Origin of the sequence: Saccharospirillum impatiens DSM 12546 (assembly GCF_000423605.1) — a bacterium.
GTDB lineage: Bacteria > Pseudomonadota > Gammaproteobacteria > Pseudomonadales > Natronospirillaceae > Saccharospirillum > Saccharospirillum impatiens.
Genome location: NZ_AUIH01000033.1, coordinates 1 through 47,269 on the forward strand (window position 1 = coordinate 1; position 47,269 = coordinate 47,269).

Here is a 47,269-nt window from a genome sequence, read left to right on the forward strand (position 1 = left end):
ATCCGGCTAAAGCTGTGTAAGGTGGCGGCCATCGTCATACACAATACGCGCCGAATTCGCTTCCTGCTGCCCAGTCATTACCCATATCAAGGACTGTTTGAAACCGCACTGAACAACCTGAACTCGACATAGCCATAACCAGTGCTGACCCGGCACACTTTAAACAACGGGGTAAGGGGAAGTGTGCCTGAAAATCGGGAATCCGGGTCAAAATCGACCTGTAGCTGTGGAGCTGCTCGAAAACATTCAACAAATTCTATGCAGTGCTACTTTAGGCTGTTTGGTGAAATATCCGGGCTAGAACCATCCAGGTTTATTCCTATGATAGTACAATCTTTTTCTATAGCAACCTCCGCTTCCCACCTCACATACTTATGTTTGCTTCTAGTGTCCTGTCCAATGAGCAATAGATACTTTCCGGCCAAATTGATTCTCTCTCGACATTTGCGCTTGATATAAGCTTCGTCTTCTGAATTAACTTCAGATTGAAGCTGGCAGCTCGCAAAGTTGAAGTCAATACTCTTATTGGCCTTCCAGGCTTGCATGAGTCGATAATAGTGAATGTCTGTACTGCTAAATCCAACAAATGCTCTTGGCAACCCCATGGTTTTTCTCCTTCACGTATAACGCCCGCAATCACGAGCCTGTCGCGTGGATTGCATTGTTATGAATTTCTGAGTTTGTCTTCGAGTTTGTAGACAATCTTATCTGTGACTAGCTCGGAATTACCCCAATCAAATTCCTTGAAGTCTATGCCCACTATATCCTTGGGAATTCCTATGAAAGGAGTATCGTCCAAGTAGATGGGAATCACAGCGGCATCCTCTACACGCGGCGTAAAACACTCCCTCTCGAATGTTGGCCAAATCTTCTCTGCATGATGAGAGTCGAGCAAACAAACAACATATCTTGCCTTACTACCGAAAATATCCTTGAATTGCTGAGACCAAGCCGTACCAAGGTAATTAGCTTCATAGTACTGATCGTAAAAGACTGTACAGTCTAGAATTTCGAGGAGATCGGCAATCGTTTTGGCAAGCACTCTACATTCACCGGCGAAAGAAATTGCAAAATCCCAATCAAAAGTTTGCGGATCGTCCCTAAAACCACAATCCTTACGCATATTCTCCCAATCGAGATGCTGTAGATAGTAAAAGAACGCCGGATCTTCAATTGCGAATGTCTTGGTATCAGGATTGTAGTAGAAGTAGCGATCACAGATAGGCTTCGACTCCAGCACGATAGTGATGCGCCGCTCCTTAATATTATTGATACTCCCTCTTACGTCGGGGTTAGCATTTGCCAACTCGTTGAGGTCTGCGATTGAACTCCTCTGCGCCGCTATCAGGCGAAGTAGTCGAAAGTAGGGATCGTTCGTTGGCCGGAAGCGCTTCCCGCGCGCAAACTCCTTCACTGGCTCTCTATAAGAATGCTCAAGCCGTGCGATAATACGAGCCCGAACATCATCTTGCAGGTAAGGTAATCTCGTTTGAGAATCTTCAGTCTCGAGTATGTCGTGGCTAAGGCAGATCGCTTGACACGTCAACTGCGTCAGCCAATAGTCCCCCTCGGTCTCGGCAAAGATGGACTCTTTGTCCTCCAGCAATACGTTTAATTTCTCTTCTCCTCGACTAATCATCCTTAGCGAGATGTCTTTATCGGCAGGCTGTATCCGGTGAATACCGCATCGCTTAGCAATGTCATGAACAAGAAGAATAAGTTCACTGCCAACCTTATTGATACCAATGAGTACTAATTTAGGATGTGCTGCAGCGTCGAAATTTTCGGCAGCGACTTTTACCAGATCGGCAATTTGTGCCTGTACGTTAGCGTCCAGTCGATGGAAATCATCGATAATCCACTTGCCTTGGAGAGTTCCTTCTGCAATTGCTAGAATATTTGCCATATCACTAGCCTTACGCGCAGAGAGGTAGCCAAAGTCTCCATGCGGGAAGGCATGCTCTATAATCTTCTTCGCGACGGTTGTCTTGCCCGTACCCGATTGGCCCTCAATGATCGTGGGCTTACCCGTATTACGTATATCGACGAATATCTCGTTGTAGTTTGGCGGTTTGACGAAGGTGAACTCCGGTACCCCCTCCGTTCGGAATACCTCTTCTACTGGGTACTTCATTGTTTTCTCCTGTATAACGCCGTTCATAACCGGCGCGGCCGTCGGCCGTGTCCGGCGCCGAAGGCGCGAAGTTCATGACTTTGTTACGTGTCATTTGATAAGTACATACTTAGCTAACTTTCTTCCTTTACTGATTTCCGTCCCGTACGAAACATCAATACCGGCATGCCTCGCTATTTCTGTTGGTGATGTTCCGCATGACGTAATTTCTTTTGCAAAACGAATTCCAAAAAGATGAATATTTGATACTTTCTCCCCGTCCTTAGCAGTAACGTACATATCGCTAAGAATCTCTCCCAATGTCTCCGGTTTCATTTGTCAGCTCCTAATCCTAATGCTCCGGGATCACGCCCATAAAAGACATCGGTGGCACGCTCCCAATATTTATATATATTTACTCTGGTGTGTATTAAAAGTTCACTAATTTCCTGTAGTGCTTCGGGAGTAAACTGACGATACTCTTGCCTCATTCCCGTCTTCGACATTTTCAATCCAACGTACGTGTATCCCTCGTCGTCTGTCGTTTCCCAATCAGCATGTACTATTAAGTTACGGAGCCGTATGGAATCTCCAAGGTCGTTTAGAAGCTTTCCATAACCCTCTACTTCTGACCCGATCTGTAGATGTAAGTCATCACAGAATCTTTTAAATAGTTCTACCTTTGCGCCAACACTCATTTTGTTCAGAACGATAAGACCCATTGAGTCAGTGCGGTCTGTAAAATTTTCACACAGCACATGGTCTAAGGTGCTTTCAAGGCTATTAAAGAACATGACAATGCAGCCGATCATCGACAAAGCATCGTCAAGATGACCCTCAGCTTTGTCATTATTCTCAACGTCAAAGTGGTATAGATGTTGTTCAAACTCTTTCAATTTAACTTTCATAGATCAGTCTATGACTACCTCAAACACGTAACAGCTTATTCATCTTCGCCTCCGCCAGTTATTCCGGCAGATGCGACACCTAACCTACAGAGCGCTACTGCTAAAGACTAGCTACTGTGGGCTTTCAGTCAGATTACGTTGCCAAACCTACGTGATATCAAAGCCAGCAAACCCGTCGCTTGAGACGCTGATATCTGGAATCAGCGTCTCAAGCGACACATATTCCGGTTTTTTCCGGTATATACGTCGCGATTCAGTCTCTGACTGCGATGAAGCTTACATTCATGTTTGGTGTGTAATGGCTAGAGTCGATTCAACACAAATTCGGAATTTGATGCACGACAGATTGGAGCAACAAAAGTAGGCCTGAGAATCGACAAGACTCGCTACCGCCCGGCCGGTTACAGGGCACACCAAGGCAGAATAGGTTGTGTTTTCACCTTCTCACTCTGTGACAGGGTTGGCAAGAACTTATTTCGAGGAGGTGTCAGACGTGTCCGCTCTTAGTTGGGAATGGAGTGTGGTACGCAGGGCTAGGCACCAGCCGGTACCGGGTTTCGCAGCAGGCAGGGATGCCTGCGGTAGGGCTTGGGGGCAGGAAGCCCCTGCAAGCTCGGGCGAAAGTCGGTACCGGTTGGGGCCGGGTTTTGGCTGGACGCTTTATTCAACAATCTTGAAAAGAGCCCTCTCCCCAGCCCTCTCCCATGGGATGGGAGAGGGAGCGATTAGTTGGTGGAATTCTGTGGTTGGTTTGGTTTCTGTCGCGCATAAAAAAGGCCGGATGCCCTTTTTGGCATCCGGCCTTGGTCTTAACCGTTCAGTGCTTGTTACGCCAGATCGAACCGATCAGCGTTCATCACCTTGGTCCAGGCTGCGACGAAGTCTTTCACAAACTTCTCGTTCGCGTCGCTCTCGGCATAGACCTCAGCAATGGCGCGCAACTGGGAGTTGGAGCCAAAGATTAGGTCTACGCGGGTGCCGGTCCACTTCACGTCACCGCTCTTGCGATCTTTACCTTCAAACACATCCGCGTCGGAAGACGTTGGCTTCCACTCGGTGTTGATGTCGGTCAGGTTCACGAAGAAATCGTTGGTGAGTTTGCCCGGTGTCTTGGTCAGCACGCCGTGCTTGGCTTGCTTGTGGTTGGCATTTAGCACGCGCATACCACCGACCAGTACCGTCATTTCCGGGGCACTCAGGCCCAGCAACTGAGCTTTGTCGATCAGCATTTCCTCGTCGGAAATGGTGAACGCCGCGCGCCGGTAGTTGCGGAAACCGTCGGCTTCCGGTTTGAGCCAATCAAACGCTTCAACGTCTGTCTGGTCGTCGGTCGCATCGGTTCGGCCCGGCGCAAAGGGCACCTCGACGCTGTGACCGGCGTCTTTGGCGGCTTTCTCTACCGCGGCGACACCACCGAGCACAATCAGGTCGGCCAGCGATACTTTTTTGCTGCCCGAGGCGCCATTGAACGCCTTCTGAACGCCCTCCAGTGCTTTGAGTACCTTGGCCAGTTGGTCTGGCTGGTTCACGTCCCAGTCTTTCATTGGGGCCAGACGAATGCGAGCGCCATTGGCACCGCCGCGCATGTCGGAACCGCGGTAGGTCGATGCAGAGGACCAGGCGGTGTACACCAGTTCAGATACCGACAGGCCTGTGGCCAGGATCTTGCTCTTCAGGTCGGCAACGTCGCTGGCGCTGACCAGTTCGTGATCAACGGCCGGAACCGGATCTTGCCAGATCAGGTCTTCAGCCGGCACTTCCGGGCCGAGGTAACGGGCTTTCGGGCCCATGTCGCGGTGCGTCAATTTGAACCAGGCGCGGGCGAAGGCATCGGCAAACTCTTCCGGGTTTTTGTGGAAGTGTTGCGAGATTTTGCGGTACTCGGGGTCTTCGCGCATCGCCATGTCGGCAGTGGACATCATGATGCCGACCTTGGTTGACGCGTCTTCCGGGTCAGGCGCTTTGTCGCTGTCTTTCAAACCTTTGGCCACCCACTGCTGGGCACCGGCCGGGCTCTTCGACAATTCCCACTCGTAACCGAACAGGACGTCAAAGTAGCTCATGTCCCATTGGGTTGGCGTGGGTGTCCAGGCGCCTTCGAGGCCACTGGTGGTGGTATCACGGCCTTTACCGGTACCGTGGCTGTTGATCCAGCCAAAGCCCATGTTTTCGATCGGAGCCGCTTCGGGTTCCGGGCCGACTTTTTCCGGGTCGCCGGCACCGTGCGTTTTGCCGAAGGTGTGGCCACCGGCGGTCAGGGCAACGGTCTCGTAATCGTTCATCGCCATGCGGGCAAACGTTTCACGAATGTCTTTGGCCGATGCCAGCGGGTCCGGGTTGCCATCAGGGCCTTCCGGGTTCACGTAGATCAAACCCATTTGAACCGCAGCCAGTGGGTTTGCCAAATCCCGTTCGCCGGAGTAGCGGCTGTTGTCTTTGTCGCTGGTGGCGAGCCACTCTTTCTCGGCGCCCCAGTAAATGTCTTCTTCCGGCTGGAAGATGTCGGCACGGCCACCGGCGAAACCAAAGGTTTTGAAGCCCATGGATTCCATGGCGACGTTGCCGGTTAGGATGTACAAGTCAGCCCACGACAATTTGCTGCCGTACTTCTGCTTGACCGGCCACAACAAACGACGAGCCTTATCGAGGTTGCCGTTGTCTGGCCAACTGTTGAGCGGCGCAAAGCGCTGGTTGCCGGTACCGGCACCGCCACGGCCATCGCCGGTGCGGTAGGTACCGGCGCTGTGCCATGCCATACGGATCATGAACGGGCCGTAGTGACCGTAGTCGGCTGGCCACCAGTCTTGCGAGTCTTTCAGCAGGGCTTCGATGTCTTTTTTGACAGCAGGAAGGTCCAGCTTTTTGAAGGCTTCGGCGTAGTCAAAATCGTCACCCAGGGGGTTGGACTTGGGTGCGTGCTGGTGAAGTATGGCCAGGTTCAACTGGTTCGGCCACCAGTCCTGGTTGGCGGTACCCGTACTTGCCTTAGTGCGGGAGCCGTGCATCACCGGGCATTTGCCGGCGGTTTCTGTCTGATTCGTGGTCATAACTCTCTCCGTCTGTGACTGTTTGGTTCGATTATTCTGGTTATAAAGGTGCCGTAACGTTAGTCGGGACTCGGTATACTGGCCACCGGGCCCAGAGACTTTACAGTCCGTCTGCCGGAAGCCAGTACCGGGCTGAGCCATGTCAGTCAACGTGCAAGGCAAGCGGCAAGTCATGGCTTCCTTTCCGCTTTGCAGTGAGTTAGTTATAGCAGTGACTTGTCATTGCCATAAGTTTGTTTTACTGACCGATCTGATAGTTTTTCTGTATCGGCCGGCAGGGCAACCGCTCCGTGGCCAATAAGTGCTGGCAAAGCCGATTACTCACCGCGATGACATGCCCGCTGTCGAGCTACATTTAAAGGGCGCGTGCCAGGTAATGTGTGTCAACGCTCAGTATGCGGTAGTATTGGGGTTGTTGTGGAAAGTGTCAGGATCGTTATGCAAAACAATAATAAAGCGTTGTCCGGCGGCGGCTCGTTGATGCGCCGGGTTGCTATCGGCTTGTTGCGGTTGCTTGGCTGGGAAGTACGCCCGTTTCCCGATGTCCCCAAAGCCATTGTCGTGGGAGGCCCTCATACCTCTAACTGGGACGGATTTTTGGGCATTACCAGCGGTATCGCGCTGACATTGCATGCCCGCTTTATGATCAAAAACAACCTGTTCAAAGGGCCTTTCGGGTGGCTGCTGAGAAAGCTGGGTGGCATTCCGGTTGACCGGGCAAGAGCCGGTGGTGTGGTCGGGCAAACGGTGGCAGAGTTGAACCTGCATGACCGGATCATTGTCGTGATGACCCCCGAGGGTACCCGCAGTAATGCCGACAAATGGAAAACCGGGTTTCATCACATTGCTCGCCAGGCAGGCTTGCCGATTGTACTGGCAACGGCGGACTACGAGAAAAAACAGATTTCCTTTCCGCTTGTCCTGGAACCCGGAGATGACCTCGAAGCCGACATGGAGCGCATTTACGACTGTTTTTCTGAAGTCACACCCCGCCATCCGGATAAGTTATCCCGTCCGGTAAAGGTATTGTGGGACCAAAAACAGGCCGTGAAGCGATCGGCAGATCACTGAGCTACGGCGTTAAATGACTCAAGTTTCTGAACCGCTCGCCGATGCAGTAAGCCTGACACATTAATCCAATGGAGGGCTCATGAACGTCGGCTCCCTTAGTTCCGTGGCGGCATACTCAAGCGCGCAAGCAACCACCGAGGCGAAACAGGACGCGGGCTTGAAAACCTTTAAGCAAGCGATCGACATGCAGGCGGATCTTGCGTTGCAATTGATTCAAAGCATCGACCCGGCTCAGTCGTCTGGGTCAGTCGGTAATATTGGGCAAAACGTGAGCGTTCGGGTTTAGGCTGTTCTGGCGAGCCGGTTTAGGAAGGCTTAGCGTGTGTTGGGGCCAATGCCCTGGCGCATCAGCGCCGTGCCCAGTGCCTGAAAGTACGTATTGAACGCCGTGTTGATGCGTTCCCTTTCCACTCCCTGAGGATAGAGCCCGAGCTTGGCCTCTGGCGATTCCTTCGTGCCTTTCACCAGAAAATGATTTTTCAGTGGCGAGTCTTGTATAAAGGCTTCGAAAGCCCGGGCTGCCAATTCCTCTGGCAGGCTGAAATACAGGCCGTTCTGGCTCCGGTCGGCCGCCACCGATTGCTTGAACACCTCACTGGTGCCGTTGCCGGTTTCATTCAGTAAAATCGTATTGAAGCAGTCGAACAGCAACCGGTTGAGCGGGTGATCGATGGTTGGGCTGTCGGCGAGCCAGGCTGCCGAGGCGAAGCGACCGGCGGTGGCTTTCTTAAAGGCTTTGTCAGAGAGGTAGTGGTCCAGTGCGTGGAACCATTCATGGGCAATGCTGCCCGGCCCGGCGTTCTTGGCCAGAGCCAGGGTTCGTGTGGCCGGCTCGTAATGGGCCGACACGCCGGGTTGCCCGCCGCTGCCATAGGTGAGCGACAGAGTGCCGCGCAGCGACAGCAGGTCTGCCGGGCCGTGCAACAACGTTTGCAGATCGGACAACGCATCGTAAAAGTGGTTGGCCGTTCCGGCCTGTTCTGCTTTGGTTACCCAGCGGCCGATGGTGATGGTGCGCAGGCCAAAACGGCGTTTGACCTCGGCAAAGCCAACGTCGGTTCCGGCGCGGTGATCCGGGCCATTGCGGTAAAAGTCGCGGTCGAGCAGGCGCTGGGTGTTTGAGGGCTGAATAGGGGTTCTCCGGCCAAGTCTGGTTGCAACAGGCATGCATTTTAACCCGTCTTGATTCACACTGTCGCCCGCCCCGTCCGGAACAGGTACCCCTAACATGTCGCTTGCGTTGCCCCGCGTGGTCATGATCGACAACCACGACTCCTTCACCTATAACCTGGTTCACTACCTGCAAGAGCTGGGTGCCGAGGTTAGTGTGGTGCAAAGCGACACAGCGTCACTGGCCGAGCTGGAAGCGCTGTCGGCCGATGCGCTGATGATCTCCCCCGGCCCCTGTACGCCCAATGACGCCGGTATTTCAATGGCGGCGGTCCGGCATTTCGCTGGCACTATTCCGATCTTGGGTGTGTGCCTGGGGCATCAGTGCATTGGCCAGGTATTTGGTGCCGCCGTGGTGCGGGCTGGCCGGGTGATGCACGGTAAAACATCCCTGGTTCACCATACTGGGCGCGGTGTGTTTGCCGGCCTTGAGAATCCGTTTCAGGTGACGCGCTATCATTCGCTGGTGATTGGTCAGTCCGCCTTGCCGGACAGCCTGGAAGTCACCGCCTGGACGGAGAGCCCGGATGGCTCGGTCGAGGAGATCATGGGCGTTCGGCACCGAACGCTTGCTGTGGAAGGGGTTCAGTTTCACCCTGAATCGATTCTGACCCATCATGGCCATGCACTGCTGGCCCGGTTTCTGGGTGTGCCATTGCCCGAAGCCCTGGCGGCGGCTCCGGGGCCTGATCAGCCAGCGGCAATCTGATATAGTGTTGCAAAACTGAACCTCCCCCCTATTACCCTGACCCGCAGGAGCGAGCATGGATATCAAATACGCCTTGAAGCGCATTTCCGAACACGGCCATTTCAGCCAGGAAGACATGCAATTGGTGATGCGCCAGATCATGACCGGAGAATGCACCGACGCTCAGATCGGTGCCTTTCTGATGGGCTTGCGTATGAAAGGGGAAACGATCGAGGAGATCACCGGTGCCGCCATGGTCATGCGTGAGCTGGCGGCGAGTGTCGACGTGAACGTTGAGCATCTGGTCGATACCTGCGGCACCGGCGGCGACGGGCAAGATTTGTTCAACGTTTCTACGGCGGCGGCCTTTGTTGTCGCAGCCGCAGGTGGCCGGGTAGCCAAGCATGGTAACCGCGGCGTGTCGTCCAATTCGGGCAGTGCCGATTTACTCGAAGCAGCCGGCATTAACATCAACCTGTCACCCGAGCAGACGGCACGCGCCGTTGAGTCGGTCGGGGTGGGTTTCATGTTTGCACCGGGTCATCACAGTGCCATGAAATACGCCATTGGCCCGCGCAAAGAGCTGGGCATGCGCACCATCTTTAACATCATCGGGCCGCTCACCAATCCGGCTGGCGTAAAACGCCAGGTCATTGGCGTGTTCACTGAAAACCTGTGCGAGCCGCTGGCGCATGTGATGAAGCGTCTGGGCAGCGAGCATGTGATGGTGGTGCACTCCAAAGACGGACTCGATGAGTTCAGCATTGGCGGCAGCAACTTCGTGGCTGAACTGAAGGATGGCGAGGTGCGCAGCTACAAGATTCGCCCGGAAGACGTTGGCCTGGCGACTCAGGGGCTGTCTGGTCTGGCGGTGCAGAATTCCGAACAAAGTTTTGAACTGATCAAAAGCGCCCTGACCGGAGCCAGCGATGAAGTCTCCGCCCGGGCGGCTGACATTATCGCCCTGAATGCGGGCGCGGCGATTTATGTATCGGGCGTTGCCAGCGATCTGGAGCAGGGCATCGCCATGGCGCAGGATGCCATTTCAACCGGTTTGGCCTTCGAGAAAATGAAAGAACTGGCGGCGTTTTCAGACGCCCTGACCGGAGCCTGATCGTGACCGATACACCGACCATTTTGAAAAAAATCAATGACCGCAAGCGCGAGGAAGTGGCCGAGCGCTCGCGTCGCGTCAGTGCGCTGGATCTTGAACGCGAATTTGACCGGCACCCGGCCCCAAGAGGTTTTGCCCGGGCGCTGAACGCTAAAATCGACGCCGGTAAAGCCGGGGTGATCGCAGAGATTAAAAAGGCGTCGCCGAGCAAGGGTATTCTGCGCGATCCTTTCTTGCCGGTTGATATCGCCCGCAGTTACGAACGTGCCGGTGCGGCCTGCTTGTCGGTACTCACTGATCAGGATTTCTTTCAAGGTCATGAAGACTATTTGATGGCCGTGCGCGATGGTTGTTCGCTGCCGGTTATTCGCAAAGACTTCCTGATTGACCCCTATCAGATTACCGAAGCCCGGGCCATTGGTGCCGATTGCGTACTGTTGATTGTGTCATCGCTCGATGCGAAACAGCTCGCTGATCTCCATGCGCAGGCGCGGGCACTGGGTATGGATGTGTTGGTTGAGGTGCACGATGCGGCTGAAATGGAGCAGGCGTTGCGCCTCGATACGCCGCTGATCGGTATCAATAACCGTAACCTTCACACCTTCGAGGTTTCTCTGGACACCACGTTGACGCTGAAAGATGCCGTCGACGAGGGGCGAACTCTGATCACTGAAAGTGGCATTCTGACTCCGGCTGACGTTGAATTAATGCGTAACAACCGCATCAATGCGTTTCTGGTCGGCGAAGCCTTTATGCGCGCTGATGACCCCGGTACACGAATGAACGAATTGTTTGGAGAGCTTTGATGCCACCTATTGTGACGATATTGGTTGTACTGGCCGTGGTGATGTTGGTGGTGATTAAGATCACCTCGGCTAAGGGCTCGGAAGTCAGTGAAGAGCAGGCCGCGAAGTACTCGAAGTGGATTCGGATTCTGGTGCCAGTGGTGCTGATCGCGGCTGCGATTAAATATTTTATTGGGTAGGAGCAAGCTGCGAGCTTTGAGTTTTTAGTAAGGAAAGTCGGAGTTTGCAACCAATTGAGTGTTAGGTGCCGGGTAGGCTTATCTGGGGTAGTCCGCAGCAGGGATGCTGCGGTCTAGGCTCCATGGACGGATTTACGCCGACCCCAGATAAGCCTACCCGGTTCCTGACACGGACTCCAGCCACCCAGGCAAACCCAAACTCCGAAAACAAAAAAGCGACCCGAGGGTCGCTTTTTTTATGAGTGCAAGGCGCTGATATTAATCAGCCGTGCGGGGTTTGCGCGGCTTGCGGTCGCCGGCGGGTTTGCGCCTTGCCGGTGCGCCAGCCGGGCTGTCTTCCCAGGCACGCAGGGCCATGGGGCGGCCTTTGACGCGCGTCTTTTTCAGCTGTTCAAGAATCTCTTTTGGCATGCCGGTAGGCAGGTCGACCAGAGTGTATTGCTCCTGAATGCTGATGTTGTTGATGAAGCGCCCTTCGATGCCAGCTTCGTTGGCAATGGCACCGACAATATGGCCGGGTTCTACGCCGTCTTTACGGCCGACATCCAGGCGATATTTCTGAGCATCATAATCCAGCGGCCGATCCCGCTTGGCGCCGCGTTCCGGGCGGGGCTTGCCGTCCCGTGATGGGCGGTCATCGCGATCGCGAGCCGGGCGGGGCTTGGGATCTTCCGGGATCTGCAGGGGCTTGTCTTCCTGTGCCATCATCGCCAGTGCAGCCGCCAGGTCGCGCGCTTCAACCGGGGTCTCGGTGTTCTCGACCCAGCCATCAATCATGGCGCGGAAGAACGTCAGATCGGCGTTTTCGATACGTTCGAGTACGTCAGCCTTGAACTGGCCGGCACGGTGGTCGCTCAGTTGAGCGGCGCTCGGCAGCGGGTAAGGCTTCAGTTGTTGCTTGGTGACGCGTTCGATATCCCGCAACAAACGACGCTCGCGGGGTTTGACGAACATGATCGCCTTACCACTGCGACCGGCACGGCCGGTACGGCCGATTCGGTGAGTATAGGTTTGCACATCGCCGGGAATGTCCCAGTTGATGACGTGGCTGATGCGTTCAACGTCCAGGCCACGGGCGGCCACGTCGGTGGCAATCACCAGATCGAGCTTGCCGCTCTTGAACTGATTGATGATGTCTTCGCGCTGCTTCTGGGCAACATCACCGCTCAGGGCGGTACAGGCGTGGCCACGGGCCGAGAGCTTGTCGGCCAGGAACTGGCTTTCAACCTTGGTGCGCACGAACAGGATCGCCGCGTTCCACTCTTCCACTTCCAGAATACGGGTCAGGGCTTCGAGCTTGTCGATGCCGCCAACGTGCCAGACGAACTGCTCTATTTTCTCCAGAGCGGCCTGGCTAGCCTGAATTTCAATGCGTACCGGGTCTTTCAGGTACTGCTGGGTCAGGCGTTTGACCTGCTGAATCATCGTGGCCGAGAACAGGGCAACCTGTTTGTTGGCCGGGGTGTGCTCAAGAATCCAGTCGATGTCTTCAACAAAGCCCATGCGCAGCATTTCGTCCGCTTCGTCGAGCACCAAATGCTTGAGGTTAGTTAGGTCCAGCGAGTTGCGACGCAGGTGGTCCATCACCCGGCCGGGTGTGCCGACGATGACCTGCGGGTTCTGCTTCAGGCCACGCAACTGGTTGCGCATATCGGCGCCGCCGTATATCGGCAGAACGTTAAAGCCCGCCGAGCCCTTGGCATAGGATTGAAACGCCTCGGCTACTTGTATGGCCAGTTCCCGCGTTGGACACAGCACCAGTGTTTGCGGAGCCTGAATTTTGCTGTCCATGATGCTCAACAGTGGCAATGCAAAAGCGGCCGTTTTGCCGGTGCCGGTTTGCGCCAGGCCCAATACATCTTTGCCGGCGACGATGGCCGGAATAGCCTGCTGTTGAATGGGGGTCGGGGTTTCGTAACCGAGCTTGGTCAGGTTTTCAAGTACATTGGGCGCCAGGCCCAGTTGATCAAAACGGGGGGTATCAGTCATTCAGAACACATCCTCGAGGGGTCGCACTTACGTGCACCCGGGCTTCAAGAAGGAGCCGCTTTCGAGTCGTACCGGTAAACCGGCGTATTCCCAGACAAGGCAGGAATCGGTCAAATAGGCTCCCTTCACGCCAAACAGTCTTGTTTGGCTTATGGTAAAAACGGGGCGCGGAGTATACACCAGATAGGCCTGGTTGTCTGCATAATATGTGATGCGTTAGCGGAGTTGCCGTATAATCAACGGGGGCTGGTACTGGTGCCCTACCAGAGTGATTCTTCGTCAACCCAGCGCTGCAGTCGCTGCGCCCGGTCTTCAATCAGCCGGCCGACTTTGGGTCGGTCGGCTATCTGTTCAATTCTGAAGTCGCCGTAATCATCTCCCTGTTTCAACCGGTGAGCTGCGTAGAGCCACTTGCCTGAAAAGTAGCGCAGGATCTCCCGCGGGTGCTCAACCAGGTTGTTGATGCCGACAATATCACAGGGGTGATCACCGGCCAGTCCGTACCAGCCATCGAATCCCGGTGTGCCCAGGCTGCTGACGCGCCATATGGAGACGAAGGGGACTTTGGCCCAATACGGATCCGGGTCGATGGGCCCAGTGACAATGCTTCGGTTCTCAAAGAAACCCACCAGGTCGCGTTTGCGCTCGCGCAGCCACAAGCCCCGGTTAAACCGGTTGCGGTAGTCGGGCAGTGACGGGGTGGGCTTGGTATTGCTCATGGGCAGGCTCAAAATACAGGGTTGAGTCGTATAAGAGCCATTGAACGCAGATTAGGGCCCCGCGTCAACTGCCCAGCAGAGCCACGGAAGAGTTGTTCAGAGGCTCCCTAGCTTTCCAGCCCGCGGATGATGCCTTCGATCTGATCTTTGGAGGCGACTAGCGTGTCCATAATGTCTTCAACTTCATCCGGGTTGATGTGCAAGTGCTCGTACACTGATGTATCCAAGTGTTGGCTTTCGCCGGGCAGCAAGCTGTATTGTTGCAGCAGATTATTGGCCAGATACACCATTTGAGCGTGGTCGGATCCGTTGCCCAGGTAGTCTGGCTCTGCCTGGTAGCGTATGCCCAGGCACACTTCCGCAGGCATCTGCCAGCTCTTCATCAGATAGGCAGCAATTTGATCGCCGGAAATGCCGAGCAGATGCTGTTCAACAAATTGATGGGGCAAATGGCGGTTGGCTTCACGCATTCGGCAAACGGCTGAAAAGTGCGGCCGGAAGGCGTGGGAGAGGATCAGATACCCAAAATTGTGCAGCAAGCCAGTTAGGTAAATGAGGCCAAAGCCGGGTCTGAATTCGCGCGGAATCAACGACAGCAGGGCGCCGCTGGTCGCAGCGACATAGACCGCTTTGGTCCAGAATGGTGCGAAGCCTTCGGCATTGTCGGTAGGCTGGGCGAGCGTTTTGCCCAGCGCTAGGCCGAGCGAGAGGTTCATGACCAGATCGTAGCCCAGCACCCGGACAATGGCATCCTGAACCGACTTTATCGAACCGGGAGCAGCGTAGTAGGACGAACTGGCCCAACTGACCACTTGTGCAGCCAGACTCGGGTCGTTTTCGACAATTCGACTGAGTTTGCTGATATCGGCGTCCGGATCAACCCGCAACTTGATAATCGCCTGAGCGGTCGCCGGTAACGGGGGTATTTCCAGTGTTTCTTCAATGCGTTGGCGAATGCGCAAGGCCGTGAAACTGTTTAACGAACGGTGAATGTCTTCACGATCCTGTTCGAACAGGTCGATGCTATTAGCCGGGCTGATGTTTGGCAGGGGTTCACACAGGTCTGCGACCCGGGTGGTTGCTTTGTGCTTCAGTAACTGGGCGTTGGCCAGGCGAATAAGGCCGTGCTGACTGCCGCTGTACACATAGACTTCATCGAGTTCATAGAGCCGCTCATCGATCAGGGTTTCTGCTTCCATCAGGTCGTCAAAGGCGGGCAGGGTGCTGACCGACAATTTCAGTTTGATCTTGTTGATTTCCGGCAAAGCCAGTGGCTGCAACTGACGCCCGGTCAGTCGTTTTACCTTCTCAAGGTCGAGCAGGGTATCGGAGCAGAAAAAGATTTGAACCAGACCGAATGTATCCCGCAGCAAAGCGACTTCAGCGCGGATGCCCTTGTGCTCGTTGGCATCAATTTCGTGGGCGATGCTGTGCTTGCGCAAATGTTGTTTGACCAGAAACGGCAGGTCTTTGTTGGTGGGCTCGGCCATGGGACTCGCCATTGAATATGAATCCTTCAAGTTAATGGTGTTAGTTTAGATCATTATTCGGTGTCAGGGGCTATTCCGGTTCAATAACCATCAAGGCATCACGATAAAAGCGACGTGCGTCACACTTGAGCATAGCGGTCGGCGTTAAACAGCCAGCGTTCGACCAGTGGCGATATGTGGCTTGGGTATTCAGTCTGCAAGCGATGGGCAAGTTCTGGTACCACGGTCAGCCAGTTGCGGTCACGTTCGAGGTCCGCCACCCGAAACGCCATAGCCCCTGTCTGGCGTGTGCCAAGCACCTCGCCCGGGCCGCGCAGTTTCAGATCTTCTTCGGCAATCACGAAACCATCGCTGGTCGAGCGCATCACTTCCAGGCGTTGTTTGCCTTGTTCGGACAGCTGGTTACCAAACATCAGCAGGCAATGGCTGTCGATGGTGCCGCGTCCCACCCGGCCGCGCAACTGATGCAACTGGGCCAGCCCCAGCCGCTCCGGATTTTCGATAATCATCACCGATGCGTTGGGCACATCAACGCCGACTTCGATGACCGTCGTGGCCACCAGTATGTCGAGCTGGCGGTCTTTGAACGCTGCCATTAACCGGGTTTTGTCGGCCGGTTTCATGCGGCCATGCAACAGCCCGACGCGCCGGGAGGGTAAACAGCGCTGCAGCACGTCGGCCGTTTCCTCGGCGGCTTCGGCCTGGAGTTCTTCAGATTCTTCGATCAGGGTGCACACCCAGTACACCTGACGACCCGAATCGCAGGCCGCGTCAACACGGCGTATCACGGCATCGCGCCGTTCCTGGCTGATTACCGTGGTGGTTACTGGCGTCCGCCCGGGCGGCAATTCGTCAATGATGGAGACATCGAGATCCGCGTAAGCGGTCATCGCCAGGGTGCGCGGTATCGGCGTGGCGGTCATGGTGAGCTGGTGGGGCAGGCCGTCCCGGGCTTTTTCTTTCAGTGCGAGTCGCTGATGCACACCAAAGCGGTGTTGTTCATCGATGATCACCAGGCCCAGGCGGTGGTACTCGACTCCGGCCTGGAACAGGGCGTGGGTCCCGATCATCAGTTGAGTGGTGCCGTCCGCCAGTTCAGTCAGAATGCTCTCGCGCTGGCGTTTGCCCTGTTTGCCCAGCAACAGTGAGCACTGCACGTTCAGCGGTTCGGCCCATTGCTGTAACGTGCGAAAGTGCTGCTCAGCAAGCAGCTCGGTTGGCGCCATGAGGGCCACCTGAAACCCGGCCTCGATAGCCTGCAGTGCGGCCACCATGGCGACCAGGGTTTTACCGGACCCAACATCGCCCTGAACCAGCCGCAACATCGGTAAGCTGAGGCCCATGTCATGCTGAATTTCGCCAGCGACCCGTTGCTGTGCACCGGTTAACTGAAAGGGAAGCTGGCGCAACAGGCCAGTGACCAGGGTTTTGCTGGGCGCGATGGCGGGCGCACCATTGGCCTGGGTTTTCTGACGGATCAGCATCAGGCTCAGGTGGTGCGCCAGCAATTCTTCCAGAGCCAGTCGCTGCTGCGCCGGGTGCAGGCCATCGAGCAGTGCCTGGGTGTCGCTGCTGGAGTGTGGGTGGTGCAGGGTGAGCAATGCGTCGGTCAGTGATGGCAAACCCCAGCCAGCCAGCCAGTCGGGCGGTACCCACTCAGCCAAACCACCCTGGCGTTTCAGGGCTGTAATGGCTTGTTCGACCAGAGTTCTCAGCCGGGTTTGGTTCAGCCCTTCGCTGCTGGGGTAGAGCGGGGTGAGGGTGTTGTCGAGTGGCGGAAACTGGTCGTCGTCACGCGCAACGTATTCGGGGTGCATCATTTCCAGCCCTGTTGAGCCCATTCGTACCTCACCATAAAGGCGCACGTGAGTGCCTTCGCTCAGACGCATTTGCTGAGCTTTGGTAAAGTGAAACAAGCGCATGCTGAGCAAGCCGGTTCCATCCGACAGCCGGCAGATCAGGCTGCGCCGACGGCCAAACAGCACCTGGGAGCCACGTACTTCACCCTGAACCACCACGGCCATCCCCAATTGCAGCTTACCAATCGGGGTGATCCGGGTGCGATCCTGGTATTTGTAGGGCAGGTGAAACAGCAAGTCCCCAACGGTGTTGAGCCCGATAGACTGGCACTTTTCGGCCAGTTTCGGGCCCACGCCGGTTAACCGGCTGATCGGGTCTTCAAGCTGCATTGGAGCCGATGTTGCACTGGCGAACACAGGTTTCGAGCAAGTCGATCGCCTTCGGGCGCGGGAAACTGGCCCGCCAGGCCAGCGCCACCGTGCGTCGTGGTACGTGGTTGGCAAAGGGACGTACCGACACCAGTTCATCGTTGTACAGGCGTGAGCCGGTCGCTGATTGCGGCAAAATGGTGATGCCCAGGTTGGAGGCGACCATGTGTCTCAGGGTTTCCAGTGAACTGCCATCGGCCATGGTGCGAATGCGGCCTTTGGGGTCACGCGAGGCCGAGGCAATGTTCGGGCAGGCGTTGAATATAGTGTCACGAAAACAATGCCCTTCACCCAGCAACAACAGGGGTTCCTGGATCAGTTCTTCTGCCGGAATGCTCTTGCGTTTGGTCAGCGGGTGGCCGCTGGGCAGCAGGATTTCAAAGTCTTCGTCGAACATCGGCTTGGTCAGCACATCGGGCTCGTTAAACGGAAGGGCGATGATGATGGCATCCAGCAAGCCATCACGCAGCCGGTGGCGCAGGTTGGAGGTGAAGTTCTCTTCAATCTCTAGCGGCATTTCCGGTGCCATCTGACGCAATTGCGGAATAATGTGGGGCAACAGATAGGGGCCAACGGTGTAGATGACGCCCAGCTTCAACGGGCTGGACAACTGGTTCTTGCCCGCATGGGCCAGGTCTTCAATCTTGTGGCTTTCTTCGAGCACACGTTGCGCCTGCTCGACGATGCGTTGCCCGACGGGTGTCACCTGCACTCCGGATTTGCCCCGTTCGAAGATGGCAACGCCGAGGCGGTCTTCCAGCTTCTTGATCGCTACACTGAGGGTCGGCTGGGCGACAAAGCACCGCTCAGCCGCCTTGCCGAAATGACGCTCCTGTGCCAAGGCGACGATGTAGCGCAGTTCTGTCAGTGTCATGAGGTAATTCCTGATAAGGGCAATGAGCGTGGTATACGAACACAGGGCTTGTGTCGTGAGACGAACGGTGCCGGGTAGGGTTGTGTATCTGTTTGCGATAAACTATCGAAAACTGATTTTTGATACAAGAGGGTAATGATATGTCGCGTCGGTTTCTACTGGCAGGAGTGGGGGATTTGAATCGCCGTGTTGCCCGGCGTTTGCTGGACAGTGGTGAATCCGTTATCGGCTTGCGTCGTTCCGCTGCAGACCCGGCACTGGGGTTTGAGCAACGCTCGGTCGACCTGGCGGTTGAGCCATGGCCGGACATCGCGGCCGACGTGGTCATCATCGCGTTATCGGCCGCTCAGCGCGATGCCGAAGGCTACCGTCGTGGATACGTGCAGCCGGTGCAACAACTTGGGCGAAGCCTGCAACACTGGCGCACAGCGCCCAAGCGCATCATCGTGGTGGGCTCTTCCCGGGTATACGGTGCCAACGATGGCCGTGACCTCACTGAAGACAGCCCGATTCACCCCAGCGACTGGGGGGGTGATTGTCTGGCGGAAATGGAAGCGGCCATCGATCGCTTGCCGGTCGAGACGGCAGTGGCGCGACTCAGCGGCATTTATGGTCCGGGCCGTGACTGGCTGCGACGAATGGCGTTGAAAGCGGATACGCAACCGCCGGCGACGAACCACTGGACCAACCGGATTCACATTGACGATGCTGCCGCAGCCCTGGTGCATCTGGCAACCCTGCCAGCGCTGGCTGATCGGTATCTGGTTACCGATCGTCAGCCTGCGCCGTTGTTCGAGGTACTGAATTACCTGCGCAAGCAGCAAGGCCTTGCAGCGCTGCACCCCATGCCAGAGGTTGCTGGGGGTAAGCGGTTGCTCAGTGACCGACTGGCAGGCAGTGGCTTTCAGTGGCAATACCCGAATTATCAGTCAGGCGGGTACGAGACACTGTAGCCTGAGCGATAGCGCGGTTTACTCACCCGGTCAGCGACAATCTGGTTACCAGCGTCTCCCCCGACCTGTCAGAACACCTGATTTACACCGCGAACGGAAGCGGAAGTACCGGACGATGGTTCTCGTTTAATCATTCAGGCTGTTTGTTTCTTACCGATTACATAACAGGGCACATACTCGGTGCCGGGCAATTTCATCCGGTGTTGCTTGACGAACGCTTCGAGCAGGTTATCGAGCGGCTCCAGAATGTCCGGGTCGCCGTTGATTTCATAGGGGCCGTGCTGTTCGATCAGGCGAATGCCCTGCTCTTTGACGTTACCGGCGACAATGCCACTGAAAGCACGACGCAGATTCGCTGCCAGCAGGTGCACCGGCATGTCTTTGCGCAATTCCAGCTTGGCCATATTGGCGTGGGTGGGCTCGAACGGGCGCTGGTATTCATGGTCGATGTGCATCTGCCAGTTAAAGTGATACGCATCGGCTTTGGCGCGGCGGAAAACCCGCACTTGCTCAATACCGAGCACCATCTCCCGTGCGGCTTGTGCATGGTCGTCAATGATGATTTTGTAGCGCTGCTGGGCGGCGTAACCCAACGTGCGGGCAATGAACTCGTGCAGTTGCTGGAAATAGGGCTCTGCCGATTTCGGACCCGTGAGAATCAGCGGGAACGGCAGGTCGGCGTTTTCCGGGTGCAACAGGATGCCGAGCAGGTAAAGCAACTCTTCAGCCGTGCCTGCGCCGCCGGGGAAGATCAGAATGCCATGGCCGACCCGCACGAAAGCCTCAAGGCGCTTTTCGATATCGGGCAGAATCACCAGCTCGTTGACAATGGGGTTAGGTGCTTCGGCAGCGATAATGCCCGGCTCGGTCAGACCCAGGTAACGGCCTTCGCGAATGCGTTGTTTGGCGTGCGCAATCGCGGCCCCTTTCATCGGGCCTTTCATCACGCCGGGCCCGCAGCCGGTGCAGATGTCCATACCGCGCAAGCCCAGCTCGTGCCCGACTTCCTTGGTGTATTCGTATTCTTCATGACCGATGGAATGGCCGCCCCAGCACACTACCATGCGCGGCTCTTCGCCCGCATGCAAAGAGCGGGCGTTGCGCAGCAGGTGGAAGACGTAATCGCTGATGCCATCGCTGGATTTGAAATCAACCCGTTTGCTTTCCAGTTCGCTGGCTGTGTATATGATGTCGCGCAGCGCCGAGAACAGCATCTCCCGGGTAGAGGCGATCATCTGACCATCAACAAAGGCGTCGGCTGGCGCATGGTGCAGGTTCAGGCGGATGCCTCTGTCCTGCTGCACGATCTCGATGTCGAAATCCGGGTAGGTTTCCAGGATTGTCTTGGCATTATCGCTGGTCGAACCCGTGTTCAAAATGGCCAGGGCACAGCGACGGAACAGGTCATACAGACCATTGTCGCCGGCTGATTTCAGTTTTTGCACTTCCCGCTGAGACAGCACTTCCAGGCTGCCCTTAGGGGTTAATGAGGCGTTTACGGTGCTTCGTTTCATGCATTGATCCTATGCGGGCTTTCCCCGGTGAGTTCTGGCAGAACGCCTTCCCGGGCGTCGGCTCTGTATGATCGCCGGTCGAAGGCGCTGCGGGTTTATCGTTCCGGGTTGACCGGAGCCTTATTATAGTGGGTTATAAACCGCTGAGCGGGTTTTGCAGCAGGTGGCTGACTATGCGTTTCATCTGGTTCGGGTCTTTCTGGGTGACGTTGCCATCACCCGAATGGGCACGCAACGCCAGTTCCCGGCTTAACCAGAAGCGGGTCGCGGCCTGAATGGTAAGATCAGGTATGGCTGCTCGCTCCCCGGGTTTCAAGGGGCGCGTCTGTTCGTAGTGGTCGACGAAGTTCCTGACCTGGGCGGGGTCTGGCAGGCCCTTCGCGTCTAGGCACCAGTCGATCAGGCAGGTCGCGATGTCCAGTGCGTAAAGGTCTGTTCCGGCAAAGTACCAGTCGATAATGCCAGCCAGCCCGTTATCATCGAACAAGGCGTTGTCGTGGAACAGGTCGGCATGGATCACGCCTTGCGGCAGACCCCGGTCAATCGCTTCCAGCCGAACCAGAGCGGCATCGAACAAGGTGGCATCGTTGGCATTGAGTTCCGGGGCCAGGTCGTGCTGGCGCTCCCGAATCCAGCCTATGCCATGACTGTGCAGTCGTTGACCGGAAAATAGGCCGGTACTCTGATGAATTTTACCCAGGGCCCCGGCTACCGTCGCCGCGTGATCGGGGCTGGGCTGATGGTGTTTGCCCGTTACGCGCTCAAACAAGACCGCTGGTTTGCCGTGAACTTGCATCAGGAACTCACCGTCTGCGGTGCGAAACGGCTGCGGCACGGCGCAGTGGGCATCGTGCAGGTGTTCGCCCAGGGCCAGAAAGAACGGCAGCTCATCGGGCCGGTGCTTTTCAAACACCGTCAACACAAACTGACTCAGGTCGGTATCGACAAAGTAGTTGGTGTTCTCGGTGCCCGCGCTGATGCCCTGATGACCGGCATAGTGACCCAGGGTGTAGGCGCCAAGCAGGGACTCGATGTCCTCCCGGCTGAGTTCAGTAAATACAGACATACTGGTACTGCGTTGCGTTATGGAGGCGGGAGTATAAACCGACTGTTCTGCCAAGCCCACCGCGAAGGACCGGATACTGTTTACTCGAGCCTGATGGCACGGCTTTCAGCTACTCGAGTTACTCGGGAAGTTTAGAGTTGACCACAGTCCAAGTGCTCTCCGCCGGGTATACCTATCTGGGGTAGTTTGCAGCATGGATGCTGCAATCTAGGCCCCATGGACGGGTTCACGCCGACCCCGGATAGGTGTACCCGGCGGAGAGCACGGAACCATGGCGGCTTAGGTGACCCTGCCGTGGTGTGTTGTGAAGTCTTCAATCCGGGGTGGTAAGATGCGGGCAGAATTTTAAGGAAGAGACATCCATGGTTACGAATCCCAACGCGCCGATTGTCCTGGTGGACGGTTCCTCCTATCTGTTTCGGGCTTTTTTTGCGATCCAGAACCTGTCGACCCGTGATGGCACCCCGACCAACGCCATCCGTGGTGTGATTTCCATGGTGCGCAAGCTGGTCAGTGATTATCCGGACAGTCGCATTGCCGTGGTGTTCGATGCCAAGGGCCCGACCTTCCGTAACGACATTTACGACCAGTACAAGGCCAACCGGCCGCCGATGCCGGACGAACTGCGGGTCCAGATCGACCCGATTCACACTATTATTCGGGCCATGGGCCTGCCATTGCTGTGTGTGCCCGGGGTTGAGGCCGATGATGTGATTGGCACTCTGGCGTATCAGGCCACTCACAGTGGCTGTGAATGCGTGGTCAGTACCGGCGATAAAGATATGGCTCAGTTGGTCAGCGAACATGTGACCCTGCTCGATACCATGAAAAACGAGACGCTGGACGTCGCTGGCATGACCGCCAAATACGGTTTCGGGCCGGACTTGATGATTGACTACCTGGCGCTGATGGGTGACAAGGTCGACAACATTCCCGGTGTACCTGGCGTGGGCCCAAAAACCGCACTCGGATTGATTCAGGGGCTTGGCAGTCTCGATGACATCTATGCCAACCTCGATAAAATCGCCACACTTGATTTTCGCGGCGCCAAGACGATGGCGAAAAAGCTGGAAGCGCATAAAGAGCAGGCTTATCTGAGTTATGAACTGGCAACGATCAAGCTCGACTGTGAACTGGATGTGAGACTCGATGAGCTGGTTCCGGCCGAGCCAGATAACGAAGCGCTGCTGTCGCTGTTTCAGCAGTACGAATTCAAGACCTGGGTTCGCGAATTAAGCGGAGAAGAGGCACCTGCCAAGGTTGCTAAACAACCCGCCCCGGCATCGGGAGGCAACAAAGCAAGTAAGGCACCCGGTGCAGGGTCACCACCCGAGGTAATCGAACCCGACAGCACTCATTACCAGCTACTGGATAGCAAGGAAAAACTGTCTGCTTTTCTGGGTCAGGCTCAGGCCCGGCAATCGCTGACTGTTTTACCGGTTAGGGAGCTGGGGCACTACCATCAGTCCGCACTGGTCGGGTTTGCTCTGGCGGTTCAGCCAGGCGAAGCGGGCTATGTGCCGATACTGGCGGAGCAGGGCGAGACGCTGACGGAAGAGGCAGTGTTTGAATTGCTCGAACCGGTACTCGCAACCTACGCTGTGCGCAAGAGCGGTTACGATTTCAAAGCTTTCTGGCATGTGCTGATGCCGCGTTCGATCAAAGCCGCTAACCTGGCGTTGGACGTTCAGGTTATGGCGTTCGTTTACGACAGTACGGTGCGGCGCAATAGCGAACTGAGCAACCACTTTTCACCGCTTTCATTGGACAACCTGTTCCGAACCTACCTCGATCAGCACCCAAAAACCATCGAAGATTTTCTGGGTAAATTCGGCAAGCGCCAGTTGCCTTTGCAAAGCGCCGACCCGGCTGAGATTGGCCCCTGGTTTGCCGAGCGAGCTGACCTGACCGCACGGTTGGCGCACTGGCTGGACCTGGCGTTGGCCAGTCGTTCAGTGACCGGTGTCTATGAACACATTGAAAAACCATTGTCGAAGGTACTGGCCGACGTTGAAAACAATGGCACCCTGCTCGATACCGCCTACATTCGAAAGCTAAGCCACGATTTCAAAGAACGCCTTGATGCTCTGCAAACCCAGTGTCACGAACTGGTGGGCACCGAGTTCAATCTCGACTCGCCGAAACAACTCGGTGAAGTGCTGTTTACAAAGATGGCCTTACCGGTAGTGGCCAAAACCGCCAGTGGTGCGCCCAGTACCAATGAAGAAGTGTTGAATGAACTGGCGACGCAAGGTTATGAACTGCCGCAATTGATTCTACAGTATCGTCATCTGCGCAAGTTGGTGGGTACCTATACCGATCCGCTACCGGAATTGGTGGAGAGTAACGGGCGGTTGCACACAAGCTACAACCAAACCGGTGCCCAGACAGGGCGACTGTCATCAACCGACCCCAACCTGCAAAACATACCGATTCGTTCTGACGAAGGTCGTTCGATTCGTCGTGGGTTTGTCGCGCCCAAAGGGTATAAAGTCGTAGCAGCCGATTACTCGCAAATCGAGTTGCGCATCATGACCCATCTGTCGCAGGACGCGAATCTGATTCAGGCGTTTCGGGAAGGTCGGGATGTTCACCGCGCTACCGCTGCGGAAATCATGGGGCTCGAAGAATCCGAAGTGACCTCTGAACAGCGCCGGTCGGCCAAGGCCATTAACTTTGGTTTGATCTACGGCATGTCGGCCTTTGGTCTGGCCAAGCAGCTGGGGATTAGCCGGGGCGATGCCAAACTCTATGTGGATACGTATTTTGAGCGCTACCCTGGTGTGCGCAAGTACATGGAACAGACACGGGCCGAAGCCGCTGAGACGGGCTATGTGGAAACCGTTTACGGGCGCCGACTGTATCTACCAGACATCAACTCCAGCAAGCAGATGCTCAAGCGTGCCGCCGAACGGACGGCCATTAACGCACCGATGCAGGGCACAGCCGCTGACATCATCAAGATGGCCATGGTCGATGTGGCCAACTGGCTCCACAATAGCCGGTACAAGGCTAAAATGGTGATGCAGGTACACGATGAGCTGGTGTTTGAAGTGCCCGAGAACGAGCTGGATGCTGTGATCGATGGCGTGCGAGTGCGCATGCAGCATTGTGCGAGCCTTGATGTACCGTTGATTGTCGATATTGGTGTTGGCGATTCCTGGGAGGAAGCTCACTGAGCCACAATCAACCCGAACAGGTCAGGCTGCGCCTAAACGCGTAGCCACTGCTATGGATGCCTGGTCGTAGATACCGGAAAGTGCACGCAATGCATTGGCGAGAGCCGGCAGTCTTTCTGGAGCGAGGTTCAGCTGTTTCAATGAACTGACCAGGCATTGTTTGCGGTTGGCAGTCGCCTGGTTAACAACGCCGCGGCCGAACGTTCAGCGATACGGAGAGAAGTCATGAAACTGAATTGTGATCTGGGGGAGAGCTTCGGCGCCTGGACTATGGGTATGGACGCGGAAGTGATGCCATTAATTGATCAGGCCAACATCGCCTGTGGCTTTCATGCCTCAGATCCACTGACCATGGCCAAAACCGTGCGTATGGCCAGTGAACATGGGGTCCAGATCGGAGCGCACCCAGCCTATCCGGATCTGGTGGGTTTTGGCCGACGTTCGATACCCTGCGCACCCGATGAACTCCATGCCCTGTTGCTGTATCAGGTTGGTGCACTGGATGCTCTATGCAAAGCGCAAGGTACACGGGTGCGGTACCTAAAACCCCATGGCGCATTGTATAACGATATGATGCGCGATCCTGCCATTTTGGAAGTTGTGCTCAAGGCCGGTCGAGATTATGACCAACTGCCGGTGATGATTGCAGCCAATGTGCGCAGGGCGGACCATGAGCACCTGGCGGCTTCTTTGGGCGTTGAATTGTTATTCGAAGTTTTTGCTGACCGGGCTTATGACGATGCAGGCAATCTTGTGCCGCGATCAATCGCTGGCAGCGTCCTGCATCAACAAGAGGCTATCGTCGCCCAGGCCTTATCATTTGCCCGTGACGGCGGTGTTAGAACTTTGAACGGTGACTGGCTCGACCTGAAGGCCGATACCCTCTGCATACACGGTGATAACGACAGTTCGGTGGCCGCTGCGACAGCGGTGCGCGATGCCTTGAGAGCACTGTAATGCGGGTGAGGGCTGTGTCTGAAAATGCAGTTCTGATTGAATTCGGACAACAGATCGATGAAGCCCTGATACCCGTCATAGCGGCCGCGATGAATACCTTGAGGAAGCAACTGGCTTCCGTCGTGATCGACTTTATCCCGTCCTACACCACGCTGCTGTGCATTTACGATCACAACCAGGTCGACAGCAGTTGGATGGTTGATTCGGTGCAGCGCCTGGTCGACACGTTGGCGTCTGACGCCGGGGTGGTGACGTCAGGAAAACTGGTCGAGATACCGGTCTGGTATGACCCCTGTGTCGGTTACGATCTCGAAGCGCTGGCTGACAGCAAAGCCATGACCATCAGGGATCTGATTGAGCTGCACACCGGCCGGGAATATCAGGTGTTTGCCATCGGTTTTAGCCCGGGTTTTGCCTTTCTTGGCCGGTTGGATGAGCGCATCGCCACACCTCGCCATAACACGCCGCGCAAGTCAGTAGCTCGCGGCAGTGTTGGCATTGCCGATGCCCAAACGGCGGTATACCCGCTTGCCTCACCCGGCGGTTGGAACATCATTGGCCGCACGCCACAAGCCATGTTTGATGCGTCAGTCACGGACCGTCAGGCGTCGTTGCTGTCAGTGGGCGACCGGGTTCGGTTTGTACCCATCGACCAGGCGGAATTTCGAGCCCAGGGAGGTCAACCCGATGACTGACCTGACCGTACGTAAACCCGGGTGGCAAACAACCATTCAGGACACCGGTCGCCGTGGCTACTTTCGTCAGGGGTTGTCGGAAGGTGGCGCACTCGATGAGCATGCCTACCATTGGGCCAATAAGTTACTCAACAATGAGCCGGCTGCGGCCTGTCTTGAGATCCTGCTGGGCAAGTTTGAAGCAGAGTTTAGCGATGATACCGTCATCGCCGTTACCGGCGCAGACATTCCGGTTGCGCTCAATGGCCGGACCTTGTTGACGTGGTGCAGTCACCGGGTAAAGCGTGGCGATGTGATACGGTTTGGTCAGGCCCGGAGCGGGCTAAGAGTCTATTTGGGTGTGGCTGGTGGCTGGCAAACCCCTCGCCTGTTTGGCAGCCGGTCTGTGGTGATGCGGGAGCAACTTGGCGGGCTGGACGGCGGGCCACTGAAGCAGGGTGACCGGCTCGCGTACCATCCGATTGACAATTTGGCGTTGCGCTGTGTTCCACCCTGTTATCGGCCGGATTACCGGAAAAAGTTGAAGGTCAAGGTGATACCCGGTTACCAGTTCGAACAGTTCAGCGTGGTCGCCAGGCGCACCTTTGAGACTGCTGAATACACCATCAGCAACGACATCAGTCGCATGGGGTACAAACTGACTGGCCCGGTTGTAGCGGCACAATCAACCAAACTTGCGTCGGAAGGTATTGCCTACGGGTCGGTGCAGGTTCCTCCAGACGGACAACCCATTGTATTGCTCAAAGATCGGCAGACCATTGGCGGTTACCCCAAAATCGGTTGTGTGGCCAGTTTGGATTGCGCGCGCCTGAGTCAGTGCAGCCCGGGGACACCGGTCAGCTTCGAGTTCTGTGATGTCGATCAGGTTCAGGCTGAACGTCGCTTGTTTGACCGGTTTTTCAATGTGAGCCAGTGAGTCGATGACGCTCGCATTGTTGCGGGGCCTTGACGTCTCTGTAACCCCTGCTTCTTGTTTCGTGATATGTGCGACACAGCGACTCTTTTTTCAAATGAATTGATTAGTATAGAAATCGGTCAATAAACGCGTAGTTTTGGATTGCTTCACCTTGTCTACTATAAAATAAAAGGTGTTGCATAATGCGCTCGATCACAGTGTTAAGTCGATTGTCTGTTTTTGCCCTCAGTGTCAGTTTACTACCTGTGCAGGTAGGTGCAGGTACAGTTTCCATTGCGACCGTAGGCAATGGCGATATGGAACGTATGAAAACCCTATCCAGGCACTTTGAACGAGATAATCCCGGAACCGTATTGGTGTGGGAAGTGGTGAATGAGTCAGTGTTGCGGCTCATGCAATCCCGAGACAGTAAACGGGATACACCTCGTTTTGATGTGTACACCGTAGGCATACTGGAGGCCTCTTTGTGGGGCCAGTCGGGACGACTCGATGCAGTACCTGATGGCCTGGCCGGGTCCCTGGCTGAGCACGGTTGGATCCCGGAGGTAATAAGAGGCTTTCAAGTCAATGATCGCTACTTCGGTTTGCCCTTCTATGGCGAAAGTTCCATCACCTATTATCGCAAGGATGTGTTTGAACGTTTGGGACTGAATATGCCTGATCGGCCGCAATGGTCAGATATTGAGTCACTGTTATCCAGAATGTCCCGCGCTACTGATGGAGCCAGAGGCCGAATCTGCCTGAGAGGGAAGTCTGGCTGGGGTGAGAACATGGCGTTGTTTTCAACCATGGTTAATAGCTTCGGTGGACGCTGGTTTGACTTGAAATGGCAGTCAACCATTCATTCTCAGCAATGGATGAATGCCATCGAGTTTTATCTGGAATTACAGACCCGTTATGGTTTGGAAACCCCCTGGGAAAATGGCTACAGTGAGAGTCTTTCTGCCTTTTCCAACGGCGATTGCGACATCTGGGTAGATTCTACAGCGGCGGGTGGTGCACTTGCAGCCAGTGAGCATTATCGCAATATTGGTTATCGACAGGCACCTTATCAGGAGACACAAACTGGCGCTAACTGGTTGTGGGCCTGGGGCTTTTCCGTACCGGACCGATCGTCTGTTAAAGATGAAGCCTGGCGGTTTATTGAGTGGGCTACGTCGGAGGAATATCAGCAATTGGTTGCCCGGGAATATGGCATTCAATTTGTGCCACCCGGAACCCGACATGCACTTTACGAAAACCCGGATTATCTCCGTTATGCGTCCTTCGCCGCGCCCACGATAGAAGCCATTCAAAGCACCGACTTCGACAATTCCTCAGTGCAACCCATACCCTACCGCGGCGTCCAGTTTGTTCAGTCGGAAGAATTTCAGCAGGTTGGAAATCATGTTGGCGGGCTATTGGCCAGAGCGCTAGAGGATTACAGTGACGGGGTAGATCCAGACCTGGATGATCTACTGGCATCCGCCGAAGAATTTTCAAATGCCGCTCATCGTATTGCCCGCTATCTGACGGAGCGAGGCATTGATACTTACGAGTGAGATGTATGATGGCATACGAAACCCATTCCAATGGGTGGGTCAGGAAACCCGCCTTTTCACGGCGGGTCAGTTCCTGAATTTCATGACCATGGAATCGAGCTCGCCTGCCATAGCGCTTAGGCGGGTGCTGTTGTCCGTTGATGTTTGCGCCGAGGTTTCCGCGAGGCGAGCGTTATCGGTCACCTGGTTAACTTGCAAGCGGATTGCGCTGATGCTTTGATCTTGTTGGTCGGCGATCTCGGATACCTGATCACTCAGTTCCCGGATGGTATTAATTCTGGCTTTGAAATCGTGGATGGCGGCATCAGCTTTGGTCGATACCTGGCAGCTTTCAGTGATTTTCACGCTGCTGTGTTGTAGCGAGGAAGAAAGGTCACTGAACGCTGTGACAAGCCCGTCTATGGTCTGTTGGATTTGAGCTGTAGACTCTGACGTTCGGCTTGCCAGCATCCGGACTTCATCGGCCACAACGGCAAACCCCCGTCCCTGTTCGCCGGCACGCGCGGCTTCTATGGCGGCATTGAGCGCGAGCAGGTTGGTTTGTTCGGCAATGCCCTCGATCGTTTTCGAGATCACTTCGACCCCTTTCATGTCGCTGTTTAGCCGCTCAATGGTGCCAGTGGCTTCCCGAAAGGCGACGCTCAGGCTGTCCATTGCCTCGGTGTTTTCACGAATATCACGGGCCGTTGTGGTAATTTCGTCATGCGCTGTGATGGCGACCTGCCGACCTTTCCCTGTCAGGTCAACCACGCTGCGCACTGCCGATTCCATTTGCTGGACGGCTGAGAGGATGTGAGTTGTCTCCTGGGTCTGCTCTCTGGATGCGGTGCTGACGGAGGCATTTAGCTGCTTGCTCTGAAGCGCCGAATCAGTGATGTCGTGTGCCTTGGTTTTCAGATCGGTGATCATGGCACTTAACGCTGCGCGTACCGCTTCTACCGCTGTTATCAGGTCGCCCATTTCGTCACGGTGCCGGGACTCGACGCTGTTGCTCAGGTCGCCGGTCGACAGTGACTTCAACGCAACTTTCAAGGTTGCCATAGGTGCCTTTATGCTTTTAATGATCAGCCACAATACGAGACTGATGGTCAGTATGATGGCGGCCAGGCCGAACCCGATCAGTTGAGTACCGAGCGTCAGGCTCGCATCCACCCGGTCGGCGACATTGGTGGCATATTGCTGGGAAAAGTTGTTCAGTGTCGACAAAGAAGCTCTAACGCTGTTTTGGGCGTTTCGAATGTCTTGTGAACTGAGCGCAGCGGCTTGTTGGTAGCCGAGCAGTACTTCACGGCTTTCCAGCAGTCCCGATTCATTGACTTTGGGCTCTAATGAATCGGTTTCCGTTCCGTTTACCAGTGTTTGTATTTGAACGGTAATCGACTGCGCTAATTGCATAAAAGGCCTGGATGACGGGTCATTCATGGCCATGGTTGTGAAGCTGAAAAACAAGTTCTGGTGGCCTTGTTGCCAGGCTTCAAATCGTTGTGCAAGGTCGGGGAGCTGGTCGGTGTGGGTTGCCAGGCTGACATCTTTGAGCAAAAGCAGACCGCTGAGGAATGACGCGTAGAATTCATTGGCGACTGCCAGCGCATAATCATCGGCCAGTGACAGTGAAAAATCTTCAAAGGCCGTTGCCAAACCTGTTCTAACGTCGTTAGATTCAAGCACTAAATCGCTATAACGGCGTTCAAATTCCAGACTGCGGGCTTTACCGTCGGTAAGGCGATTCACGGTCGAAAAAATCTGCCTCAACACACCGCGCAACGTTTCCAGAGCAGCTTGCTCGTTGCGGGTGTTGGGCAACGAATCCAGCCTGAGCTGTAAGGCATTTAACTCTGTTTCGAGGTTTGCCTGGTGTTCTTCCAATCGGGTGTCCAGCTCTGCCAGACGAGTGTCTGACTCGGCATTGATCGCTACTTGAAAGTCTTCAGCCACGCGTGCAGTAAGCAAGTCTATCCGATTTGTGATGCGAGCAATGGGCGTCGCAGACTCGGTAAGCAGGGTGAGTTCGTCAATCGTCGATGTCGCATTGCGCACACTGATGGCTGAAGTTGCAACGACGAATAGGATTACGATGATGAACCCAAGGCTGATGCGCCCGACGATACTGAGTGCCGGTATGGTATTGATCATGAATGCTCACCACCGTGTTTTTACCGCCCGGAATGTGAGCGGTGATATTATTGTTGTATTGTTAAAGAGTATGCTGAATGAACGGCTTTGACCTGTACGAAAAAGACGGCTTTCAATACAAAGTTAAGCTTTGGTGGGGTGTGAGCCCTCCGGGTAAAAAAGCAGCTGTTTAGCTTGAATTGGTGGAGGTGAAGCAGTAGCCTTGTGATGTCTTGTCGGAGTGCCGGGGTAACCCCCCTGGCTGAGATCGCACTAGCGGGATCCGTTGAACCTGATCGAGTTCGTACTCGCGAAGGAAACAAGGGGACTACCAGCCTTGGGGCCACGCCCTGGAGGCCATGAATCCACCGGATTCCGGTATTTCCAATTCAAGCCGGGCTTACCAGGTTTGAATGCTTGTTCGGGTGTGTTTTGGCAGACAGCAGACCCGGGCGTCTGTTGTCTTTTTTGGCCAATACCTTGTTTGCACCCCCCAGCTCCCCTGCGTTCGCTCCGTCGCTTTTGCGAGGAACGATCGAAATGACTGTAACGACTACCACCAAGCCCCACCCGAAAAGTCAGGCTGACAGCGCTGTTCTTGGCGAGCGCGTACAGCAACTGAAAACCGATGCGGTTGCCGCCTTCCCAAATTCAGAGCGCCTTTACCTGGTCGGTTCAAGACCGGATATTCGTGTTGGCATGCGCGCTATTCACTTGTCCGACACCCGGGTAGGCGGCACCGCGAAAGCGCCGCAATGGCGTGCCAACGAGCCGGTGACTGTCTATGACACCTCAGGCCCCTACACCGACCCAAATGCCGACATTGACCTGCGTCGCGGGCTGGTGGCGATGCGCGAGCCCTGGATTGAAGCACGTGGCGATACGCAATGGCAGGAGGCTTTGGGGTCGGACTTCGCCCGTCAGCGTGCGCAAGACCCGTCACTGGCGGCATTGCGATTCACCCGGGAACGCTTGGCGCGCCGGGCGAAACCGGGGCGCAATGTCACCCAGATGCATTACGCCCGCCAGGGCATTGTCACCCCGGAAATGGAATACATCGCGATCCGGGAAAACCTCGGTCGCGAACGGCTTCAGGATCAGACACTGGCGCACCAGCACCGGGGCGAGGCTTTTGGCGCGGCCATTCCCACACACATCACGCCGGAGTTTGTGCGTGACGAGGTGGCCCGGGGGCGGGCCATCATCCCGTGCAACGTCAATCACCCGGAAGCCGAGCCGATGATCATTGGCCGCAACTTTCTGGTGAAGGTGAACGCCAATATTGGCAATTCCGCCGTGACTTCGGGCATTGAAGAAGAGGTCGATAAGTTGGTCTGGGCCACTCGCTGGGGTGCCGATACCGTGATGGACCTGTCGACCGGTGCCAACATTCATGAAACGCGTGAGTGGATACTGCGTAACTCGCCTGTTCCGATTGGTACGGTGCCGTTGTACCAGGCGCTTGAAAAAGTCGGGGGCATTGCTGAAGATCTGACCTGGGAGATATACCGCGATACCCTCATTGAGCAAGCCGAACAGGGCGTCGATTATTTCACCATCCACGCGGGCCTGCGCCTGCACCATGTACCCATGACTGTTGATCGGGTGACGGGCATTGTCAGTCGGGGTGGCTCGATCATGGCCAAGTGGTGTCTGGCGCACCACAAAGAGAGTTTTCTCTATACCCATTTTGAAGACATCTGCGCCATTATGAAGGCCTATGACGTGTCGTTTTCATTGGGTGACGGCTTGCGCCCCGGATCGATTGCCGATGCGAATGACGCCGCTCAGTTTGCCGAACTGGAAACCTTGGGTGAGCTGACCCAAATCGCCTGGAAGCACGATGTGCAAACCCTGATTGAGGGCCCGGGCCATGTGCCCATGCATCTGATTAAAGAGAACATGGACAAGCAGCTTGAATGCTGTGACGAGGCGCCGTTTTACACTCTGGGCCCGCTCACAACAGATATTTCGCCAGGCTACGATCATTTCTCTTCGGGCATTGGTGCCGCCATGATCGGCTGGTTTGGCTGCGCCATGCTGTGTTACGTGACGCCGAAGGAACACCTGGGGCTGCCGGACCGGGATGACGTTAAGCAAGGGTTGATTACCTATAAAATCGCCGCGCATGCCGCGGATCTGGCCAAAGGCCACCCCGGTGCCCAGATACGCGATAACGCCATGAGCCGGGCGCGGTTTGAGTTTCGCTGGGAAGACCAGTTCAATCTGGCGCTGGATCCGGACACGGCTCGTGCGTTTCACGACCAGACCCTGCCCAAAGAGGGCCATAAAGTGGCGCATTTTTGCTCCATGTGCGGGCCCAAATTCTGCTCGATGAAAATTAGCCAGGAAGTGCGCGATACGGTGGCCGCCGACAGAGCCGAGGCAGAACGGATTCCGCTATATACCGATGCCGAAGCCGGTATGGCACAGAAATCGGCGGAATTTCGCGACGGGGGCGCTCGGCTCTATTCACCTGTAGAGGGCGTCGGCGATGAGTGATCAGCGTCCAATTGTGTGGAGCATTGCTGGCAGTGACAGTGGCGGTGGTGCGGGTATTCAGGCCGACGTGTTGAGCATCACGGCCCTGGGCGGGCATGCCGCTACGGTGATTACCTCTGTGACGGCGCAGAACAGCCTGGGCCTGGTAATGGCAGAACCGGTTTCGCTCGCCGTATTCCGGGCCCAATTGTCGGCATTGGCCGACGATATGCCGCCCGTGGCGATTAAGATCGGATTGCTGGCCAGCGTAGAGCAGATTGATTATCTGATTCAGCAATTGCCGCTCTGGCGAGATCGCTGGCCCGGGCTGGCTGTGGTGCTGGATCCTGTAGCCGTTGCCACCAGTGGCGATGCATTGACCGATCGCGCTGTTTTTGCGTCATTGCACCGTTTGTTGCCATTGGTCGATCTGGTAACGCCCAATCTGCCTGAATTGCACTGGCTCACCGGGTGTGAACGCAGGGCGGAGACCGAGCAGGTAGCCGCCCATCGATTGCATCAGGATACCGGCGCGGCTGTGTTGCTCAAAGGAGGCCACGACCCGTCAACAGAGTCGGTAACCGATCGGTGCTTTGCCCATAGCGGGCACTGGCAACTGCAACAACCGCGGTTAAACACACCTCATACGCATGGCACCGGCTGCACCCTGAGCAGTGCCTGGGCCGCGGCCCGTGCGCAGGGCTATGACCTGATGGACGCCGTTGCCATTGCCAATGCCTTCGTACACGATGGCTTGCAGCGAGCCTACGCCACCGGGCAAGGGGCAGGCACCCTGGTGCGTGAATCTGTTGAAGACCTGACAACGCTGACCTTTGCCGACATCCTACAGGCCAGCGATGTCTCGGTTTCAAACCCTCCTTTTGCGAAGCTAACCCATACACCTGGAGTCTACCCGGTGGTCAGTGATGTCGCTCTACTGGAAACCCTGCTGGCAGCAGGGGCCGGGACTGTCCAGTTGCGCCTCAAGACGCTGGATACGGAGCGCCTGGCGGCTCAGATTCACCAGGCTGTCGAACTGGGTGAGCGTTACCAGGCCCAGGTGTTCATTAACGATCACTGGGCACTGGCGCTGGAGTTCGGCGCTTACGGTGTGCACCTTGGCCAGGAAGATCTGGCGGGTGCAGATTTGGCCGCCCTGCAGCGCGCGGGCACGCGTCTGGGTATCTCAACGCACGGTTATGCAGAGCTGCGCCGGGCACAGCGATTGCGCCCGAGTTACATCGCCCTGGGCCACGTGTTTCCAACCCAAACGAAGGAGATGCCGAGTCAGCCTCAGGGATTGGGCCGACTGGCTCAATACCAGCGGCTGGTTGGTGAACATTGCCCGACCGTGGCCATTGGTGGCATCAAAGCCCGACATCTTGAAAGCCTGGCAGCTTGCGGAGTATCCGGTGTCGCGATGGTGACCGCTATTACCGAGGCGGAATCGCCACCGCAAGCCTGGCGCGACCTGAATCGCCAATGGCAGAGCCTGGTTGGGGGTGAGTCATGAAGGTGCTGTGTAACGGTGACTGGCTGGACATCGACACCGGGGCGATGCTGGAGGAAGCCTTGTCGAGCTATGTGAATGCGCAGCAAGCGCATGCGCTCACGGGCCTGGCGGTGGCCTGCAATGGCGAGGTCATACCCCGCCCGCAATGGTCGCGCCGGCCCCTGGTCGAAGGCGATCAACTCGATCTTTTTTATGCTGTGGCCGGAGGATGACCATGCTAACCATTGCCAACACCCCCTTTGTATCGCGATTGCTCACCGGCACCGGCAAGTTCAGCCGTTCCTCAATCATGCTCGACGCTCTGGCCAGCAGCGGAACGGAGCTGGTGACTCTGGCGTTACGGCGCCTGGACCGGCGCGACCGGGATACCATTTTCGAACCCTTGCACGCAGCCGGTTATCGGCTGTTGCCGAATACGTCCGGTGCGCGAACAGCCGAAGAGGCTGTGCAGGCTGCGCAATTGACCCGTGAGGCCATGGGGACACCCTGGCTAAAACTGGAAATTCACCCGGATCCGCGCTATCTGCTGCCTGATCCGGTTGAAACCCTGAAAGCGGCCGAACGACTGGTAGAGATGGGCTTTATTGTGCTGCCTTACGTGCATGCCGACCCGGTGCTGTGCAAACGACTGGAAGAGGCAGGCTGTGCGGCCGTTATGCCATTGGCGGCGCCCATTGGTTCGAATCAGGGGCTGGTCACCGGAAGGTTTCTCGACATTATCATCGAGCAGTCTCAGGTGCCCGTCATTGTCGATGCCGGGCTGGGCGCACCTTCTCAGGCGGCTGAAGCCATGGAGCGAGGGGCCGATGCGGTTCTGGTTAATACGGCCATCGCGACGGCAACTGATCCGGTGGGAATGGCCGCAGCCTTCAGAGCGGCCGTTGAGGCGGGCTTTCAAGCGCGGCAGGCCGGATTGGCTGTCTCGGGCGGGGGGGCTTCGGCGACCAGTCCGCTGACCACCTTTCTTGATGTCGGGAGGCCTGTTGATGTCGATTCATGAACCGGTTCAGTTACCCGACTGGCAAACAGCCGGGTTGTCATTGTACGCCAAAACGGAAGCAGACGTTGAGCGGGCCCTGGCCCGTTCGCAGCGCAGCATCGAAGACTTTATGGCGCTGGTCAGCCCGGCTGCAAGGCCTTATCTGGAGGTCATGGCGCAACGGAGTCACCAGTTGACGGTACAGCGTTTTGGCCGCACTCAGCAGCTGTTTGCGCCACTCTACGTCAGTAATGCCTGTGCCAATGAGTGCGACTATTGTGGTTTTTCAATGAGCAACCGGGTTCGCCGTAAGGTGTTGAACGACAGTGAACTGGCACGGGAGGCAGATTTCCTCAAACGCCAGGGGTTCGAACATCTGTTGCTGGTGGCGGGCGAAGCGCCGCGTGTGGCAGGGGTTGAGTACTTTGAGCGGGCACTGCGGCAGTTGGGTCCGACTGTCGCGCAAATCAGTCTTGAGGTACAGCCCATGGCGACTGAAGAATACCGGCGCTTGCACCGGGCCGGTCTGCACGCCGTGCTGGTCTACCAGGAAACCTATCATCGACCGACCTATCGATCCCATCACACCCGGGGCAATAAAGCTGATTACGACCAGCGCTTGGCGGCCCTTGGGCGAGCTGGCGATGCCGGTATTCATCGACTTGGGTTGGGCGTATTGCTGGGGCTGGCAGACTGGCGCCTGGACAGCCTGATGGCAGCCTACCACCTGCGTTACCTGGAGCGTCGCTGCTGGCGTAGCCGGTTTTCCATGTCATTCCCCCGGCTGCGACCGGCCGAGGGGGGTTTTCAAGCACCTCACCCGCTGTCGGATGCCGATCTGGTGCAGCTGATCTGCGCCTGGCGTTTATTCAGTCCGGAACTTGAGCTGAGTCTGTCTACCCGGGAGCCCGCTTCGCTGCGCGAACATCTGCTGCCTCTGGGTGTGACAAGCCTGAGCGCGGGCTCTTCAACCCGACCAGGTGGCTACGCGGTTGAGCCGGAAATCGCGTTGGAACAGTTCAGTATTGACGACAATCGCTCCCTAAAGGATGTTGTTGCCGCTGTTCAACGGTTAGACTACCAACCGGTATGGAAAGACTGGGACCCGCACCTACATGTGGAGTTATGGTGATTTCTGGTGTATGGAAACAGGCTGATGAGGTGGCGTATCCTGCTGGTTGATCTCGACCAAGATCACAACCAACAGAGGACGATACGCCATGACCAAGTCTAACCTGCACGCTCTTTCACAACCAGAGTCTGAACACGATCCGTTACACGACCTGATACGTCAGGGTGCCCGCAAGCTGATTGCTGAAGCGGTTGATACCGAGCTGGCGGCGTTGTTGGCGCAGTGCGCTGATAAGAAAACCCCTGAGGGTCAGCAGGCGGTGGTCCGTAATGGGCACCTGCCAGAACGTACGATCCAGACCGGCGTCGGCGATATTCCGGTTCAGGTGCCCAAGGTGCGTGACCGCAATGGGTCTGGCATCAAGTTCAACAGCCAGCTGTTGCCGCCGTATCTCAAGCGCGCCAAGAGCCTTGATGAGCTGATTCCCTGGCTCTACCTGCGCGGGGTATCGTCTGGCGACTTTCAAGAGGCGTTGACGGCGCTAGTGGGCGAACAGGCCGACGGCCTGTCTGCCAATACTGTCTCCCGGCTGAAAGCCCGTTGGCTGGACGAACATAAGGCTTGGCAACGCCAGGACCTGAGCCAGAAGCGCTACGTGTACTGGTGGGCCGATGGTGTCTACAGCAAGGTCCGCATGGATAGCCGGCTGTGCCTGCTGGTCATTGTCGGGGTCACCGAACATGGCCGCAAAGAGTTGGTGGCGGTGGAAGACGGCCACCGGGAGTCCGAAGCCAGCTGGCTGGAGTTGCTGCGGGACCTGAAGCACCGCAACCTGGGCGGCGCTCCGAAACTCGCTGTGGGCGACGGGGCTCTGGGCTTCTGGAACGCCCTGAGCAAGGCGTTCCCGGAGACGGTGCATCAACGCTGCTGGGTCCACAAAACGGCCAACGTGCTGGATAAGCTGCCCAAGTCGATGCAGCCCAAAGTCAAGTCCGCCCTGCATGACGTCTATGGGGCGCCGAGTCGTGCCGAAGCCCAGGCGGCGTTTGACAACACGCTGACCCGCTTTGGCGACAAGTACCCCAAGGCCATGGACTGCCTGCGCAAGGACCGAGAAGAGCTGCTGGCGTTTTACGACTTCCCGGCGGCGCATTGGATACACCTGAGGACCACGAACCCGATTGAATCGACGTTCGCGACCGTGCGTCTGAGAACGAAGAAAACCCGAGGCTGTGGCTCCAGGGAAACCACCCTGGCCATGGTCTTCAAACTGATGCAAACGGCTCAGAATAATTGGAAGCGCATCAAGGGCTTTCAGCTCCTGGAACTGGTGATCAACAACGTCCAGTTTCGGGACGGAGAGCAAGTAAAAGATCAATCAGACAGGAACGCTGCCTGATGGGTCATACACCACATTTGACAATATCTCCTACATGTGTCAGGATGAGTAAAAGTTCCGCTTTCCGGTTTGCCACAGTGCCATTCCTTGCCTTTACTTCAGGGACCTGTTGTCCAACAAGGGGCGAGGGCACTTGGCATTCAAAGATGTCAATTTGCATGATGGAGTAACCATGTCGACACCCGTTCTGATCTGTGACGATTCAAGTTTTGCCCGAAAACAGGTGCAGCGTGCCCTGCCGCCCGACTGGGATGTGGATGTCACCTTTGCCGGTAATGGTGAAGAGGGGTTGTCGGCCATCAATGCCGGTAAAGGCGATGTGGTGTTTCTCGACTTAACCATGCCGGTGATGGATGGGTTCGAGGTGCTGGAGGCCATCAAGAAGCAAGATTTGCCTTGCCTGGTTGTGGTGATTTCAGGCGATATACAACCAGAAGCCATGGCACGCGTGAAAAAATTGGGTGCGGTCGATTTTATCAAAAAACCAGTGGATGCCCAGCGGTTGCAGCAAGTGCTGACCGACTTCGGCATCTATGCGGGGTGAACGGATGAGCACCGAGCATCTCGATGAGGAAATGCGCGATGTGTTTCAGGAAATCGCCAACGTGGCCATGGGTCGGGCCGCGGATTTGCTGGCCCGGCTGCTGAACAACTATGTGGTTTTGCCCATACCCGTTGTGAACCTGCTGGAGCGCAATGAACTGAAAATGGCGTTGTCTTCGCTCAAATCAGTCGATTCGGTGAGTGCTGTGTGCCAGGGGTTTGTTGGTTCCCGGATTTCCGGTGAAGCACTGCTGATTTTCAATGACACCAGTTTTCAGGACATTGCTGAACTGACCGAGTTCAAGGGTGATATCACACCGGATATAGAGCTCGAACTGTTGATGGACATTGCCAATATACTGATTGGCGCTTGCCTGAAAGGGTTAACCGAACAACTGGACGTTTCATTCAGCCAGGGCCAGCCAGTGTTGCTTGGGCAGCACTTGAATCTACAGGATCTGATAAACAATCAGACCGGAAACTGGAAGCGGGCCCTGACCATTGAAATTCCGTATCGCCTTGAGAGCCGCAACGTCGACTGTGACTTACTGCTGTTGTTTACCGAAGACAGCCTCGCAGTGCTCGAGAGTAAAGTCCGTTTTATGCTGGAGTAACCATGTCCTCACCTCGCGAGTCGGTAAATGATTTCCATTGGTTGATCGAGGTACTGCAGACCATCGACGTCGGTATGCTGGTGGTCGACCTGGACTATAAGGTGATGGCCTGGAATGGGTTTATGGAAAACCACAGTGGCATCTCGCCTCAGGACGCCCTGGGCAAAAACCTCTTTGAGGTTTTTCCGGACATTCCACAGCACTGGTTTGAGCACAAGGCGAGAACCGTTATTGAGTTGCGAAACCGGGCGTTTACCACCTGGGAGCAGCGGCCCTATGTGTTTCGGTTCAAGAATAACCGGCCTATAACGGGCACTTCCGAGTTCATGTATCAGAACTGTACCTTTATTCCTGTAGCGGATACGCAGGGCGAGGTGAACAGTTTGTGCATCATCGTCTACGACGTCAGTGATGTCGCGGTGAGCAAGATCGAATTGCAAAAAGCCAACAAGCGACTGAAAGAGTTTTCCCGCAAAGACGGTCTGACCGGCCTGTTCAATCGTGGATACTGGGAGCACCAGTTGCTGCAGGAGTTCAAACGACAACAGCGGGCCCAGCAACCGACCTCGCTGATTATGATGGATATCGATCATTTCAAAGCGGTGAATGACACCCATGGCCATACGATTGGTGACGACGTGATTCGCATGGTCGCCTCGGTTATTCGGGACACGCTGCGAACTACGGATGTGGCAGGGCGTTATGGTGGTGAGGAGTTTGCAGTGATACTGCCGGATACCACCGGTGAAGACGCGGTGACGCTCGCCGAACGACTGCGCGTTCATGTTGAAGAGCAGGTGTTAGCGTCTGAAGAAGCGAACTTGCAGGTCACCATAAGCCTCGGTGTGGCCAGCTGGAATCCGGAATTGTCAACGCATTCTGAATGGATCAGCCTGGCGGATCAGGCGCTTTATCAATCGAAAGATCTCGGCCGTAACCGGGTCAGCCTGGCGTAACCGGGGTCAGCATCTGGGTTCGCCTTCGCATGACTACCTGCCAGTGCGGTGGCAGCCAGCCGTTGTGGTAATACTCGGCGAAGCGGTCGTCCACAAGCCAGATATCCCCGTGATCGGTTTCAGTGCGCACACAGCGTCCGGCCGCCTGCAAAACCTTGTGCAGGCCGGGGTAGCGGTAAGCAAAGTCGAAACCGGGCTGGCCCTGGCGCTCAAGAGCGTGACGGATTCGATTGTTGAACTCGTTTACCTGGGGCAGGCCAGGTCCGACGACCATGACTCCGGTGAGGGCATCACCGGGGAGGTCGATACCCTCACCCAAGACACCACCCAATGGAGCCATCACCATTAAGCCCTGCTCAGTGCGCAACCGGTCGAGCAGGGCCAACCGCTCCAACAAGGTCGCGTCGCGTGTCGGGGCCAGCACGGTTGGGTCGTCGGCAAAGGCGTCGAACACACCTGACATCTGCTGATAGCTGGAGAAGAACACCAGTGCATTGCCCCGGGTCTGGGTGCGGAACTGCTGGACCAGGGGTAACACCGCGTCTTTCAGGCCGGCACGGTCGCGGTACCGGGTGGAAACGTCGGTGATCAGCGTTACAGTGAATTGCTCTGGCTGAAACGGAGAGGGCAGGGCCTGCGGTACGGCGTCTGCCAGACCAGTCATGGTCATGCTGTAGAGCCAGGGGGTCAGAGTGGCACTGAAACCGGCGACTGAGTTGACTAGCTCGTGCTTTTGAGCCAGCAGGCGTGACGGGTTCAGACACAGAACTTCGATGCGCTGGTCGTCGGTCGATGCGCCCTGGCTTCCCTGATATCGCCAGCAGAAATCGTCGGGTTGGGCTAACTCATCGATGCGCACAAAGCGACCGGCTTCGAAAATCAGCCCTTCCCAGGCTGGGCCGGGCTCCCAAAATGGGGCATCACGCAGCAGTCGCGCACTGGCCTGCAGCCAGGCACGCAGGGCCAGCACCAAAGCCTCGGGTCGATGTTCGCTGAGGCCATTCCGATTGTTCAGGCAGCGTTTCAGGGCTTGGCGAACCGGTTTCAGCGCCGCCTGTACATTCGCCGGTGCGGCCTCCTGCAGAGCCGTCAGTGTGCGACCCGACAAGGAGGCGCTGAACATGGCCCGGCCCCGATCAATCAGGTTGTGGCTTTCATCAATCAATACCGCGACCCGGTTGTCTACTTCCCGGAGCAGATACGGCTGGACGGCCGTGGTGTCGTACAGGTAATTCACGTCACCGACCACCAGGTCTGCCCAGACAGCCCAGTCCTGGCTCAGGTAGTAAGGGCAAATCTGATGCTGCTCGCCCAGTTCAATCAGCGCGGTTCGGTCCCAGATGCCTTGTTTCAGAAATGCCGGGCGCAGTGACTGGCGCTTGCTGAAATAACCCCGGGCGTAAGGGCACACCGACCCATCGCAGGGGGTTGAGGGGCTCAGGCACAGGCGCTCTTTGGCCTGTAAATTCAGGGTGACCAGATCGGTTGTTGCCAGCCCCAGGGCGCGAACGCTGTCGAGCACCAGCGGCTGACCGGTGTTTTTCATGGTCAGATAATAAACGCCCTGGTGGTGCCCCGCCCCCAGCGCTTTCAGGCTGGGAAACAGCGCCGCCAGCGTTTTGCCGGTTCCGGTTGGTGCCTCAATCAATGCATTGCGTTTCAGCGCCTGCGCCTTGTAGACGGTCTCGGCCATGCTGCGTTGGGCTGGCCGCATCTGGTTGAAGGGGAATTGAGCCCCGGCCAGCGCCTGATTGCGCTGTTGCCGGTGTTCATGCAGTTGTTGCAGCCAGAGATCGTAACGTGACAGGTGGTCAATGAGTCGGTCGAGCAGGTCCTGGCGGGTCCAATGCTCGTCCTGATGCCATTCCTGTTGTGTCTGGCTGTGGACATAACACAGTCGTACTGTCCAAAGCGTTTGGTTGGGACGTGGCAATGCCCAGAGTGCCGCGTAGAGTTGGGCCTGGCGCTGATTCAGCGCCTGGGCCGATCCGGGTAGCTCATCCGGGGTGATGCGCAGTGATTTGATTTCTTCTATGCCGTCTGACCAGGCGCCGTCTATCCGGCCGCTGAGGGTCAGATCAAAGTCCGGGTGATACCAGTCGAGACTCACCGATTGCTCCGGCCGATAGCCTGGGGCGCGTCGAGCCTGGGTCAACTGATGCGTTTCCCGGCCTTCCAGGGCGCTGGGGCTGGCGCGAAAACTGCTGACCAGGTCTCCGTCGTCCAGGCAAAATTCAGCCAGCGCGCGAACTGAAATGCGAAAAGCGGGCCGCAGCGTCATGAGACGGCATCGTCAGCAGGCGTGTTATCACCAGGGGTAGCGTAGTCGACGTACCAGACTTCGGCGGGAATGCCGTGCTCGTTAAACACCCCGAGCCAGTCTCGCTGGTTGTCCTGAAGGCGGTCGCCGGGGCCCTTTATCTCGATGAAGCGGTAACCTCCCGGGAGAAACTGAAACAGGTCGGGAAAGCCAGATCGATGTCGCTTCAGGTCCAGCCAGAGGTGCTGGAATATTGCGACCCAGTGTGGCCAGGGGACTGCGTCGAAACAGCGCAGCAACACAGACGTATCCAATCCGCCGCTCCAGCCGAAAAAGGGGTTTTGTAAGCCGGTTTTTTCCCGGATGTTCTGCTCCAGGTGCTGACGGGCGGTTTGCCGGGTGAGGGTTTGGTAGAGGTGGAGTCGGTCGGTACCGCGGCGCTGCAAAAAATCCGGCTGATAGATATCGGCCGGGCCGGACTGAAAGGGGTGGTGGAATGCCCCGGGGACGTCGGCGAACCACCAGGACCAGTGCACCAGGGTAAAGATAGCCAGTGGCAACTGGTTTTCGAGCCAGACGGCATCATTGAGATGGGAGCAGGCCAATTGCTCCACACTCATGGCTGCCGCCGGGTGCCATTCAACGCGGTACTCAGCGACAGTGGGCGCTAACACACGCAGCACTGGGCGTTTGAGTTTGCGGGCAAGGCGCGGTTGAAATCGGAGGCCGAAGCGGGCCTCGCTGGCATCCTGCGGGGCATCCAGCACGGGTTGCAGTGCTTCCCAGCACGCCGTGTAGTGTTCCAGTTTGTACAGCAATCGGCAGCGACGTTCGCGAGCCGGCGGTGCATCGTTCGTACCGAACAAGGTCATCGCCCGTGTCCAGTCTCCCGATTGTTCGAGTCGGAAGCCAAGCTGATTCATCAGTCGAAAGGCGCGCTCCTGAACCCGGGGTCGCCAGGTGATGGCCAGGCAAGCGTCCGCCAGGGCGGGCAGTGACTCGTCCGACTTTGTTTCGATTGCCTGATAATACTGTTCCCTCAGGTCCATCAACTGCAGCGTCTGGTTGATATCGGCCGGTTCCTGAAACCAGCGCTGAGCTCGGCCAAGCGGGTAGCGTTCATAACGGAAAACACCAAGGTCCGACAACACAAAATCGGTCAGACTCTGGCGGCCATTTCCAAAGTACATCAGTTGCAATCGACGCAGGGCCGCATCGTGACAGCGGGCGACCAGAGGTTCTGTGATGTGCCAGTAATCCGGTGAGCCCAAGTCAGGAATCCGGGCGGCGTGGTCGAGCAGGGCCGCCTTGCTCAATCGCGGGTCCGGGTTCCAGGGCCAGTGCTTCAGGTCGGCGAGGGTCAGTAGCCGAACGATCTGTGCAGCCGTGAGGTCGGGTGCCGGATCGAGCAAACCGGCCTCAATCAGTTCAGCAACAGCCGGACCGATGGCGCCCACGTCCGGGTAGGCCAGCCTGTTGACTCTGAACACCGGCCCTTTGCGGATGTATAAGCGGACCAGCAGGCGTGCAGCGGTTGTGCTCAACTGCCTGAATTGCGCCAAAAAAGCCTGATCGGTCGGATCCAGCAAGTCAGAATAGCGCTCTCCGACGGTACTGACCAATTGCAGGAAATTGTCGAGATAGTAGCCTTCGGGCAGGTCGATAGGCTCAGTCATGGACATGTTGGAATCACCCGGGCTGACTGAGAAATGTTTCCAGGATAAGTTGGGCAGCCAGGCTATCGATGTCTGCCTGACGGGCCCGGTTCAAGCTGGCTCCCTGCAACCCGAGGTGATTGCGGGCTTCCCGGCTGCTCAGTCGTTCATCCACGGCTTCGGCGGGCAGACCATAGCGTCCGTGCAGGCGTTTGCGAAACTTGTTAGCCCGGGTCCCCATCTCGCTATCGCTACCGTCCATATTGTAGGGAATGCCGACGGCGAAACCGACCGGGCGCCACTCGGTAACGAGCTGGTCGATGAGTTGCCAGTCGGGAATACCATCCCGGGCACGTAAGGTGGTGATGCCAGTGGCCGTGGCAGTAATGGTCTGCCCGGCCGCGACCCCGATCCAGGCCAGACCAAAATCAAATCCAAGCCACTGACCGGCTGGCCGGGTCACGAGGCTTCCCGCGCAAACTGATTGTCGGTACGAAACTGCCAGGTACGAATGATTTCCAACTGATCATATTCCTGCGCCATCTCGATACTGAACGGCTCGAATGGGGCTGCCATAAGTACGATGCGTTTGGCCGCCTGGTCCAGCAAGGCGTGTCCCGAACTCTGAGTGACTTCCACCGAGGCCAGGCTGCCATCGGCGCGCATCTTAACCGCCAGCCGAACACTGCCCGACAATCGCTCCTGGCGCGCCGCCTGGGGGTAGTTCTGGTTGCCCACCCGTTCAACTTCTTCCAACCAGTTGAAGACATAGGCCGCGTCCAGTGAGCGACGCGCTGATACCGCCGTCAGGGTTCTGACCCTGGGCCGCTTGGCGTAGGTCTGGCGGCTTTCGTCGAGCATGGCGCGCAGAGTGGCCACATCGTTGATTTGGCTGATCAGCAGAGGATCGTTACTGGCCAGTTCTTCCACCGGCGGGGCTTCTTCTTCTGCCCGGTCCAGAGCTGAGCGGCTGGCCTCGGTCTGAGTGGTCAGAATGCGTTTCCGGGCAGCCTCCAGTTCAGCAAAATTCAATTGTTGCACTTCGGGAGTGGTACGAAAGACCTTGTTGTCTTCGATATCGGCTTGTTCAGTAGAGGTCAGTTTCGCCGCTTCATCCAGCGTTCCGCTGCCTACCTGGTCCGCATCGGCCAGAAAATCGGCTTCTTCCAGCGGCGTAGGCTCACTGCGACTGTGCTGGGCGAGGGTAACATCCAGCGTCGGCGGAATGGAGCGGGCTTCAGGTGCCGAGAACCCAACACCAAAAATCAGCAAGGCGTGCAAGCCAAGCGCCAGAAACAGCGTAAAGCTGAGTCGATCGACGGCGCCTACGCTGGCAGCGGTAGACATCAGACCGCTCCCCGTTTCCGGGCAATGAGGTCCATCAGCTTGCCGCCAATGTTTGTGTCATAAGCCGCGTCTATCTCGCGAATGCAGGTTGGGCTGGTCACGTTGATTTCAGTCAAATAGTCGCCAATGACATCGAGACCGACAAACAGCAGTCCACGCTTCTTAAGCTCGGGCCCGACCTGGGCGGCAATCCAACGGTCCCGTTCGGTCAGTGGCTGTGCCCGGCCTTTGCCACCAGCGGCGAGGTTGCCACGGGTCTCGCCTTTTGCCGGCAGGCGCGCCAGGCAGTAGTCGACGGGTTCTCCGTCGATCATCAGAATGCGTTTGTCGCCATCCTTGATTTCAGGCAAGTATTTCTGGGCCATGGTCTGCGTTTTACCGTGTTCAGTCAGGGTTTCAATAATGACGGATACGTTGGAGTCATCGGGTTTCAGTCGAAAAATGGAACTGCCGCCCATGCCGTCCAGCGGCTTGAAAATGACGTCGCCGTGTTCTGCGTGAAACGCTTTCAGCAACTGGGCGCTGCGCGTAACCAGGTGAGGTGGCGAGCAGTCCGGAAAGGCGGTTGCGAATAACTTTTCGTTACAGTCGCGCAAAGCCTGCGGTTTGTTAACAATCAGTGTGCCTTCTTGCTCGGCACGTTCCAGCAGGTAGGTAGCATAGGTGTATTCATTGTCGAACGGCGGATCCTTGCGCATCAGGATAACATCCAGATCGGCCAGTGGGGCGGCTTTGACTGGCCCAAGCTCATAAAAGTGATCTGGTTCACGAAATACGGTTAAGGGTCGCATCAGGGCCCTGGCCTGGCTGTTGTCCAGAAAAAGGTCTGCCGGAGTCATGTAAAACAGCTCCCAACCCCGGTCCTGTGCGGCCCAGAGCATGGCGAGTGAGCTGTCTTTTTTGTAGGTGACGGTCTCTATGGGGTCCATCACGATGCCAATCGTTAATTTCATGTCTAGCCTCGGGTTATCATTGGCTGGTATGGTAATAGATGATTGGTATAGCAAAAACAACTTTCTTTACAGCCGTTTATAGCGGATAGCTAGTGCCCGTCCAGAAAGGGCGATTTTTCAGAAAGATGCCAACGTCCTCCATTGGTCGTCGGATCCGCTTGGTGGTAA

41 protein-coding genes and 1 riboswitch are annotated in these 47,269 nt (G+C 56.5%); of the genes, 22 read left to right on the forward strand and 19 right to left on the reverse strand.

Features of this window, described 5'->3' with window-relative positions:
- Positions 1 to 12: 12 nt before the first annotated feature.
- Positions 13 to 132, forward strand: coding sequence for a hypothetical protein (locus tag G565_RS27720; RefSeq protein WP_425413980.1), 120 nt, complete (start codon positions 13 to 15; stop codon positions 130 to 132).
- A 134-nt stretch (positions 133 to 266) separates the two neighbouring features.
- On the opposite strand, the gene G565_RS24325 is transcribed toward G565_RS27720, so the two are convergent.
- From G565_RS24325 to katG, 5 genes are all read right to left on the reverse strand, one after another.
- The gene (locus G565_RS24325) at positions 267 to 605 is read right to left on the reverse strand and encodes a TIR domain-containing protein (RefSeq protein ID WP_084649409.1); all 339 of its coding nucleotides are present in this window, start codon (positions 603 to 605) and stop codon (positions 267 to 269) included.
- Between the two features lie 59 nt (positions 606 to 664).
- On the reverse strand, positions 665 to 2,134 hold the full coding sequence (locus G565_RS0114755) for a TIR domain-containing protein (RefSeq protein WP_028671589.1): 1,470 nt from the start codon (positions 2,132 to 2,134) through the stop codon (positions 665 to 667).
- A gap of 90 nt (positions 2,135 to 2,224) precedes the next feature.
- Positions 2,225 to 2,449 carry an HTH-like domain-containing protein gene (locus G565_RS0114760; protein ID WP_028671590.1) on the reverse strand — a complete coding sequence of 75 codons (225 nt, stop codon included), beginning with the start codon at positions 2,447 to 2,449 and terminating at the stop codon, positions 2,225 to 2,227.
- On the reverse strand, positions 2,446 to 3,021 hold the full coding sequence (locus tag G565_RS0114765) for a hypothetical protein (RefSeq protein ID WP_028671591.1): 576 nt from the start codon (positions 3,019 to 3,021) through the stop codon (positions 2,446 to 2,448). The genes G565_RS0114760 and G565_RS0114765 overlap by 4 nt, the downstream gene beginning before the upstream one ends.
- Before the next feature lie 827 nt (positions 3,022 to 3,848).
- Positions 3,849 to 6,068: a catalase/peroxidase HPI gene (gene katG, locus G565_RS0114770; RefSeq protein WP_028671592.1), complete on the reverse strand. Its 2,220-nt coding sequence runs from the start codon at positions 6,066 to 6,068 to the stop codon at positions 3,849 to 3,851.
- A gap of 438 nt (positions 6,069 to 6,506) precedes the next feature.
- Here katG and G565_RS0114775 point away from each other — a divergent pair, with 438 nt between their 5' ends.
- A complete protein-coding gene (locus G565_RS0114775) occupies positions 6,507 to 7,139 on the forward strand; it encodes a 1-acyl-sn-glycerol-3-phosphate acyltransferase (protein WP_028671593.1) in 633 nt (210 codons plus the stop codon).
- Between the two features lie 79 nt (positions 7,140 to 7,218).
- Positions 7,219 to 7,425 carry a YjfB family protein gene (locus G565_RS0114780; protein WP_028671594.1) on the forward strand — a complete coding sequence of 69 codons (207 nt, stop codon included), beginning with the start codon at positions 7,219 to 7,221 and terminating at the stop codon, positions 7,423 to 7,425.
- A gap of 29 nt (positions 7,426 to 7,454) precedes the next feature.
- Here the strand turns inward: G565_RS0114780 and G565_RS0114785 are convergent, their stop codons facing one another.
- A complete protein-coding gene (locus G565_RS0114785) occupies positions 7,455 to 8,306 on the reverse strand; it encodes a CLCA_X family protein (protein ID WP_169579659.1) in 852 nt (283 codons plus the stop codon).
- A 61-nt stretch (positions 8,307 to 8,367) separates the two neighbouring features.
- Here G565_RS0114785 and G565_RS0114790 point away from each other — a divergent pair, with 61 nt between their 5' ends.
- Genes G565_RS0114790 through G565_RS0114805 form a run of 4 tightly spaced genes read left to right on the forward strand, consistent with a single transcriptional unit; the run spans position 8,368 to position 11,096 of the window.
- Entirely contained in the window at positions 8,368 to 9,018 is a 651-nt protein-coding gene (locus tag G565_RS0114790; RefSeq protein ID WP_245584193.1) for an anthranilate synthase component II, read from the forward strand.
- A gap of 55 nt (positions 9,019 to 9,073) precedes the next feature.
- Positions 9,074 to 10,111 (forward strand): anthranilate phosphoribosyltransferase, encoded by a 1,038-nt coding sequence (gene trpD / locus G565_RS0114795; RefSeq protein WP_028671597.1) that lies wholly within the window; start codon positions 9,074 to 9,076, stop codon positions 10,109 to 10,111.
- A gap of 2 nt (positions 10,112 to 10,113) precedes the next feature.
- Positions 10,114 to 10,917, forward strand: a complete 804-nt coding sequence (trpC, locus tag G565_RS0114800) for an indole-3-glycerol phosphate synthase TrpC (RefSeq protein WP_028671598.1) — start codon at positions 10,114 to 10,116, stop codon at positions 10,915 to 10,917.
- Positions 10,917 to 11,096, forward strand: a complete 180-nt coding sequence (locus G565_RS0114805; protein ID WP_028671599.1) for a hypothetical protein — start codon at positions 10,917 to 10,919, stop codon at positions 11,094 to 11,096. The genes trpC and G565_RS0114805 overlap by 1 nt, the downstream gene beginning before the upstream one ends.
- Positions 11,097 to 11,354: 258 nt before the next feature.
- On the opposite strand, the gene G565_RS0114810 is transcribed toward G565_RS0114805, so the two are convergent.
- The 5 genes from G565_RS0114810 to G565_RS0114830 form a co-directional block, all read right to left on the reverse strand.
- The gene (locus G565_RS0114810; protein WP_028671600.1) at positions 11,355 to 13,085 is read right to left on the reverse strand and encodes a DEAD/DEAH box helicase; all 1,731 of its coding nucleotides are present in this window, start codon (positions 13,083 to 13,085) and stop codon (positions 11,355 to 11,357) included.
- 260 nt (positions 13,086 to 13,345) lie between these two features.
- On the reverse strand, positions 13,346 to 13,804 hold the full coding sequence (locus G565_RS0114815) for a DUF4826 family protein (protein WP_028671601.1): 459 nt from the start codon (positions 13,802 to 13,804) through the stop codon (positions 13,346 to 13,348).
- Between the two features lie 107 nt (positions 13,805 to 13,911).
- Positions 13,912 to 15,306, reverse strand: a complete 1,395-nt coding sequence (locus tag G565_RS24330) for an aminoacyl-tRNA deacylase and HDOD domain-containing protein (RefSeq protein ID WP_084649410.1) — start codon at positions 15,304 to 15,306, stop codon at positions 13,912 to 13,914.
- A 107-nt stretch (positions 15,307 to 15,413) separates the two neighbouring features.
- Entirely contained in the window at positions 15,414 to 17,483 is a 2,070-nt protein-coding gene (gene recG, locus G565_RS0114825) for an ATP-dependent DNA helicase RecG (RefSeq protein WP_028671602.1), read from the reverse strand.
- Positions 17,473 to 18,396, reverse strand: coding sequence for a hydrogen peroxide-inducible genes activator (locus G565_RS0114830; RefSeq protein WP_028671603.1), 924 nt, complete (start codon positions 18,394 to 18,396; stop codon positions 17,473 to 17,475). Before G565_RS0114830 ends, recG begins: the two co-directional genes overlap by 11 nt.
- Before the next feature lie 140 nt (positions 18,397 to 18,536).
- On the opposite strand from G565_RS0114830, the gene G565_RS24335 reads away from it, so the two are divergent.
- On the forward strand, positions 18,537 to 19,349 hold the full coding sequence (locus G565_RS24335) for a Rossmann-fold NAD(P)-binding domain-containing protein (protein ID WP_037339525.1): 813 nt from the start codon (positions 18,537 to 18,539) through the stop codon (positions 19,347 to 19,349).
- 134 nt (positions 19,350 to 19,483) lie between these two features.
- Here the strand turns inward: G565_RS24335 and ppnN are convergent, their stop codons facing one another.
- The gene (gene ppnN / locus G565_RS0114840) at positions 19,484 to 20,863 is read right to left on the reverse strand and encodes a nucleotide 5'-monophosphate nucleosidase PpnN (RefSeq protein ID WP_028671604.1); all 1,380 of its coding nucleotides are present in this window, start codon (positions 20,861 to 20,863) and stop codon (positions 19,484 to 19,486) included.
- A gap of 133 nt (positions 20,864 to 20,996) precedes the next feature.
- Positions 20,997 to 21,929, reverse strand: coding sequence for a homoserine kinase (locus tag G565_RS0114845; protein ID WP_028671605.1), 933 nt, complete (start codon positions 21,927 to 21,929; stop codon positions 20,997 to 20,999).
- A gap of 362 nt (positions 21,930 to 22,291) precedes the next feature.
- Between G565_RS0114845 and polA the strand changes: the two genes are divergently transcribed.
- From polA to G565_RS0114870, 5 genes are all read left to right on the forward strand, one after another.
- Positions 22,292 to 25,108, forward strand: coding sequence for a DNA polymerase I (gene polA, locus G565_RS0114850; protein WP_028671606.1), 2,817 nt, complete (start codon positions 22,292 to 22,294; stop codon positions 25,106 to 25,108).
- A 225-nt stretch (positions 25,109 to 25,333) separates the two neighbouring features.
- Positions 25,334 to 26,065, forward strand: coding sequence for a 5-oxoprolinase subunit PxpA (locus tag G565_RS0114855; protein ID WP_028671607.1), 732 nt, complete (start codon positions 25,334 to 25,336; stop codon positions 26,063 to 26,065).
- Positions 26,065 to 26,760: a 5-oxoprolinase subunit PxpB gene (gene pxpB, locus G565_RS0114860; RefSeq protein ID WP_028671608.1), complete on the forward strand. Its 696-nt coding sequence runs from the start codon at positions 26,065 to 26,067 to the stop codon at positions 26,758 to 26,760. Before G565_RS0114855 ends, pxpB begins: the two co-directional genes overlap by 1 nt.
- Positions 26,753 to 27,676 (forward strand): 5-oxoprolinase subunit C family protein, encoded by a 924-nt coding sequence (locus tag G565_RS0114865; protein ID WP_028671609.1) that lies wholly within the window; start codon positions 26,753 to 26,755, stop codon positions 27,674 to 27,676. The genes pxpB and G565_RS0114865 overlap by 8 nt, the downstream gene beginning before the upstream one ends.
- A gap of 182 nt (positions 27,677 to 27,858) precedes the next feature.
- Complete coding sequence (locus G565_RS0114870) at positions 27,859 to 29,217, forward strand: ABC transporter substrate-binding protein (protein ID WP_037339529.1); 1,359 nt, start codon at positions 27,859 to 27,861, stop codon at positions 29,215 to 29,217.
- A gap of 66 nt (positions 29,218 to 29,283) precedes the next feature.
- On the opposite strand, the gene G565_RS0114875 is transcribed toward G565_RS0114870, so the two are convergent.
- On the reverse strand, positions 29,284 to 31,350 hold the full coding sequence (locus G565_RS0114875) for a HAMP domain-containing methyl-accepting chemotaxis protein (RefSeq protein WP_028671611.1): 2,067 nt from the start codon (positions 31,348 to 31,350) through the stop codon (positions 29,284 to 29,286).
- A 206-nt stretch (positions 31,351 to 31,556) separates the two neighbouring features.
- A riboswitch (TPP riboswitch) is annotated at positions 31,557 to 31,665 on the forward strand.
- A 204-nt stretch (positions 31,666 to 31,869) separates the two neighbouring features.
- On the opposite strand from G565_RS0114875, the gene thiC reads away from it, so the two are divergent.
- The 9 genes from thiC to G565_RS0114925 all read left to right on the forward strand — a co-directional run bounded on the left by thiC (position 31,870) and on the right by G565_RS0114925 (position 40,886).
- Positions 31,870 to 33,831 (forward strand): phosphomethylpyrimidine synthase ThiC, encoded by a 1,962-nt coding sequence (gene thiC / locus G565_RS24340; protein ID WP_051207983.1) that lies wholly within the window; start codon positions 31,870 to 31,872, stop codon positions 33,829 to 33,831.
- Positions 33,824 to 35,323 carry a thiamine phosphate synthase gene (gene thiE, locus G565_RS0114890; RefSeq protein WP_028671612.1) on the forward strand — a complete coding sequence of 500 codons (1,500 nt, stop codon included), beginning with the start codon at positions 33,824 to 33,826 and terminating at the stop codon, positions 35,321 to 35,323. The genes thiC and thiE overlap by 8 nt, the downstream gene beginning before the upstream one ends.
- Positions 35,320 to 35,535: a sulfur carrier protein ThiS gene (gene thiS, locus G565_RS0114895; protein ID WP_028671613.1), complete on the forward strand. Its 216-nt coding sequence runs from the start codon at positions 35,320 to 35,322 to the stop codon at positions 35,533 to 35,535. The genes thiE and thiS overlap by 4 nt, the downstream gene beginning before the upstream one ends.
- A gap of 2 nt (positions 35,536 to 35,537) precedes the next feature.
- Positions 35,538 to 36,323 carry a thiazole synthase gene (locus G565_RS0114900; RefSeq protein WP_028671614.1) on the forward strand — a complete coding sequence of 262 codons (786 nt, stop codon included), beginning with the start codon at positions 35,538 to 35,540 and terminating at the stop codon, positions 36,321 to 36,323.
- The gene (thiH, locus tag G565_RS0114905) at positions 36,310 to 37,434 is read left to right on the forward strand and encodes a 2-iminoacetate synthase ThiH (RefSeq protein ID WP_028671615.1); all 1,125 of its coding nucleotides are present in this window, start codon (positions 36,310 to 36,312) and stop codon (positions 37,432 to 37,434) included. Before G565_RS0114900 ends, thiH begins: the two co-directional genes overlap by 14 nt.
- Positions 37,435 to 37,522: 88 nt before the next feature.
- The gene (locus G565_RS0114910; RefSeq protein ID WP_028671616.1) at positions 37,523 to 38,773 is read left to right on the forward strand and encodes an IS256 family transposase; all 1,251 of its coding nucleotides are present in this window, start codon (positions 37,523 to 37,525) and stop codon (positions 38,771 to 38,773) included.
- Between the two features lie 172 nt (positions 38,774 to 38,945).
- The gene (locus G565_RS27240; RefSeq protein ID WP_028671617.1) at positions 38,946 to 39,317 is read left to right on the forward strand and encodes a response regulator; all 372 of its coding nucleotides are present in this window, start codon (positions 38,946 to 38,948) and stop codon (positions 39,315 to 39,317) included.
- Between the two features lie 4 nt (positions 39,318 to 39,321).
- On the forward strand, positions 39,322 to 39,930 hold the full coding sequence (locus G565_RS27245; RefSeq protein ID WP_037339534.1) for a hypothetical protein: 609 nt from the start codon (positions 39,322 to 39,324) through the stop codon (positions 39,928 to 39,930).
- Positions 39,931 to 39,932: 2 nt separating this feature from the next.
- On the forward strand, positions 39,933 to 40,886 hold the full coding sequence (locus tag G565_RS0114925; protein ID WP_028671619.1) for a GGDEF domain-containing protein: 954 nt from the start codon (positions 39,933 to 39,935) through the stop codon (positions 40,884 to 40,886).
- Here the strand turns inward: G565_RS0114925 and G565_RS0114930 are convergent.
- From G565_RS0114930 to gshB, 5 genes are read right to left on the reverse strand one after another with little or no spacing between them, the layout of a single operon-like run.
- Positions 40,873 to 43,167 (reverse strand): ATP-dependent DNA helicase, encoded by a 2,295-nt coding sequence (locus G565_RS0114930; protein ID WP_028671620.1) that lies wholly within the window; start codon positions 43,165 to 43,167, stop codon positions 40,873 to 40,875. The genes G565_RS0114925 and G565_RS0114930 overlap by 14 nt on opposite strands.
- Complete coding sequence (locus G565_RS0114935) at positions 43,164 to 44,828, reverse strand: VRR-NUC domain-containing protein (protein ID WP_028671621.1); 1,665 nt, start codon at positions 44,826 to 44,828, stop codon at positions 43,164 to 43,166. The genes G565_RS0114930 and G565_RS0114935 overlap by 4 nt, the downstream gene beginning before the upstream one ends.
- Before the next feature lie 7 nt (positions 44,829 to 44,835).
- Positions 44,836 to 45,264: a Holliday junction resolvase RuvX gene (ruvX, locus tag G565_RS0114940; protein ID WP_028671622.1), complete on the reverse strand. Its 429-nt coding sequence runs from the start codon at positions 45,262 to 45,264 to the stop codon at positions 44,836 to 44,838.
- Positions 45,261 to 46,148: an energy transducer TonB gene (locus G565_RS0114945; RefSeq protein ID WP_037339538.1), complete on the reverse strand. Its 888-nt coding sequence runs from the start codon at positions 46,146 to 46,148 to the stop codon at positions 45,261 to 45,263. The genes ruvX and G565_RS0114945 overlap by 4 nt, the downstream gene beginning before the upstream one ends.
- Positions 46,148 to 47,101 carry a glutathione synthase gene (gene gshB / locus G565_RS0114950; RefSeq protein WP_028671624.1) on the reverse strand — a complete coding sequence of 318 codons (954 nt, stop codon included), beginning with the start codon at positions 47,099 to 47,101 and terminating at the stop codon, positions 46,148 to 46,150. The genes G565_RS0114945 and gshB overlap by 1 nt, the downstream gene beginning before the upstream one ends.
- Between the last annotated feature and the right edge of the window lie 168 nt (positions 47,102 to 47,269).

Coding starts and splice junctions, on each gene's coding strand:
- G565_RS24325 (WP_084649409.1), bottom strand. CDS start 605: ATGGGGTTGCCAAGAGCATTTGTTGGATTTAGCAGTACAGACATTCAC.
- G565_RS0114755 (WP_028671589.1), bottom strand. CDS start 2,134: ATGAAGTACCCAGTAGAAGAGGTATTCCGAACGGAGGGGGTACCGGAG.
- G565_RS0114760 (WP_028671590.1), bottom strand. CDS start 2,449: ATGAAACCGGAGACATTGGGAGAGATTCTTAGCGATATGTACGTTACT.
- G565_RS0114765 (WP_028671591.1), bottom strand. CDS start 3,021: ATGAAAGTTAAATTGAAAGAGTTTGAACAACATCTATACCACTTTGAC.
- katG (WP_028671592.1), bottom strand. CDS start 6,068: ATGACCACGAATCAGACAGAAACCGCCGGCAAATGCCCGGTGATGCAC.
- G565_RS0114775 (WP_028671593.1), top strand. CDS start 6,507: ATGCAAAACAATAATAAAGCGTTGTCCGGCGGCGGCTCGTTGATGCGC.
- G565_RS0114780 (WP_028671594.1), top strand. CDS start 7,219: ATGAACGTCGGCTCCCTTAGTTCCGTGGCGGCATACTCAAGCGCGCAA.
- G565_RS0114785 (WP_169579659.1), bottom strand. CDS start 8,306: ATGCCTGTTGCAACCAGACTTGGCCGGAGAACCCCTATTCAGCCCTCA.
- G565_RS0114790 (WP_245584193.1), top strand. CDS start 8,368: ATGTCGCTTGCGTTGCCCCGCGTGGTCATGATCGACAACCACGACTCC.
- trpD (WP_028671597.1), top strand. CDS start 9,074: ATGGATATCAAATACGCCTTGAAGCGCATTTCCGAACACGGCCATTTC.
- G565_RS0114805 (WP_028671599.1), top strand. CDS start 10,917: ATGCCACCTATTGTGACGATATTGGTTGTACTGGCCGTGGTGATGTTG.
- G565_RS0114810 (WP_028671600.1), bottom strand. CDS start 13,085: ATGACTGATACCCCCCGTTTTGATCAACTGGGCCTGGCGCCCAATGTA.
- G565_RS0114815 (WP_028671601.1), bottom strand. CDS start 13,804: ATGAGCAATACCAAGCCCACCCCGTCACTGCCCGACTACCGCAACCGG.
- G565_RS24330 (WP_084649410.1), bottom strand. CDS start 15,306: ATGGCGAGTCCCATGGCCGAGCCCACCAACAAAGACCTGCCGTTTCTG.
- recG (WP_028671602.1), bottom strand. CDS start 17,483: ATGCAGCTTGAAGACCCGATCAGCCGGTTAACCGGCGTGGGCCCGAAA.
- G565_RS0114830 (WP_028671603.1), bottom strand. CDS start 18,396: ATGACACTGACAGAACTGCGCTACATCGTCGCCTTGGCACAGGAGCGT.
- G565_RS24335 (WP_037339525.1), top strand. CDS start 18,537: ATGTCGCGTCGGTTTCTACTGGCAGGAGTGGGGGATTTGAATCGCCGT.
- ppnN (WP_028671604.1), bottom strand. CDS start 20,863: ATGAAACGAAGCACCGTAAACGCCTCATTAACCCCTAAGGGCAGCCTG.
- G565_RS0114845 (WP_028671605.1), bottom strand. CDS start 21,929: ATGTCTGTATTTACTGAACTCAGCCGGGAGGACATCGAGTCCCTGCTT.
- polA (WP_028671606.1), top strand. CDS start 22,292: ATGGTTACGAATCCCAACGCGCCGATTGTCCTGGTGGACGGTTCCTCC.
- G565_RS0114855 (WP_028671607.1), top strand. CDS start 25,334: ATGAAACTGAATTGTGATCTGGGGGAGAGCTTCGGCGCCTGGACTATG.
- pxpB (WP_028671608.1), top strand. CDS start 26,065: ATGCGGGTGAGGGCTGTGTCTGAAAATGCAGTTCTGATTGAATTCGGA.
- G565_RS0114865 (WP_028671609.1), top strand. CDS start 26,753: ATGACTGACCTGACCGTACGTAAACCCGGGTGGCAAACAACCATTCAG.
- G565_RS0114870 (WP_037339529.1), top strand. CDS start 27,859: ATGCGCTCGATCACAGTGTTAAGTCGATTGTCTGTTTTTGCCCTCAGT.
- G565_RS0114875 (WP_028671611.1), bottom strand. CDS start 31,350: ATGATCAATACCATACCGGCACTCAGTATCGTCGGGCGCATCAGCCTT.
- thiC (WP_051207983.1), top strand. CDS start 31,870: ATGACTGTAACGACTACCACCAAGCCCCACCCGAAAAGTCAGGCTGAC.
- thiE (WP_028671612.1), top strand. CDS start 33,824: ATGAGTGATCAGCGTCCAATTGTGTGGAGCATTGCTGGCAGTGACAGT.
- thiS (WP_028671613.1), top strand. CDS start 35,320: ATGAAGGTGCTGTGTAACGGTGACTGGCTGGACATCGACACCGGGGCG.
- G565_RS0114900 (WP_028671614.1), top strand. CDS start 35,538: ATGCTAACCATTGCCAACACCCCCTTTGTATCGCGATTGCTCACCGGC.
- thiH (WP_028671615.1), top strand. CDS start 36,310: ATGTCGATTCATGAACCGGTTCAGTTACCCGACTGGCAAACAGCCGGG.
- G565_RS0114910 (WP_028671616.1), top strand. CDS start 37,523: ATGACCAAGTCTAACCTGCACGCTCTTTCACAACCAGAGTCTGAACAC.
- G565_RS27240 (WP_028671617.1), top strand. CDS start 38,946: ATGTCGACACCCGTTCTGATCTGTGACGATTCAAGTTTTGCCCGAAAA.
- G565_RS27245 (WP_037339534.1), top strand. CDS start 39,322: ATGAGCACCGAGCATCTCGATGAGGAAATGCGCGATGTGTTTCAGGAA.
- G565_RS0114925 (WP_028671619.1), top strand. CDS start 39,933: ATGTCCTCACCTCGCGAGTCGGTAAATGATTTCCATTGGTTGATCGAG.
- G565_RS0114930 (WP_028671620.1), bottom strand. CDS start 43,167: ATGACGCTGCGGCCCGCTTTTCGCATTTCAGTTCGCGCGCTGGCTGAA.
- G565_RS0114935 (WP_028671621.1), bottom strand. CDS start 44,828: ATGTCCATGACTGAGCCTATCGACCTGCCCGAAGGCTACTATCTCGAC.
- G565_RS0114945 (WP_037339538.1), bottom strand. CDS start 46,148: ATGTCTACCGCTGCCAGCGTAGGCGCCGTCGATCGACTCAGCTTTACG.
- gshB (WP_028671624.1), bottom strand. CDS start 47,101: ATGAAATTAACGATTGGCATCGTGATGGACCCCATAGAGACCGTCACC.